This window comes from Bradyrhizobium manausense, from assembly GCF_018131105.1.
Taxonomy (GTDB): Bacteria; Pseudomonadota; Alphaproteobacteria; order Rhizobiales; family Xanthobacteraceae; genus Bradyrhizobium; species Bradyrhizobium manausense_B.
This window is the reverse complement of the sequence record NZ_JAFCJI010000005.1, coordinates 1-57,014: the sequence shown is the minus strand read 5'-3', so window position 1 is coordinate 57,014 and position 57,014 is coordinate 1. Positions and strand designations below refer to the sequence as shown.

Below are 57,014 nucleotides of genomic sequence, written 5' to 3'. Positions count from 1 at the left end.
CACAGCTCCCGGCGGAGCAGCGCACCCGCATCCGCGAGGAGGGATTTGTGGGCTTTCGCAAGAACAGCGCCGTCTACATCCTGACCACGGTCTGCGCAGCGATCCAGGGTGCCAGCAAGCCCGCCAACGCCCGCCTCGTGGCGGCTGCGCTCCGTGACACCCGCGACGTCTGGGCAGGCTTCCTGTTGCCGCAGGACAGGGCCCGTGTGATCGCAGAGCTCGCCGACCTCCCGAAATGGGCGCCCGACGAGATGGCCCGCGCTGACCTCGCCACCTTCACGGCTGCGCTTCAGGCGGTCAATTGATCTCGCGTCAGGCCTGCACTTCCGCCTTCACGTCCGGGCTGCTTTGACCGAGCCTCGGCTCGGTGCCCGCCAGCAGCCGCTGGATGTTGGCGCGATGGCGGACGATGACGTAGAGGCCGCCTGCGATCACCAGCAGCCGATAGGGCAGCGGGTGCTCGAGGCCGCCGACGAGAATGATCGCCGTCACCGCTGCGAGCATCGAACTGAGCGAAACGATCCTGGACATCGCCAGCACGGCGCCAAAGACGACTGCCGCGCCCAGTCCCACCGGCCACGACATCGCCAGCGCCACACCGAGCCCGGTCGCCGCTGATTTGCCGCCCGTGAAATTCAGCCAGATCGAGCGGCCATGGCCCAGCAGCGCGGCAATGCCGGCGAGGCACACCGCCCACGGCACCCAGGCTTGCAGTTGGGACGCTGTCGGCGGCACCGCGGACAATTTGGTGATGAGCCAGGGGCAGAACCAGCGCGCGACGAAGATGGCGGCGACGCCCTTCAGGACATCGATGACGAGCACCGCCAGGGCCGGCCATTTGCCGAGGGTTCGCAACACATTCGTTGCCCCGGTGGATATGGAGCCGTGCTCGCGAATGTCGATTCCCCTGAGCAGTTGTCCTGCCAGATAGCCCGTGGGTATCGAGCCGAGGAGATAGGCGATCACCAATCCGACTGCGCCTGCGATCCAGAATGCCATGTGTGTGCCCGGTGTCCCGCTGTCAGTACCTTATCGCCGACTTTACCCAACCGCCATGGGGCGGGGCCTTGGAGCCATCTTCGCGTTGTAGTAGAAAGCCCGCCGGCACGGGTTAATGATCATGCGTCGAGCGCTTAGGATTTTCGGTGTCGTCGTCGGCCTTTTCGCGCTGACGATCGTGGGGTTAGGCGCCTGGATCGTCATCGCCCGCCAAGACGTCTTGCAACTCGTTACTGCTGGTACGGCGAAGACCGTCTGCTCGAATGTCTTCATGGCCGGGCGCGAGGTGGACGCGATTGTAAGGGCCGACCTGCTGGCCCTCGGCTATCAGATCTTTCATCTGGTGAAGGTCGACGTCAGCCCCGCTGAACACCGCGTCGATGCCGCCCTTCTCGGGTTCATCGCCAGACGTCACGCCCAATATGTCGAGGGCCGGGGTTGCACCAACGTCATGGACGACCAGTCCTGGAAGCGCCCTGCGGCACAGCCGCTTCCGCCCAGGGCGAGCGCGGATGCGCTCTGGCCCGCCGGCGAGAAGGTGGAGGTGTCCGAGAACACACGCTTGCAAGCGGCGGTGAACAATCCGGCCCTGCAAGGCCCGGGCATGCGCGCCATCGTCGTCGTCCATGACGGGCGCATCATCGCCGAAACCTATGGCGAGGGATTTGGCGCGACAACCCCGCTGCACGGCTGGTCGATGACCAAGAGCGTCACCGCGGCTCTGGTCGGCATGGCCATCAAGGATGGAAAACTGTCGCTCGAGCAGAAGCATCTATTTCCGCAATGGGCCGGCGACGCCCGCGCGGAAATCTCGATCGCCGATCTGATGGCCATGACCGCCGGGCTGAAATGGAGCGAAGCCGGGGGCCGCATCACCGATCCCGGGCGCATGGAATTTCTGGTGCGGGATACCGCAGCTTTCGCGCGGGGCCTTCCGCTCGACACGCCACCGGGAACGCGATTCAACTATTCCGGCGCCCAGTCGGTCCTGCTGACGCGCCTCTGGCAGGACGCGGTCGGCGAGGGCGCTCCCTCCTATCCGCGCGAGCGGTTGTTCAATCCGTTGGGCATGACCAGCGCCGTGCTCGAGGCCGACGAGGTCGGCACGTTTCGCGGCGAAGGTTTTCTCTTTGCCACCGCGCGCGATTGGGCGCGGTTCGGCGAATTTTTGCGCTTGGGCGGGCAATGGAACGGCCAGCAGCTTCTTCCCGCGGGCTTCGTCGACTATATGCGGTCACCGTCTCCCGTGTCCGACGAGGGCCACGGCCCGGCCTACGGCCGCGGACAGATCTGGCTGGCCAAGGGCCTGGGCTATGATCTCCCCGCCGACACCTTCATGATGGAAGGGCATCTCCGCCAGGTGATCGCCATCATCCCCTCGCGCAAGCTGGTGATCCTGCGCATGGGGATGACGCGCGAGGATATCGGCTTCAGCAACGCGAAACTGCTGCGCGCGATCGTGGCGGCAACCCGTTAACGGGTGCCGCCGCCGCGCATTGAACCTGTCCGGCCTCCAGTCGCACCAAAACTGCGTAAGTCCCTTGGCAGCCGCGACGAAGGAACGCGCGATGAAGGCCCTGAAAGCATCGATCCGTATTGCGGTTGCCGCGCTCGCGCTGAGCCTGTCGATGGGCGCGCCGTCCCATGCGGAAGAGGATGAGGCGGGCACGCTCACCCGGCAGATGAAGGAGCTCTATCAGGCCGGCAAATACACCGAAGCGCTGCCGCTCGCCCAGAAGGCCCTGGCCCTTCGCGAGAAGGAGTTCGGCACCGATGACGCCATGGTCGCGATGCCGCTGAACGATCTCGGCACGATCCACTACAATCTGGGCCAATACCCGGTTGCCGAATTGCTCTACAAGCGCTCACTGGCGATCAGGGAGAAGACGCTCGGTTCGAATTCCACGGAAGTTGCAACCGTATTGAACAATCTTGGCGAACTCTATCGGGCGGAAGAGCATTACGCGCAAGCCGAGCCGCTGCTCAAACGGTCGATCGCGATTCGTCAGAAAGCACTCGGTCCCAACGATCCCTCCATCGTCATGGCGATGAGCAATCTTGCCGCCGTCTACAGTAGTCAAGGGCGCTACGACCAGTCCGAGCCGCTGTTCAAGCGCGGGCTCGCCATTCTCCAGAAGGCGAACGGCCCCGACGATCCCGAGGCCACGGTGTTGATGAGCAATCTCGCCGATGCCTACATCCACCGGCATCGCTATGCCGATGCCGAGCGGCTGCTCAAGCGCGCGATCGCGGTGACCGAGAAAGCCTATGGACCCGACCATCCCGACATCGCGCAGGCGCAGAACAATCTGGCGACGCTCTATGCGCGCCAGGGGCGTAACGCCGATGCAGAGCGGCTATACAAGCTGTCGGTGGCGACCTTCGAGAAGACGCTCGGTCCCGACCATCCGGATCTCGCCGATATCCTGAACAATCTAGCTGCGTTCTACAAGGATCAAGGCCGCACCGCCGATGCCCAGCAACTGTTCAAGCGGTCGGCGGCCATTCGCGGGAAAACCGGGGCGATCTGAAGAGGTGGGACCGTGCCTCCCTCAGGTCAAGTCCTGCATCGCCTTGACGATGCGCATGATGCCGGCGTCGATGCTGGCGACCTGCTGTTGCAGGCTCTCGATCGACGGTTGCGAATCCAGGATCCCAGCCACCGTTCCGCAGTCGGCGCATTGTAGAACGGATACGGCTTGCTGTTCGCCGAGCGGCAAGACGCGACCGCGTTCGAAAGCGTGCCCTTCGCATTTGAGGCATGTTGCAGCGGCCATCTGAAACTCCCGGAAAAGCGACCCTTGGTGCATATGCATACCGGGATGCGATTTCAAGGCGACGGCCGAGTGCATCCGCGAATCTTGAAATCATCTGGTCGGGTTCGCGCATGATGGCGGACCAACGTACTGACGATATTTTTCAGGTTTATCGGTTCAGGCCGTGTCGGCATGGACAGGGTTCGATCGTCCTTGGGCAGACACCTCGCGGATGTACTGGACACGGACCCCGCATACGTGAAGTGATCTCGTCACCTCGAACCGCCAAATCGAACCGGAGCAATACCCATGAGGATCACCGTCGAAACCAGCGTCGCAGCCCCCATCGACCAGGTCTGGCGTGCCTACACGACGCCTGCCGACATCGTGAAGTGGAACGCAGCGTCGGACGACTGGCACACGACCAGGGCGACGGTCGATCTGCGCGAGGGCGGCGTGTTCTCGTCGCGCATGGAGGCCAAGGACGGCAGCATGGGTTTCGACTTCGCCGGCACCTATACGAAAATCGTCGAGCGCAAGCGGATCGAATATGCGTTCGGTGATCGCAAGGCCGAAGTCGAGTTCGTGCCGGGAGCAAAGGGCGTCACCGTCCGCGTCGCCTTCGATGCCGAAGCGACCCATTCGGTCGAGCAGCAGCAAGGCGGCTGGCAGGCGATCCTCGACAGCTTTGCGCGATACGTCGAAGCGAAACAGAAGGCATCGTGAGAGGCGGCCGCTCGGGCGGACGCAATCACGTGCAGGCCGAGCGAGACGGATCGCTCGGCCAGATCCGGCGTCATCGCCCTTATGCGGCCTTCACCAGCACGTCGGTCAACCAATCCGGCTCGCTGATCATGACCGAGTGGCCGGACGTGGTGTTTTCGAGGACCGTCCAGGAATTGTCGGACTTGCACTCTGCTGCCGCCTTGTCCAGGGCGGTCAGCTGGAATTTGGGCAACCGGATGTAGGTCTTCTTCACGACCTTCTCGCGAGCGCCGGACAGTTTCACCGGCTGAAGCCATGTGCCGATCGGTTGTGGCGTGACTTTTGACAGAACCCAGGCAACGTCTTTGGGATCGCTGAAGGCCGTCGGCGGCAGCGCTTTGGGTGCCGGGCGGCTGATCGCGCCCTCCTCGATCGGGAAGGGGACCAGGTCCCGGAACGCCTGCCCGTCGGCTGGCTTGAGAGCATCTACCCAGACGATGGATGATACGCGGCTTCCGATGCGCTCGAGAGCACCGGACGCAGGGCATCCGGCATAGGAATGGGCGACGAGGCAAATGTTCGTCAGGTCTTCCCATTCGACGAGATTTGCGATGTCCGTGATGTGCGTATCGAGATTGACGTCCTTGCTGAGCAGATGCGAGCGCTCAGCCAACCCGGAGAGCGTGAACGCATAGACTTTATGGCCCTGCTTCTCGAGCCTTTCGGTGACGCGATGCCAGCACCACGCTCCGTAGAAAGCGCCACCCACAAGAACAAAAGTCTTTGGTGCGGTTTGGGCATGGACACTGCGGATGCCTGATGAAACCACCGAGGCCGCGCTTACTCCGGCCGCGAGACCGCCGATCAATCTGCGGCGAGTGACATTTGACGAAGTCATGAAATCCCTCCAGCGCAAAAAAATGGGTTCAATACGAGTGCGAAGATGTAATCGCCAAAACCGAACAGGCGAAAGAGGGAGCCGGCGGTCCTGGAAGGAATATTTAGGCCGGCCGATGGCATCGACAGGCGTTGTCGGCGAAGTCCCTTTGGGGGGCGGAAGCTGATCCGGTCGTTGCGGCTGAGGATCCCGCAAAGAAACGGCTAACCACGTTTCGACGGCTGCGCAGGCGTGGGCATGGGAAGCCGGATCAACCAGTGATAGCGTGTTTTTCCGAATATCAACCTAGGGGAACTGTCGTGCCTGGAATGACCAAGTCTCGCTCTTGGTTTCTACCCGTCGTCGTGTGGATCGCTCTCGTCGGAGTTCTCCTCGGCTGGTTTTCGCTCACGGCACGTGGCGGCGCGCCGTACTGGCTGGTGAGTCTGGTCGTGTCCTGGCTGCCGTTCGTGGCGCTGGTCGGTGCCTGGCTGTGGTTTTCGCGCAGGAATGGGCGCGCAGCATCCGGAGCCAGCTGGGTCGATCTGTTCGAGCAGCAGGTCGTGGAAGTCAGGCGCACCAATGCATTGTTGGAGCGGATCGCAGCGGCTCTTGAAAAGCCGTCTGCCGGTTAGCTCGGACATCGGTGTATCGCGGGGAGAAGAGGATGCGCTCCGGGATTTCCCTGCATGTCTGGCTGGTTGCCTTGGTGTTCGTCGTAGCCATCGCCGTCAGCCGGCCAGCGGCAGCCGATGATCGACAGGCGTGCTTGAAGGGGTCGAAGGAGACTGCCGACGCGACCATCGCCGCCTGCACCCGCGCGATCGACAGCGGAGACTACGATGGCGGCGAGCTGTCCAACCTGTATCACCACCGCGGCTACGCCTGGTCGTGGACCAACCTTGCCGATTGCGCCGATCGCGCCCTCAAGGACTATACCGACGCGATCCGGCTTGAACCGGAAGCTGTCAGCTCACTGCTCAACCGCTCGCATATCTACAATCAACGGCACGACTACGACCGGGCGATAGCGGACGTGGACCGGGCGTTCGAAGGCGGCCTGTCGGATTATGGAAAGCGGGTCGGGTATGGCGAGCGCGGCTACGCCTATCAGGCCAAGGGCGACAACGACCGTGCCATCGCCGACTATACCGACAGCCTCCAGCTCAATGCGGACAACTATGTCGCTCTCACCGGCCGAGGCAATGCCTACTTCGCCAGAGGCGATGTCGATCGCGTCATCGCCGACTGTGGTCAGGCGATAGCGCTCTATCCGCAATACAGGGACGCCTATTATTACCGCGGCCACGCATATCAAGCCAAAGGCGATCCTGACCGCGCCATCGCCGACTACGATCAGATGATCGCGCTCGATCCGAATGATAGCGACGCCCACGACGGTCGCGCCTTCGCATATCTGTCCAGCGGAGATCTCCGGAGCGCCATCTCGGACGTCGGCTTGCGGCGAGCGCTGTTATGGCTCGCCACCATTGTGTTGCTGGCGGTGATTGGCTGGCTTTGTAGCCGAACGGGCCTGCATGGACGCCGATGGTCCGGGCGAACAATGATCGAGATCTGCGAAGAGCAGACCGTCGACATGCAGCACAGGAACGCCGCCCTGGAGAGGATTGCGCTGGCGCTGGAAAAGCACTCGCCGGGTTAGCTGGAGGCTTGGCCGCGCGACGTCGCAGCATCCGCAGACGGCGTTGCCGACCGCCACCATTCGCTGTTCGAGGGACGCGACGCCACTCGGAACCCTGTCTCACTCAGACTAATTGGTGACATCGAACCGCTGGCTGGCGGTCGAATCACGATCTAGTTTCAACTTCGGCACGAACGCAGGGGCGGTGAGTGCCGCGAAATCGCGCTTACGGCCGTGGTCCAAGTGGAAAAGTTCTCCTCGCACGAACGGTTTGTTGCAGCCGTTGAAGCCATCTACGGTGCTGCTCCGGACCCGCGGAAGTGGCCAGCCGCATTAGGTGCGATAGCCGATTGTTTTGACGATGTTGGCAGCGTGCTGCTCTGGCAACGCGACGACGGCTCTTTCGGCTCGATTGTCTCCGAGAAACTCGTCGAGGCGCAACGCGATTACGAAAGCGGCTGGACCAATCGCGATATCCGGGCCATCCGGGCAACCGAGCGCGGCTATTTCTTCAGCGGCGCACCTTTCACGGATCGTCACTTATGCAGCGACGACGAAATCCGCAGCGACCCCTGCTATACCGACTTCCTCGCCAGCCACGGCCTCGGCTGGGTCGCCGCGATTGCCGTTTCGTCCAACCCGCATGTCGGCGTCATCCTGAGCATCCAGCGGGATTCGCGCCGCAAGCCACCCTTCTCGGACGATGAACTGGGCCTGCTCGGAAAACTCGGCCGGCACATCGAGAACGCGCTGCGGCTCTCGATCCGGCTGCTGGATACCGAGCTCGTCAACCTGGGGCTCGGCGATGCGCTTTCGCGGATCCGGATCGGCGTCTTCGCGCTGGATTCGCTCGGCCGCGTCGCATTTTCCAATCCGGCCGGCCAGCGGCTCCTCGGAGACGAACTGCACCTGATCGAGGACCGGCTTCGGATGGGGTTTGGACCCGCGCGCGAATCCATCGATGCAGCTATCGCAATCATGTTGAAGGGAAACCGGTCCGACCTGTCCAAGGACCCGCGGCCGTTCCTGGTGCATTCCATTCGATCGGACCGCCGTTTGGCGGTTTATCTCCTGCCGATCTCTGCGCGAAGCGATCTTTCCGAACAGTTCCTGACACGCGCGCGTGCCATCGTTCTCGTGATCGAGCAGGGGGTCGACGAGCCTCCGGATCCGGGCATGGTGCGCGACCTGCTTGGTGTTACGCTCGGAGAGGCTCGCATCGCGGCGCTTGTAGGCTCCGGCCTCGCACCGAAGGTAGCCGCCGAACGCCTGGGGATCTCTGGAGAAACCGTGCGCAACCACTTGAAAAGCGTGTTTGCGAAGGCGGGGATATCGCGGCAAAGCGAGCTGTCAGCACTCCTCGCGCGGCTGGTGTTACGTCCAGGGCATTGGACCTAAGTCGCACCGCTCGCCGCGACCGCTTCATCTCGATAGCCCATTTGGGCCATGCATCGTTGCAATCAGTCTCTTACAGAATGGCGGCCAGGTCATTCGGAGCCTCGGCGTAGGACTCGAGACGGAGGAAGATCGTGAAACGCTATTCGAGATGCGGGATGAAAGCTGTCATTTGTTCTCTAGCTTTATTGCTCGTTGGGGCCATGTCTGCGACGGCCTCTCACGCGCAAATCGTTGCGCTGGGCGCCAGCAACGTCGAAGGATATGGCGTTTCGGCCGGTGAAGCGTTCCCTGCCGTGCTGGAAGCGATGCTTCGTGCCAAGGGAAGGAATTATTCCGTCAACGCTCAAGGTGTCTTTGGAGACACGACATCGGGCGTCCTCGGCAGGCTCGACAGCGCGGTGCCTGAGGGTACCCGGACGGTCATCTTGCTGATCGGCGGCAACGATATCCGCAAGGGCGGAACGATGCAGCAGGCAAAGGCGGGTTACGGCGAGATTGCCTCCAGGTTGAAAGCGCGGCACATCCGCGTCATCAATGCCGGACCATATTATCAAGCAGCCAGAAAGCGCGGCCTGACGCAGGGTGACGGCATCCACCTCACCGCCGCCGGGCATCGCTATCTCGCCAGCGAATTGTTGCCGCTCGTGAACTGAGAGATTCCAGCTTTCGTGTGGAGGAGATAGTCCCTGCCCGATTCCGCGTTCGAGGAGTTACAACCGGAAGCCCGGTGGGCAGGGACCTTCCAATCGGCTTTAATCCACCGAGGCGAAGCCACGCGCTCCGTGTCGCGATGGCGCGCGTCGGCGCGTTCGTCTACGATCGGAGCGAGCCGGATTTCGAAAGGCACGGGAATGCGAACCATTGGCCTGATCGGGGGCATGAGCTGGGAGAGCACCGCGCTCTACTACAAGCTCATCAACGAGCGCGTCCGCGACCGCAAGGGCAAGCTGCACTCGGCGCCGCTGCTGATGTACTCCTATGACTTTCAGGACATCAAGGAGATGCAATATGCCGGTCGCTGGGCGGAGGCGGCGGCGAGCCTGGCGGACGTGGCGCAGCGGCTCGAACGCGCCGGCGCGGCTGCGATCGTGCTGTGCACGAACACGATGCACAAGCTGGCGCCCGAGATCACCGCGAAGCTGACGATTCCCTTCATCCACCTCGGCGACGCAACGGCGCAGCGCATCCGGGCCAGGGGGCATCGGCGGGTCGGGCTCCTGGGTACGAAGTTCACGATGGAGGAGGATTTCTACATCGACCGGCTGCGCGCGCACGATCTCGACGTCCTCATTCCCTCCGCCGACGAGCGGGCCGACTTGAACCGCATCATCTATGACGAGCTGTGCCTTGGCGTGGTCGCCGATGCTTCGCGCCGCCGCTACCGGGAGGTGATGGCCGCGCTGGTCGGGCGCGGCGCGGACTGCATCATTCTCGGCTGCACCGAGATCACGATGCTGGTCGGTGCTGCCGATACATCGGTCGAGACGTTCGACACGACGGCCATTCACGCGGAGGCGGCGGCGGATTTCGCGATAGGGTGATGCATCGTCCCGTGCGGCATTGAACCATGCTAACGTGGAAGGGCAGCTTGCAGGAGGGAGTCGTGCCTCGGTTTCTAACACGTCGCACCTTTGTGACGATGTCCTGTTCGGCAGCCATTGCCGCCGCGGCAAATGCCGGAACATCGAAGCCATGGCGCGTCGGACTGGTCACCTCCGGGAAAGGCGATCACGTTCTCGGATGGTTCAGGGACGCTTTCAAGGCCAGGGGATATCAGGAGGGAAAGGACCTGATCATAGAATTCCGCGAAGCGAATGGCCGCTATTCGCTGCTGCCGAATCTGGTGGCGGAACTCGTCGCCCTCAAACCTGATGTCATCATTGCTGAAGCGACGCCTGCAATCGCGGCGGCACAACGAGCGACCTCGACGATTCCGATCGTCATGGCGCCATCCACCGATCCGATCGGCTCCGGTTTCGTCAAAAGTTTCGCCAAGCCGGGTGGCAACATCACGGGCATCGCGAACATGTTCGGTGATCTCACGGCGAAGATGCTGGACGTCATTCGCCTTCTCTTTCCCAAGGTGCGGAAAATCGGCGTGCTTGCCTCGAACAATCCGACGCACATGGCGACCTTTGAGGCTGCGGCCAAGGCAGCGGGTTCTATCGGCGTTTCAGCCCAAAGATTTGTCGCGGCCAATCCGGAGGACCTCGACAAGACATTCGCCGCCATGCAAGCGGCGGATTGCGAAGTCGTCTACGTGCTTGCAGACCCGATCCGGCCGGCATTGCCGTCGATCGCGCTCAAATACATGATGCCCACGGTCTATCAGATCACCAGTTATCCGGACCGCGGGGGATTGATGGCTTACGGGCCGAAGATCGAGGCGTTGTTCGTACTCGCGGCTGACTACGTGGATCGCATCCTGAAAGGCGCAAATCCGGCGGACCTGCCGGTCGAGCAGCCGACGAAATTCGAGTTCGTGATCAATCTCCAGACGGCCAGAGCGCTGCATTTGGCTGTCCCGGAACGTGTGCTTTTGTTGGCGGACAGAGTGATCGAGTAGACACCGGTTCGGGGCCGGAGCGATTGCCTCCGCCAAATCCTTGCGAAGCAGACCTCAGGTCGGCTGGCCGCATCTTCGCCGACAGGCCGGTTGCTGACTCCGCCCACCCGTGATGATAACATGCGGGTCGTCACCGGTCTGCGAGACGGCTCTCATCAGCGTGCACACGAGAACGTGGAGGGAAGTCCAATGAATTGGGGTGCGCTCTGCAAGCCACGCGGCTGCCGCGGGATTTTCGGATCTGTCATTCTCGTCGTCGCGGTCTGGGCGCCGCTGGCATGCGCACAGGACGCCCGAAGCTCTTCCGGCAAGGCGGGGCCGGTCTTCTCGAACAGCGGCCCCGATGCCGATATCTACGGCGCGGCCGAGGGCTATCCCATCGGCACGCGGGGGACGACCACCCAGCTCGACAAGCTCGTCGGGGTCTACAGCCATTTCGGCGAGATCTACCCCTCGCGTCCGGTCGGTCGCGCGACTGCACCCTGGCAATTCAAGCGCGCGTCAGAGCCTCCCATCGCCTATAGCTTCGGCACGGAACGGCTGACGATCGCGGATTACCTCAAGCGCAACCCGGTGACAGGTCTCCTGATCGCCAGGGACGACACCATCCTGTACGAGCACTATCAATATGCGCGGACCGATCACGACCGCTTTCTGTCGCAGTCGATGGCCAAGACGCTGGTGTCCATGCTGGTCGGGATCGCGGTCTCGGAAGGACGGATCAAGTCGATCGACGATCCCGTCTCAACCTACGTTTCTGGTCTCGCGGGAACGGAATATGGCAGCACATCCATCCGGGCCTTGCTGAACATGTCTTCGGGCGTCGAATTCTCGGAAGTCTATGACGGGCATGACGACATCGCCCGGCTCGGGCGAGCCCTGTTTGTCGAAGACACCAGGGATCCCGCCGCTGTCGTCGCGCAATTCAACACCCGAACTGCACCGCCCGGTACCCGATGGCACTATGCAAGCGTGGAAACCGAGATCCTCGGCCTGGTCCTGCGCTCCGCCACGGGCACGCCGCTTGCCGACTATCTCCACGACCGGATCTGGGGTGCCATCGGCACCGAAGCGGATGCCTCGTGGGCGATAGACGGCAGCGGGCAGGAGATTGCGTTTTGCTGTTTCAACGCAACCCTGCGCGACTATGCGCGCCTCGGCCGGCTGCTCGCACACGACGGCGCCTGGGAAGGTCGTCAGTTGATCCCGCGGCAGTGGCTGTTGGATGCCACGACTGTCAGGCCGGTCGATGGTCATCTCGCTCCGAAGGTGGCCACGCCCTATTTCGGCTACGGCTATCAGGTGTGGCTCCTCCCTGGCGAGCACCGCAGGTTTGCTCTGCTCGGCATACGCGGTCAGGTCATCCTGGTCGATCCAGCCTCGAAGCTCGTCATGGTGCACACGGCCGTTCGCCAGAAGCCGTCCGAGCCGGGAGCCCTCAGAGAGCCGCTCGCGTTGTGGTCCGCCGTGCTTCAACAACTCGGGCAATGATCGACGCGCGTCGACGGCCGCTATCGGTCAGAATCTGGCTAATCAAGTGGTGCGCCAAGACCGCTCGGCAGGATGACCGCGAGAACGTTCTGCGCTTCCTCGGGGTGACGCACCGGGTGCTACCATTCGACTTGGCGCGTCAGCACTGCCGCTACATTCGCGGCGTCGGCTGCGGCGATGGCGTTGGGGCGGGCTGCGACGATGTTGCCGGAGGTTGCTGCTGCGGAACGGAAACCGGCTGCTGATCGCCGCCACCATGCGGAACGCACGTCCCCACATTGCCGAGCAGCCGCTTGGCCTCGAGATCGCGGGCTTTCTTGTAGTCCCTGCGCCGGTCGATCCTTGCCGCCGCCATGCGGTCCCACGCATCGAACGCATCAGCATAGTGCTGTCGCATCTGCTCCTCGGCGGCGAGACAGTCGCTGAACTTGTCGAACACCAGGTCGGTATTCACGGGCGAGACCCCGCCGACCAGGACCACCAACATCCACTTCATAGCTGCCGCCTACGCTGTGCCCGCTCACCGGGAACGGTAGTGCGCCGGGAAAGTTCCGAGCGGCGCGACGCGGTAGCGGCGTAGGCCAGTTCATCGCCGCCATGCGCGCAAAAGGACAGCCATTTTCAATTGCAGACTTCCACCGTGCCTCCCCGCCGCCACGGATCAGCATACTGATTAGTCTGTTGTAGGCGACAGCCCGGACCCACCGGCCTGCAACCACCCTGCCCACAGACCATCTGTCCAGTAGTGGCGTGCGGCTTCGCGGGCGCCCCTTCAACCTTCTTCCTCTCGTCGTCGCGCGGCTTGCTATTCTCGCGGGTCGCAACGGGCTTCTTGTCCTGAATTTTTTCGCACTCGTTGTCGTCGTTGACGCGATAGCCAGCGCGACACGCAATCTTCACGCAGGCATCTCCATCGGCCTTGAAACCATGATCGCAGACCAGCGGGCAGACACGGCCCGGCTTGGCTTTGATCGCGTCCAGCGCATCCGAGCTTGCAAGCGTCGTGTTGAGCTTGGTTCCGGCGTATTTGTTGAACAATGTCAGGGAACGCTGCGACTTGCCACTCCACTCGCCGCTCTCCGCATCGGCAAGACAGCCGACGCGGCGTAGTTCGGACTGCACCGACTTGGCGAGATCTTGCGGAGCCTGGGCCGGTTCAGGCGAAGGTGCAGGCGATGGCAGGGCCGCAACCTTCTGGTCGGGTTCGGAGCCGATTTTCCTCTCTGCTGCCTGCTTGTCGGCCAGTGCCTTGGCAACAGCGGCCTCAATCTCCTTGCGGCGTTGCTCGGCTGCGGCGGCTTTCGCCTCCTCGATCTGCTTGGCTTTCTCTGCCGCGATTCGTGCATCCTCCGCCGCCTTGGCGGTGGCCGCGGCCTTGTCCTGATCGGTTTTCTTCGCACGTTCAGCGACCAGCCGCGCCTTGTCCTCCTCTGCTGCCCGCGCCTTCTCGGCAGCCGCCGAGCGGGCTTCCTCCGCCGCGATCTTGTTGAGTTGGCCCTTGGCGAGATCGGCATAAAAGCCGTCAGCATATCGGTTCAGGAAAGCTGTCCAGCCGTCGCGGGTGCCGAGTTGTAGCGCAAGCTCATAGTTCCGGCGAATAGCGTCCTCGGGGCTTGCCTGAGGGCCGGTTGCTGCAGGTTTCGCTGCAACGAGCGCCACATCGTCACCGCCGAGCGAGCCGTACACATACGGCTCCTGCTGGTAGCCGGTGTTCTTCAGGACATCGTCTCGGACGAAGCCGAACGCCTTGCGCAGGTCGAGACCGGGTGTTGGCAGGCGCTCGACAAGCGCCGAGGCGAATGGGCTGTTCTTGGAATCACCATCCGATGCTGTGGAGCCAGCCTTCGCCGCGAACGCAATCATGGTGTTCGGGCTGGTCGGCTCGACCTTGGCGAGGCCGCGCCCGATGGCGCGGGCGGCAACGGTTCGCTTCATCGATTTGGCGAACGGGTTGTCGCGACAGGCGTCCAGAATGATCAGGCGAAGTTGCTTCGCCGGCTCGACGGCGAACAGCGCCCGGTCGAGCGCGACGGCCTCATCGAGAACGTCGCTGTCGGTTTCAAGAGCCGCGTCGGTCGGGATGAGATAGTTGGTGCCATCGAGCTCGATGCCATGACCGGCGTAGTAGATGACGGCGACTTCAGCATCCCGCGCTCGCCCGCCGAAGTCACGCAGGGCCTTGCGCATCTCGGTCGCATTGAGATTGGTTCTGATGTCGATCCAGTCGAACCCCGCGTTCTTGAACATGCTCCCGACCAGGGCGGCATCGTTCGCCGGGTTTGAGAGCTTCGGTACGCTCTTGTAAGCCGAGTTGCCCATCACCAGCGCAATACGGCGCTCGGCGTGGGCAGTGCCGCACGTCAGCCAGATGGAAACGAATAAAGAAAACCAGCGAAAAGCGCCCATTCCAGTCCCCGGCAATATGTGCGCAAGCGTACGCACAGACTGATGAAAGGCAAGTCGGGTGAATGTGACAATTGTCACATTCCTGATGCCTGGAGGCTTGGCGCGACGATGCGACGCGTAAGCGTCCGCTTCGGGGAGGCGATCAAGTGGGCTTGGGTTTCCGAGCGTTGTCATACAGCATAGCCAAGCCGAACACACATCCAGCCAGTGCCGCATACATTGAGCCGACCAGAAAGAGCCTGACCCAGCTCCAGACATCATGAGGGTTACTCAATGGCAACTGGATCGCCTCCGCGCATGAGTCCATCCGCACCGCGAATTGCGCGCTCGAAAGCCTTGACCCCTCAGTATTGACCGGGCCCAATTGATACGGGTCGACCTTGCAATGCACGACCCCTTGCGAGCCTGGCCGATCAAAGTCGAGCGTCGCAAGAACGTATCTGGAGCCTTTGGTTCCGGAAACGACGCGGTAGTTCGAGAAAGACCCGATTACGTGGGGGCGGCTTTCGATTTTGAGCATCCGGCTGCCCGCATACGGAAGCACCCCAACAAGGAATATTGCCAGCCACGCCGCCAGTGCAATCAGGGTAGAAAGGCGCACCGTTTTCATCGTGATGCTTTGGTAGTTGTGTCTCGTCAACTCTACCTGGGTTAGACGTCTTCAACCACCAGCAAAATGGTCCGCAATGTTCGCGATGGGTCATGCGGCAAAGCCGGCGCCGGGCTGCATACCGGTCTGATCCTGTGAGCCGACATGCATCGACGCCGCGTCAAACGTCGTGATGGGCCAAGAGGAGCTTTCCGGCTAACCTTCGAATGGGCCTGCTATGGGCGGACATCGTTCAAATAAGTCTGCTCAAAGTCCGACAGCAGCGACAAAGCTTCGAAGGAAATGATCCTGACGGAGCGCCCGTCAACCTCGATCAGGCCGTCGTCGCGCAATTTTCGAAAGGTTCGATTGACATGAACTGTTGTCAGTCCGAGTGCATCGGCGACCAGTTCCTGTGTCAGCGGCATCGAGAATGTCATCTTGGTCGTCGGGCGCGTTCTGTTCAGTCGCACGAGCAGTTCCAGCAACAGATGACTCACCCGCTCATAGGCCGAGCGACGGCCGGCATCGACAAGGTGCTCGCCAAGAATCGCCGCGTCATAGATCGTCGACCAGAACAACGCTTTGGCCAGCGCAGGCTCCTGATCGAACATTGTATCAACGAGCCCGAACGGCACCGCGGAGAGAGTCGCCCGCGTGACCGTGACAACCGAATATGGCGCGCATTGGAACACGCAGGCCGGCAATCCGAACACCTGCCCCGGCAGGATGAAGTCAAGTATTTGCCGTGTTCCCTTGTGCAGGGTCTTGTAGCGGGCGAGCCAGCCATCGTGATTGACGTAGACGCAATCGCCGCGGCTACCCCCGATAACGACGTCCTTTCCCTTGGGAATGCTTGAACGTCTGAGGCTGCGCGCGAAGGCCGCATCGGCCTGGCCCAGAAGCGCGCCGACGCGTGGATTGCCGTCAATTGGACACGGCGCGGAACGATCCGGCGCGGGGGGAGCAATGGCGTGGCGCACGCCAGCGGAACTCCCCACCCGGCGGCGTTTTACCTGATCCATGTCAATGATCTCGCTAACCCGCTTTCAAACGGATACGTCGTGGACAAGTTCCATTTGCGGACCTCGCCTAGACGAACTGCTAACGCCACGCGTCAAACGCCCCCCTTAACCTGGATCAATGCCCGCGGATAAAGCGCGACGCGTCCAAACGACCCATTCTCCTCTCCAGGTAGCCGGCCTGTTCCACACGACGAGTCCGGCTTTCGATCCTGGAGATCGCGCCGATGTCTGCTACGTCCACTACAACGTCCGCCCCCATTCACAACTCGACCCGCTGGGTACAGCTCGGCCTTGGCATCATCTGCATGGCAAGCGTTGCCAACCTGCAATATGGCTGGACGCTCTTCGTGCTGCCGATCCAGCATCAATGGGGATGGAGCAAGGCCGAGATCCAGATTGCATTCTCGATCTTCATCCTGCTTGAGACCTGGCTTGTGCCGTTCGAGGGTCTCATAGTCGACCGCATCGGCCCCCGCTGGATGGTGCTGGCCGGGGGCGTCGCGACCTTTCTTGCATGGTTCGTAGACTCGCGCGCGACCACGCTCGGTATGCTCTATCTCGGCGGCGCGATTGCAGGCTTCGCCGGCGGCGCGGTGTACGGCACCTGCGTCGGCAACGCGCTGAAATGGTTCCCCGACAAGCGCGGCCTGTGCGGCGGACTGACCGCTGCCGGCTTTGGAGCTGGAGCCGCGATTACGATCGCGCCGATCCGCTCCATGATCGAGACCAGCGGATACCAGCACACCTTCCTCGTGTTCGCGATCATCTATGGAGTGATCATCGTCGTTGTCGCCAACTTCCTCCGGGCACCGGCAGCCGAGGACCTTCCCGCGGTCTCCACGATCAAGGTGGCGCAGGGCACGCGTGATGTGCCGCCGCAGGAGGCGGTGCGCTCGCCGATCTTCTGGATCATGTACCTGATGTTCTTTCTGGTCGCGGCCGGAGGTCTGATGTCGGCCGCGCAGCTCGCGCCGATTGCCAAGGAGCGTGGAATTGCCGATGCCACCGTCATCATCTTCGGCTTCAGCATGCCGGCGATCGTTGCTGCATTGACCGCGCACAACGTCACCAATGGCGTTGGCCGGCCGCTCAATGGCTGGATTTCCGATCATATCGGGCGCGCCAACATGATGGGGATCGCGTTCGCCATCGAAGCGGTCTGCCTGGCAGCCTTCGGCTTCTTCGGCACGACCCCAATGTCATTCATCGTCACCGACGCGCTCGTATTCCTCTTCTGGGGCGACATTTTCAGCCTGTTCGCCGCCACTGTCGGCGACGCGTTCGGCCGCCAATACGTCACCGTCAATTACGGCATCATGTATACGGCCAAGGGCGTCGCCTCGCTGCTGGTGCCGCTCGGCAATGTGCTGACACAGTGGACCGGTAGTTGGCATGCGGTCTACGCCGTTGGCTGCGGCATGAACGTGGCAGCGGCGCTGCTCGGCTTCTTTGTGCTAAAGCCGGTGATCGCGGCCAGGCTCACGCTGCCGGGACAATCCACATCTGCGGAGAACGCCTATCCCGATGAGGCGGTGCCGCGGCGGCGTGCCGTCGGATCATAGCGCCGGCCGCGCACGCCAGCTCTTCCGTTTGATGGAGATGCCAGTGCCCACCGATCTGCCGGCGCGGCGACAACCTGCCCAGATCTCTCGCCTCGGACCGATCGTGGTGTTTTCGATTGTGCCCTCGTTAATCAGCCTGTTGCTGATACACTATCCGGCCTTTGCCAATGCGTTCGTCCTGCTGGGTCAGATGAGTTGACGCCAACACCTTGCAAGACGAACCTGCCGGTCTGCCGCCGATAGCCGACATGGCAACGAGCCTCAACTTTGTTCGGCAAGGGGCCAGAAGCGGTCCTGGCGTTAGTCTCCTGGAGCGGCTGAATCCTTGCGCCTGTCCAGCCGCTCGCTTGGCATCGCCTCAGTTTCTCGTAATCACAGCTTCGAGATAGGTCCCAGGGATCACGAGGCTATTGCTGCCGCCCCAATTCGATCTCTCAAGCAGATCGAGAATGTCAGCTTCCAGCGCAACGGCCCTCTCGCCCTCCAGCGCCGCAAACGCGCGGTTGGTCGGACCATAGCTCGTGCGAAAGACGTTGAGCCAATGCTCTGGAGAGGCGTAACGGAAGGTGAACGTCTGTTCCGTTGCGTTGATCTCATGTCCTGGAAACAGCTCCGCAAGGCGCGCCGACGTGCCCCAGAGAACGCTTGGCCTGAGGCCGGCCGGCGCAGGCATGTACTTGCCCACGATTTTCAGCAGCCGGCCGACGAATCCATCCGGTGTCCAGTTCGCGAACCCGATCTTTCCGCCTCGGCATACCACTCGAATGAGCTCGGCGGCCGCCTTCTCTTGGTTCGGCGTAAACATGACCCCGAAGGTAGATAACGCCATGTCAAAGCTGCCGTCAGGAAACGGCAGCGCTTCGGCGTCAGCCTGCCGAAAATCGACGCTGAAGCGTTCGGCGGCGGCCCGCTCCCTGCCTTGCTCGAGATGGGCTTCGACATAGTCTGTTGAGGTCACATGTGCGAAGCGGCGCGCCGCGGCAAGCGTCGCATTCCCGTTTCCAGCAGCGACATCGAGGACCCTGCCTCCGGCGCGCATGTCGATTGCCTCGCACAATCGCTCGCCGACGATCTGAAGGGTCATCCCGATTGTCGCATAATCGCCGGACGACCAGACGGCGTGCTGACGTTTCTTGATGGCAGCATAGTCGAGGGGCATCGTTGCAACTGACATGGTCGTCTCCTTCTTTCAGGGACTCTCTTTGTTTGGGAACTCGGCCCGCAGGCACCGGCCTCGCATTGCGGAGCCGAGGGGAGATGTCTCACGGCAGCCTTCAAAACCGCCAGTTCTGGATCTGAATCTGGCCGGTACAGAATCTGAACTGGCCAACGTGCTGCGCCGGTCGTACTCCTGTTTGTCACAACACTCTTGGTCGGAGGACGCTGGAATGTCGGACAGCGGCTACAATCAGTTCTGCCCCGTTTCGATGGCAGCAGAAATAGTCTGCTCGCGCTGGACGCTCCTCGTACTCCGCGAACTTGTGCTTGGATCGACCCGCTTCAACGAGTTGCGGCGCGGCGTCCCGAGCATGTCGCCGGCGCTGCTATCCAAGCGTTTGAAGGAGCTCGAGGCTGCCGGCATTGTCGCGCGCGTCGCCGTGGAGCGTGAGCAGGGTGCGTATGAATATCGGCTGACCGAAGCGGGACGGGAGCTGCGTCCCATCATCGAGGCGATCGGCGTCTGGGGACATCGATGGGTTACGGCCGAGGCTACGCTAAAGCAGCTCGATGCCAATCTGCTGATGTGGGACATCAGACGCAACATAAACACCGATCCAATGCCGCCTCGCCGCTCCACGATCCAGTTCATGTTCAACGACCGGCCGGCGTTAGAGCGCAACTACTGGCTTGTGGTGGAACCGGGCAAGGAGGTCGACCTATGTCTCCTGGATCCTGGCTTCGAGGTCGACCTGTATGTAGCGACGGATCTGCGGACGATGACCGAGATTTGGCTCGGATACATTGATATCGGCGCGGCGTGTGAAAACGGTCGAATCCTCTTGACGGGAAGCACCGGCCTTTGCGCCGGCCTGCGGGCCTGGCTGAAGCTAAGCGCCTTCGCGAAGGTCGAGAAGAAGATTGCCTAGAGAGCGCCCTCGCTTGCGTTCGTGCTGGCTCCATGCGCCGCAGGCGCCCGGCGCTCACGCGGCTCGGTCGTGCTGCCGATGTCCCTTTCGGGTCAAAGGCTGCCCTCGGCAGCCAGCATGCCCATGGTCTGGTCATCTCTCGGAAGCGGACATCGCCGCGCTCCGGGCCTAGGTCAGCCACGCCCATAAGGGAAATTCCTCAGCGTCCCTCGGGACACTGCCAACAAGGTCAGCCCGGCTGTCGTTTTGTTAGACCGCGGGTGAATGCTTCCTGGGCGGGGAGCAGTTGCGCGTTGGTACGGCCGAAGACCGAGCGTACAAATGTGCCGGACAGGAGTTGTCGATCATGGCGCCACAGCTGCCAGCTCGGATCAAGCGCAGGTTGTCGGCAATACTGGCGGCCGACGCGTCCGGCTATTCGCGCCTAATGCACAAGGACGAAGAGGCTACACACGCCAAGCTGATGACCATTCTCGCCGAAAGCGTCGAGCCCGCTATCGCAGAATACGGTGGTCGCATCGTGAAGAACACCGGCGACGGGCTCCTGGCAGAGTTTCCGAGCGCGGTCGAAGCGGTCCGAGCCGCTTTGCGATTCCAGGCCCGAGTCAAAGAGTTTACAGCCGCCGATGCCGAAGACAGGCGTATTGCTTTCCGCGTCGGCATTAATGTCGGCGACGTGATTGTCGAACCGCACGATGTTTTCGGGGACGACGTAAATATCGCTGCGCGGCTTGAAGGCATCGCAGAGCCCGGTGGCATTTGCATCTCGTCCGCTGCCTACGATTACGTCCGCGGGAAGGTCGGCGTTGAGTTCGCCGATCTGGGAGAGCAGAACCTCAAGAACATTGCCCGCCCGGTCCGAACCTATGCCGCGCTCACGGATGGACGCCACGCGGCGATACCGGCTTACGGCCTCGCACAGACGTTTTCGCCACCTCGGCTTTCTATCGTTGTGCTGCCATTCACCAATCTCGGTGGAGATGCGGAGCAAGAGTATTTCGTTGACGGCCTGACCGAGAGCCTGACCACGGACTTGTCACGGATCAGCGGCTCGTTCGTCATCGGCAGACACACTGCATTCACCTACAAGGGCAAGGCAGTCGATCTCAAGCAGATCGGCCGAGAGCTAAACGTTCGATATGTGCTCGAGGGATCGGTCCAGCGAAGCGGGAAGCGGCTTCGAGTGAACGTGCAGCTTGTTGATGCCGAAACTTCCAGCCACCTTTGGGCCGAGCGTTTCGACAAACCTATAGCCGATCTCTTCGATATGCAGGACGAGATCGTGTCCCATCTCGCCAATGCACTAAATGCTCAACTGACGGAATTCGAGGCACAGCGGTCAGAACGATCTTTGCATCGCGGTTCAATGGATCTGTATTTCCAAGGTAAAGCTTCGTGGAACAAGGGGTGGACGCCTGAACATATGCAACAAGCACGGTCTTTCTTTGAACGGGCGTTATTCCTCGATCCTGGAAATATCGAAGCGATGGTCGGCATTGCTTTTGTCGATCTTGTGGTTGGAAGTAGCTTCTTCACCGACCAACGAACCGCGCATCTTGTGGCAGCCGAGGCCGCGCTGGGACGCGTGCTGTCTCTCGCGCCCAATCACGCGTTTGCCCACTTAGCGTTGGGCGGCGTACTCATGTGTAATTGCCGAGCCGCTCAGGGTCTTGCTGAATGCGAACGAGCATTGGCGCTGGATCGAAACATTGCTGAGGCGCATGCGTTGATCGGATGGGCCAAGTATTTTATGGGGCGCGGAGCAGAGACTGAGACTCATGTCAGTGAAGCTTTTCGTCTCTCTCCTCGCGATATTCTCAGCTTCCAGTGGTCGATGATGGTCGGCTTCGCCAAGTTGCAGGTTAGCGCGGACGAGGAAGCACTCGGCTGGTTCCGCCGCAGCATCGAGGCCAACCGTAATCATCCCACGTCGCATTTTGGGCTGGCTGCCGTGCTCGCGCTTCTCGGCAAGCAGGAAGAGGCGCGGGCTGCCGTGCAAGTGGGGCTTGCGCTGAATCCGACGTTTACTATCAAACGCTTCAAGAGCTTTTCAGTAAGCAACAATCCGGCGTTTCTCGAAGGTGCCAAGCGCGCTGTAAAGGGGTTTCACTTGGCCGGAGTGCCGAACGAGTGATGTCGGCTCTGGGTCAAAAGCGTCGGTCTAGCGCTCGGCAGCAAACTTCCGGTCTACCCCTGTAAACCGACATATAGCGGCACCACGTCAACGGAAGCGATGGGCCAGAAGGCGACATGGTCGTTTCTTCGTGGCTCCCCGTAAGGAGTCAAAGAAGTCCCGGCATATCCGATTGTCGCCTCATTCCTCGCGAACGCCAGCCCTTGTGAGCCCATTGAGGATGCCGTCTAACTCGCGACGATACTGCGGATTGTTCGAACGTGCGTAGCCCGCTTGCCGGTACCACTGGACCGAGAAGTCCGGTCGGATTTCATTCAATTCGGCCAACTTTTGCTGGGCCATGTCCAGTTGGCCTTTGGTTGCATAAACTGAAACCAGATCCACATACGGAAACCAGTTTAGCTTGTTCAGGTTGATCGAGCGCCTGCATTCCTCAATAGCTTCGTCATATTGGCGCACATGCATCTGAGCATGACAGAGGAAGAAGTGCCAATTGCTAGCGGTCGGATCTTTGGGGCTTAAGCGCAAAGCGATCTGGAGTGGCGCGAACGCTTCGCGCGCGCGTCCCGCAGTGACAAGTGCGATTCCTTTGTATGCGTAAGCGACCGGTGAATTGGGGTCGATTTCCAAAGCTGCGTTGAATTCAGACAGCGCTTCCTCGGGACTTCCGTTTAGAAGAATGTTTCCCATGGCTATGCGCGCGTTTGCGGTCGCCGGTCGTTTTGCAAGAACTTGATCAAGTAGCTTGGTTGCGACCGCTTTGTCCTCGACCACGGACGTAGACCATCCGTTGGCCAAGTCACGGGTTATGCACCACGCTTTTCCAAGCATCGCGTCTAGGTTGTCCGGATCGAGACGCAGCGCGCTGACGAACAACTCTTTTGCCTGAGCGTTCGTTGCGTTGGCCAGCGGCTCATAAGTTTTTGCCCAGCCACGCATGGCGAAATCCACGGCGTCTGGATTCACCGACTTGTCCGTTTGGCTGCGCCGGCTTTCGGCTTCGACGAGTTGAATGTTGAGAGAGCGGGAGAGCCGCGCCGTAACCTCCTCCTGCAAGGCCGCAAGGTTCGTCCGATCGCCGCCCAAACGGTCCGACCAGATGTCGCGGCCGGTCGCCAGGTCGACCAGTGACACATTCATACGGACTTGATCTCCGGCTCTCTGCACCGTGCCCTGTACGGCCCAGCGAATGCCAAGGTCCCTGCCGAGCGACTTAGGATCGACCTGTTTGTTCTTATAGGTAAACGCCGTCCCGCGCCCGATCACAAACGCGCCGGGCATTTGCGCAATATCGGTCGTCAGGTCAGTCGCGATACCGTCGGCAAAATAGTCCTGCTCCGGATCATTGTTGAGGTTCGCAAATGGGAGCACGACAAGCGAAAGGCGAGGAACAATGGCGGGCCGAGCCGCAGCCTCTGCCTGTATCTTTTGTTTTTCCGGAAGAACGTCAGTGCGGACCGTCTTCCATACATTCCAATAGCCCACGAGGCCGCCTGCCACCGCACCCGCGGCAGCAATCGAGGCAAGCGCGCCGCCGACGGACTGCAAGCGTGCCCAAAGCCGGCGTTTGAAATTGCGGTCTGGCAGCACCTTTTCGGGCGGATCACTTTCAGGTGCCGGTTTATCTGATGGCTCGTTCAGATCGGAGTTCGTCACCTCCGCCTCCTACCCCGGGTTGAAGCCGCGTCCAGGAAAGTAGCAGAGTTTCGAAGCTTAAGTTCAGTCAAGAATGCTGACTAAAGCTCGCCTAGTTTTCGCTCCGCCAATCATTGGTTGTCGGACGTCCGTTGCGGGTCAATCGCGACGCTTGGTTCGGTTTAAGTTACGCCCGGCCTACCTCTGACAGCCGACATATCTTCGGCGGTGGGATGCGGCAGCGATGGGCCAGAAGCGGACCTCGTCTACTGAACGCGCTTCACTGCGGGCAGCCGGTAGGAGCCGTTCAGGATGGGCGTCTGGGCACCATAGAGCCGCATTGTCAGATTGAACGCATCCTTTGGAGCGGGAAGCCAATTCGACGTATCCGGTGGGCGTTCGTTCTGAATGAGTATGGTGATCGAGCCATCAGGGTTGGTCTTGAGTCCATCCGTCGTGCTGCCGATGCTGTATCGCTTGAAATCGTTCTCAATGAAGAACTGAGCATCATCGAACAAGTTGAGGTTCCAGAATACGGAAACGGGTGGGATTTGATCCTTGTCGAAGTGCAGGATGTACTTGTTCGCCCCGGAGAACGGCGCGCCCTTGTCATCAACGCGCGTGTTCGGATACAGCACCTCCTCGGCAACATTTGCTCCCGTGGACTTTGCGGCGAACGCGGCTCGCATAGCGTAGTTGAAGCCTGCTCGGCCCCCATTCATTTGATATCGCCAGCCGTTGACGACTTCCGCGCTGTTGGCAAACGTATCTTCAATGATTGCTTGTGCTGTGACAGCCGCGCGAGCAAGACCGCGCTTCGTCGGTTCATCGAGGCTCTGCCAATCAAAACCCTTTGCAACGCTCAGACCAATCTGCTGGGCCGCCCCGACGTCGGGCTCGGTGAAGTCGGCGTATGGCGAGAGATAGCCCTTCATGCCAAACCCGATCAGGTCGAAGACGCGGAGCGGCTCTGGCGCAGTGGGTGAATAGACGAAACGCGCATAGTCGTACTGCTTGGGCACCTCGAACTTCAGCCCATGCTCTTGAAAGACAGAGAGCGGTAGAAGCTCGATGCCTTGCTGGACCGCCCGCGCGCCGGGCAGATCGGCTTCACCTTTCACAAAGACACGACTTGCCACAACCGCCAAGCGAGTGGACGATTTGATCTGCTTCATGCCGGACGGGACGGGACCGGAATAGTCGGGACCGGTAATGACAAACAAGCCGGGCTCGGGGCCCTTCGAGCCTCCGATGTTGTAGATCACCTGATCGTAGTAATTTCCGACCTGAACGATGTACCACCGCTTCTCGTTGATCGCCGGAATGCTGACGACTACCGGCTCGTTCGTTAGGTCGGCCGCTCCGTAGCCATCCAACGAGACATTGTTGGGAGTGTTCACAAATCGGTCGGCCGCGGTTTTCACGTTGGGGAACTTGCGGAAGTAATTGAGGCCAACCGCACCGGCTTTGAGACCTGCGCCAAGGGTATTCGCACTGTCGACAAACGGACGCCCCCATAGCGCGACCTGAACTCCCGCCGCGTAAGCCTTTTCTTCTCGCGCCTGTTCCGCCGACAACTGGCTCGGTCCAGTCTGTGCCAGAGCGCCAGGAACAAGAAACGAGGTTGCGAGGACTATAGCAATTATAGTCTTTTTCATTGGCGCCACTCCAGATTGCGGACGAAGCGTAACTTGGTTTGGTGGCGCGTCAATGACCGCTTTGGGTCACAAGCAGACTAGGGCGGATTGTCGTCAGGCGTCCGCTAGGGGGCCATGAGCAGACATGTCCTGCAGAGTGGTTGAGTGAGTATCAGCGAAGGCTAGGCGGAAGACTGGATTGTGCTCAGCGAAACCCGAAACTCGTATGTAAGCCCTTCCGAGCGATAGACTGTCTCTGCGGCTTGGCCAAAATGTTTTGCCGTTTCAAGCAAAACCGTACTTCCAAATCCTTTGCGCGTGGGTTCGATGACCGGAGGACCTCCCGCTTCGTCCCACCTGAATTGAAACTGGCCCGTTCCGTTTGCATGATTGACATGACCGTCAATCGAAACCTGTCCCAGGGGCGCCGATAGTGCGCCGTACTTCACCGCATTGGTCCGAAGCTCGTGCACTATCAGTGCGAAGTTTTGCGCGGCAGGCGTATTGATGACAATGTCGCACCCCGCGACGCTGACCTGCCCCTCGAAGCCACTCAATTCCCGCAGAATGATTTCCTTGAGCGGCGCTCCTGCCCAAGCGTTGTTTGCCAACATGGCGTGAGTGTCTGCCAGCGCTCTTATGCGGCCGTTGAGAATCTCCTTGATTTCGGAGATTGGCTGCCCCTCCACCAAGCTGCGCGATGCAATCGCCTGAATAACAGCGAAGAGATTTTGCGAGCGGTGATGCAACTCTCGATTCAGGAATTGCTGACGCTGCTGATGGATCAGGATACTTCCCACAAGCCCTGACACAACGGCAACGATTACGGTTGCGATGCAGACGAATAGGAGGAGAGCAAATGCTTCCGGCTGCTTAAGCGCAAAACTGAAAGCAGGTGGCAGAAATAGATACCAGTTAGACACCGAAGAAAGAGCTACCGCGAACATTCCCGGCCAGAATCCACCGACAAACGTCGCGATGATGATGGCAAGGAAAGAGGTTGTGAAGGTAACATCCCCCGAGACGAGCGAACTAACTGCAAGACGTAGTAGAATCGCTAACGCGACTGCGAGGACTGCCAGTCCGTATGTCCGAACTGGCTTTTTTCGCAAACCCGCGATGCGTCCAATGACGCTCTGATCACCAAGCGCGCGTGCGAAAAGCATGCGGACGTCCCCGAAGCCCAATCGGGAAATTCAAGCGTAATTCGGCGCAAGGCACAATGCCATATCGTTGCGCAGACTGGCTTTGCAACTCCGTGCCGACCAAGCCGCGCAAGCGGTTCGATATCCGCTTCGGGTCAAAAGCCGATCTCGCGTGTAGACGCGTCGATGCCTCCTATCGGTCAGGAACCGGCGTGGAGTGTGCTCCGCGCTCAGGGAGTTCGCCCTGCGGGCCGCTCATGCCTCGCGTGTCAGGCCGCGGCGCGGCCAAGGTCGAGCGGTTGCCTGCGCTTGGTCGGAAAGCTCAGCGCCACCGCGACCGCGGCGAGACCGATCGCGAAGGAGCCGATGTGCAGCCAGGTGTATTGCTGGAAATTGTCGTACACGAGTCCGCCGGCCCATGGACCGAGCGCCATGCCGAGGCTGGCAAACGCCGAGACCGCGCCGAACACGGTGCCCATGATGCGCGCGCCGAAATATTCGCGGACCAGCACGGCATAGAGCGGCATCACGCCGCCATAGGCGAGGCCGAACACGACCGAGAGTGCGTAGAACTCGCCGAGTTGCCCCACCGCGAGATAGGTCGCGATGCACATCGCCTGCACGAACAGGCCGCCGACCAGCACCGGCTTGGCGCCGACGCGATCGGCCAACGTGCCGAGCAGCAGGCGTCCGCCGAGGCCCGAGACGCCTGCGACGCTATAGACGGTCACCGCCGTGAGCGGGGCGATGCCGCAGACCATCGCGTAGGACACCATGTGGAAGATCGGGCCGGAATGCGCGGCGCAACAGGCGAAATGCGCCGCCGCGAGCGCGATGAATTGCGGCGTGCGCAGCGCCTGCGCCGCGGTCAGCTCGGCCTCGGGCGTCGTGTCCGCGCTTGCGGGGCCGGAAGCGACCGGCGCAGGGCGCACCAGGAAGCAGGCGGGGATCAGCAGCGCCCAGGCAGCGCAGCCGATCACCAGCATCGCGGTGCGCCAGTCATAGGCCGTGATCAGCCAGCTTGCGGTCGGCGCGATCGTCACCGGCGCCACGCCCATGCCGGCGGAGACCAGCGCCACCGCGAGGCTGCGGTTCTTCTCGATCCATGCGCTCGCGAGCGCCATCATCGGTGCGTAAAAGCTGCCGGCGGCAATGCCGATCAGCACGCCGAAGCAGAGTTGAAACTGCCACAGGCTGGCCGCCTGGCTCGCCGTGACGAGGCCGAGCCCCAGCAGCAGGCTGCCCGAGAGCACCACGATGCGCGTGCCGAACCGATCCGACAGCGTGCCCCACAGGAACGCGGCAAATCCCATGCAGAGGAAATCCAGCGTCGCTGCCGCCGACACGCCGGCACGCGACCAGCCCATCGCTTCGGAGATCGGCTGCAGGAACACCGCCAGCGACAGCATCGTGCCGAACCCGACGCAGGTCATCAGCGCACCCGCGGCGACGACGACCCAGCCATAGTCGAAGCTTGACGGCTTGCTCATGCGTTTCCTCGGCGCTCTTGGTCTTGTTGGTGCTGCGCTGGCCGCGATGGTGGCTCATCTGCCGGTGGAGGGCAAGGTGGTGGCCATGCGCGATTTGCTACCCTGTTCGCCGCATCGGCAGGCAACGCGGCGAAATGGATTCCGGGCTCGTGCCAAGTGGCGCGCCCCGGAATGACGATGGGCTACTCAACACGATGATGACATCATGCGCCTGTTTTGCCCGACGGAGCAAGCAGAATTCCGAAAATCGGAAAACGCTAGCCCGTTCTACGGTGCATGGGGTTGTTTTCGACATTCCGGCTGTGCGGTCCCTGAAAGCCGGAACGCAAATGCCCGGGGTGAGCCCCGGGCATGATGGCGATTGATGATCAGCGGGCCTTGAGCGTTCGCTCAGCTATCGACCTTCAGTGCGGCAATGAAAGCTTCCTGCGGGATGTCGACCTTGCCGAACTGCCGCATCTTCTTCTTGCCTTCCTTCTGCTTCTCCAGAAGCTTGCGCTTGCGCGTGATGTCGCCGCCGTAGCACTTTGCGGTGACGTCCTTGCGCAGCGCGCGCACGGTCTCGCGTGCGATCACCTTGCCGCCGATCGCGGCCTGGATCGGGATCTGGAACATGTGCGGCGGGATCAGGTCCTTCATCTTCTCGACCATGGCACGGCCGCGGCCTTCGGCGCGGGTGCGGTGGACCAGCATCGAGAGCGCATCGACCGGCTCGTTATTGACGAGGATCTGCATCTTGACGAGATCGGCCGGCTTGTAGTCGGTGAGATGATAGTCGAACGAGGCGTAGCCCTTGGAGACCGACTTCAGGCGGTCGTAGAAATCGAACACGACCTCGTTGAGCGGTAAATCGTATTTCACCATCGCGCGGGAGCCGACATAGGTCAGCTCCTTCTGCGAGCCGCGGCGGTCCTGGCACAGCTTCAGCACGCTGCCGAGATATTCGTCGGGGGTGAGGATCGTGGCTTCGATCCAGGGCTCCTGGATCTCCGCGATCTTGACCACGTCGGGCATGTCGATCGGGTTGTGGATCTCGATCTCGGTGCCGTCGTTGAGCTTCATCTTGTAGATGACGCTCGGCGCGGTCGCGATCAGGTTGAGATCGAATTCGCGCGACAGCCGCTCCTGGATGATCTCCAGATGCAGCAGCCCGAGGAAGCCGCAGCGGAAGCCGAAGCCGAGCGCGGCGGAGGTTTCCATCTCGAAGGAGAAGCTGGCGTCGTTGAGACGCAGCTTGCCCATCGCGGCGCGCAGCGTTTCGAAGTCGTCGGCGTCGACGGGGAACAGGCCGCAGAACACCACGGGGATCGCCGGCTTGAAGCCCGGCAGCATCTCCGTGACAGGCTTCCTGTCGTCGGTGATGGTGTCGCCGACGCGGGTGTCTGCGACTTCCTTGATCGCGGCGGTGATGAAGCCGATCTCGCCGGGGCCGAGCTCGTCGACCTGCTGCATCTTCGGCGTGAAGAAGCCGACGCGCTCGATGTCATAGGCCGCACCCGTGCCCATCATGCGGACGCGGCTGCCCTTCTTCATGACGCCGTCGACGACGCGGATCAGAACGACGACGCCGAGATAGACGTCGTACCAGCTGTCGACCAGCAGCGCCTTCAGCGTCGCGTCGCGATCGCCCTTCGGCGGCGGCAGGCGGGTGACGATGGCTTCCAGCACGTCGGGAATGCCGATGCCGGTCTTGGCCGAGATCATCACGGCGTCGGAGGCGTCGATGCCGATGACGTCCTCGATCTGCTGCTTGACTTTCTCGGGCTCCGCGGCCGGCAGGTCGACCTTGTTCAGGACCGGAACGATCTCGTGATCGTTGTCGAGCGCCTGGTAGACGTTGGCGAGCGTCTGCGCTTCGACGCCCTGGCTGGCATCGACCACGAGCAGGGAACCTTCGCACGCCGCCAGCGACCGCGAGACCTCGTAGGCGAAGTCGACATGGCCGGGTGTGTCCATCAGGTTGAACACGTAATCCTTGCCGTCCTTGGCGTGGTAGGCGAGCCGCACCGTCTGCGCCTTGATGGTGATGCCGCGCTCGCGCTCGATGTCCATGGAATCGAGCACCTGCTCCTTGCCCGCCATTTCGCGGTCGGAGAGGCCGCCGGTCATCTGGATCAGGCGGTCGGCCAGCGTCGATTTGCCATGGTCGATATGGGCGACGATGGAGAAATTGCGGATGTTGGAAATGGGGACGGTCGTCATGGGCGCGGGATACCACTCACATCCCCGTGCGGCAACCATATTGCTGTATTTTCAGGGCGTTTCTTCACGCCAAGCTGATTCCACGGCGGCCTAAAACGCGCTACGCAAGCGCCCATGTCCAGGCCCATGTCAACGACCTCGATCCCCTCCGCCCGTGCGCGCGTAAAATCCCGGATTAGCTTCGACCGTTTCCGGGCCTGGCTGGTTGCCTACGCGACAGACCCCGCGGCCCGGCTCTGGCTGGTGATCCAGTTCGCCATCCTGCATGCGGTGATCTGGACCTTCATCCTGATCAATCTCAAGGCGGCGCAGGACGTTCACATGGACGTCGCAGAAGCCTGGGGCTGGGGCCAGAAATTCCTGTGGGGCTACGGCAAGCATCCGCCGCTGTCGGGCTGGGTCGCAGGGCTCTGGTTCAGTGTTTTCCCGGCGGCGGACTGGGCGACCTATGCGCTCGCGATGGCAACGGTGAGTGTCGGCATGGTGATCTGCTGGCTGGTGGCGATGCGCGTGGTCGATCCGCGCCGCGCGTTCCTGGTCGTGGTGATGGTCGCACTCTATCCGATCTTCAATTTCAAGGGGTTCAAGTACAACCCCGATCTGCTTCAACTCGTCACCCTGCCGCTCGTCGTGCTCGCGTATCTCAACGCGTTCGAGAAGCGGAGCTGGCAGTCCGGCATCTGGCTCGGGCTTGCCGGTGCGCTGGCGCTGATGACCAAATACTGGGTGCTGACCATGATCGGCGCCATCGGCCTTGCCGCATTGATCCATCCGGAACGGCTCAAATTCCTGCTGTCGCCGGCGCCCTGGGTCGCGATCGCGACCATGGCCGTGGCGATGATCCCGCACATCATCTGGCTGGCGGACGCGCATTTCGTGCCGCTGACCTATGCCGGCGACACTTACAGCCTCGAGGATGCCGGCCAGGTGAGGCAGCTCGTGTTCGGCTACGTCCTGCACAACGCCGCGCTGCTGGCGTTGCCGGTGGCGCTCGCGGCGCTCGCGATGGCGCTGGTGCCGTCATGGCTGACGCTGCTCGTGCGTGCTCCCTCGCAGATCGTCACGCGGGCCTGGGCGCGCGGCGCCAATCCGGGCGTCAATGGTTCGCAGGCGCTGAACATCTGGATCATCCAGATCATCGTCGCGGTTGGGCCGGCGCTTGGTGCGCTCGCCTTCAGCATCTACATGAAGACCGATTGGGGCATCTCGCTGTTCTTCCTGGTGCCGCTCGCACTGGTCGCGATCCCCGCGTTGCGGGTGCAGAGCGCGGCGTTGTTCAACATCACCGCGATCTGGCTCGTGCTCAGCGTCGCGACGCTTGTCGCTTCGCCCTGGATCGCCGCGCGCGAGATGGCGGCGAACAGGGACAACACGGCGACCTATGGCGCGCGCTCGGAACTCGCGCACGAGCTGACCCAGGCCTGGCATTCGCGCTTCGCCTCGCGCTGGGCGATCGTTGCCGGCACCATGGAATCGATCCAGCCGATGGTGTTCTACAGCCCCGACCATCCGGTTGCGTTCATCCCGCACGAGGCCTGGAGTTCCGGGCTGGCGACACTCGACGACGTCAAGAAGGACGGCTTCATCGGTGTGTTCGATCCGACCGACGGCCGCTTGCCGGCATTCGAGAAATGGGTGTCGGAGATTGCGCCGAACGCAGAGCGCATGGTGATGACGACGCGCCGCTTCACCCACGGCAAGGCCGGCCCGTCGATGACGTGGAACGTCTACATCGCCCCGCCAGCCAAGTGATCGCGGGGCCTAAACCCCTTCCTCGTTGAACTTGCTTTCAACGAGCTCGGTGATCGCCGCAAGCGCAGCCTCCGCATCCGCGCCGGCGGCCGCGACCGTGATGGTCGTGCCCGGTCCTGCCGCGAGCATCATCAGGCCCATGATCGAGGTGCCGCCGACGGTCTCGCCGCCGCGCGTCACCCACACCTGCGCGTCAAAGCGCTCGACGGCCTGGACGAACTTCGCCGAGGCGCGCGCATGCAGGCCGCGCTTGTTGATGATCAGGAGCTCTTTGGAAACCGCGCCCGCGGGCACGCCTGTCCCCGCTTGTGGCGCGTCGTCGCTCATTTGCCGGCGAGCACGCGGCTGGCGATGGTGACGTATTTGCGCCCGGCCTCCTGCGCCATTGCGATCGCGTCGGGGAGCGGACGCTCCTCGCGCACCTTGGCGAGCTTGACCAGCATGGGCAGGTTGATGCCCGCGAGCACTTCGACCTTGGGCCGGCTCATGCATGAGATCGCGAGGTTCGACGGTGTGCCGCCGAACATGTCGGTGAGAATCGCAACGCCGTCGCCCGAATCGACGCGGTTAACCGCTTCGATGATGTCGCTTCGGCAGAGATCGGAATCATCTTCAGCGCCGATCGTAATCGCTTCGATTTGCTTTTGTGGGCCCATGACATGTTCAAGCGCTGCCTTGAATTCGTCGGCAAGGCGCCCGTGGGTCACAAGTACTAGACCAATCATCGGAAAACTCCCGCGGGCGCTTTTGGTGCACCGCACGAACGCGCCACTTTGACCATCCAGAGCCCCCGCGCAAGGGGGGATGTTGCGCATCTCCCTGAATCTAGACGGATGGATAAGGGGAGCTGCGCCGGTCTACTCGGTCGCGAGTGTGGGGTTCATATGGTTACCAATTCCCTTCAAACAATCGCCTCACGGGTTAGCCGAAGGTTAACTCTTGGTAGTGGTCAAGGCCGCGACAACCAATGGGAGCGGCGAATAGTCACGGCTCACAGGGAAACGCGGTATTTCGACACCCAAAATGGTGGTTTTCAGGGCTTCCGGCGGCGGCAGGCGGTCGCCGTCGTCGGCGGCCAGGTCGACCACGAGACCGACCGTCGCATGCTCCACGAAGTCGCAGCGGCGAATTCCGAGCCCACGGATCTCGATCAACCCGGCCAGGAGCGGAGCGGGCCGGACTACAATTTCATCGCCGACTGTCGCCAGATGGACACGGTCGTCGCCGACCAGGACGGCGCTTTCGATCACGCCCGAGCGCCCCGCCATGATCAAATCGAACGCAAGGCGCGACTTGCCGGCGCCCGAAGGCCCGCGGATCAGCACCGCCCGGGATCCGACCTTGACCGCGGAGGCGTGAACGCTCGGCCCGCCTTCGTTCAAGCTGCCTTGGCTCATAGCGCCGGCAATCTCACCACGAAGCGCGCGCCGGCGACCGTCGGCGCCCCGTCCTCGTCGGCCGGACCGGCGCGATTCTCGGCCCAGATGCGCCCGCCATGGGCGTCGACGATCTGCTTGGAGATCGACAGGCCAAGGCCGGAATTCTGGCCAAAGCCCTGATGCGGCCGGTCGGTGTAGAAGCGCTCGAAAATCCGCTCCAGTGCATCGTCGCGGATGCCGGGGCCGTCGTCATCGACCACGATCTCGATCTCGCCGCGGACACGACGGCAGACCAGGCGCACCTTGCTGCCGGCTTCCGAGAAGGATTGCGCGTTGGAGAGCAGGTTGGAGACCACCTGCCCGAGCCGTGAATCATGGCCGGTGACAGCGAAGGTATCGCTCGCGTTGCGGCCCTCGAAGCGCGCCTCGACGGCGACGTCGTGGCCGAGCTTGGTTTCATTGGCGACCGAAACCAGCGTGCCGAGGAGTCGCCTGAGATCGACCGGCGTCGCATCCTGCCGTTGCAACTCGGCGTCGAGCCGGCTGGCGTCCGAGATGTCCGAAATCAACCGGTCGAGCCGCTTGACGTCGTGCTCGATCACCTCGAGCAGGCGGGCGCGGCTGTTCTCGTTGCGCGCCAGCGGCATCGTCTCGACCGCGGAGCGCAGCGAGGTCAACGGGTTCTTCAATTCGTGGGCGACGTCAGCGGCGAACATTTCGATCGCCTCGATCCGCTTGTAGAGCGCGCTGGTCATGTCGCGCAGCGCGCCGGAGAGATGACCGATCTCGTCTCGCCGGCGGGTGAAATCAGGAATCTCGACGCGGGTCTTGATGCGGCGGCGGACCCGCTCGGCGCTGTCGGCGAGCCGGCGCACCGGGCCCGCGATGGTGCTCGCAAGCAGCAGAGACAGCATGATCATGACCGCCGCGGCGACGCCGCCGACCCTCAGGATCGCGAGGCGCTCGGCCGTGACCATCTGATCGATTTCGTCGCCCTGGGTCGACAGCATCAGCGCGCCGTGGATGGCGCGGGCGCGCTGTACGGGGACTGCGACCGAGACGATTACCTCGCCGCGGGCATCAACCCGCACCATCGAGCGCTTCTGGCCTTGCAGCGCATCGGCCACCTCCGCATAGCCCTTGCCGTTCTCGCGTCCGAGTTCGCGATAGAGCGGCAGATCGCCGCGGTTCAGATAGGTCCGCACCGGGACCATGATGCGTTCGAAGAGGCCTGGCTTTTCCGACAGCGGCGGCAGTGGAAAGCCGCGCACGCTGTCGAGATCACGGCTGTCGAGCAGCACGCTCCCGTTGGGATCGAAAATCCGCGCACGGGTCTTGGTCGGCGAGATCAGGGTGCTCAACACCGGCGCCACGCGCTCGGGATTGATCGGAAAATCCAGCGAATCGTCCATTCCGCCGTAGCTCTCGCCCAGCTTCAGGTCGAGCAGCCGATCGGGGTCGACGGTGATCGCGTTGGTCTGCACCGTCGCCGACGCGCCGATGGCGCCGGCGATGATCTCGGCCTGCACCAGGAGGCTCTGCGCGCGGGCGTCGATCAGGCCGGCGCGGAATTGCGACAGATACAGGATGCTCGCGACCAGCGCGACGAGGCCGGCGAGATTGAGCGAGACGATGCGACGGGTCAGGCTGGAGAAGGACAGCGCAAAGAAGAATTGCCCGGCGCGCTTGAGCCAGTTCAGCGGCCCCCAGCCTTTCGCAACAGGCTTGTCCTCATGATCCGAGGCGCCGTGGGATGCAATGTCCTCGGCGTTCGAACTCGGATCAGGCTGCGTTCGGTCAAGCAATGCTTACGCCCGCGTTAGGACAGCTCGTGCGACGGTCCCCGCATCCTAGAGCATGCCCGGTTCTGATGGAATCAGAACCGGCGCAGCCCTCGTCTGTCGTGAAGGCGCGAGCGCCTCAGGCTTCCTTGAAGCGGTAGCCGACGCCGTAGAGCGTCTCGATCATCTCGAAATCGTTGTCGACCACCTTGAACTTCTTGCGCAGCCGCTTGATGTGGCTGTCGATGGTGCGGTCGTCGACATAGACCTGGTCGTCATAGGCGGCGTCCATCAGCGCGTTCCGGCTCTTGACCACGCCGGGCCGGGTCGCCAGCGCCTGGAGGATCAGGAATTCGGTGACCGTCAGCGTCACCGGCTCGTTCTTCCAGGTGCAGGTATGCCGTTCCGGATCCATGCGCAGCAGGCCGCGGTCGAGCGCCTTGGCGTCGTTCTCCTTCGGCGCCACGGTCGGATCCTTCGGCGCCGAGCGGCGTAGCACCGCCTTGACGCGTTCGACCAGAAGGCGTTGCGAGAACGGTTTGCGGATGAAATCGTCCGCGCCCATCTTGAGGCCGAACAGCTCGTCGATCTCTTCGTCCTTGGAGGTCAGGAAGATCACCGGCAGGTCGGACTTCTGCCTGAGGCGGCGCAGCGTCTCCATGCCGTCCATGCGCGGCATCTTGATGTCGAGGATGGCAAGATCGGGCTGGGTGGTGCGGAAGCCGTCAAGTGCGGAGGCGCCGTCGGTATAAGTCATGATGCGGTAGCCTTCGGCTTCCAGCGCGATCGAGACGGATGTGAGAATGTTGCGGTCGTCGTCGACCAAAGCGATTGTGGGCATGAGCCTCTGCTTTCTGCTTTCCGTTTGGGTCGTGGCTTAAACGGCGAGCAATCCACTGATGCGCCGCATACATGGGTGCCGAATTTGGCGTTCGAACCGTGTCACCGAGCAATGCAAGCTGGGCTGAAGTGTGACCAAGTTCCACGAAACGCGGCGGATTCGCCGCATATCGACCCATAACCGGGCTCGGGTTTACCCGAAAAAAGGCTCGCCTTGCAACCACCTGGACCGAGAAAGCCGATGCAACCGACCCCCGATTTCGCTCCCGAAAAGCTCGCCAAATCGCTGCTCAGGCGCTCGCGGCAGGGCGCGCTCGCAACCCTCATGCCTGATAGCGGCGATCCCTATTGTTCCCTGGTCAATTTGGCCAGCCACCCCGATGGTTCGCCGATCCTGCTGATCTCCCGATTGGCCGTCCACACCAGGAATATCCTTGGCGACGTCAGGGTCTCCCTGATGCTGGACGAGCGCGCCGCCGGCGATCCGCTCGAAGGCGCCCGGATCATGCTGTCCGGCCGGGCCGAGCAGGCCGGAAGTGAGAAAGATCTGCTTCAGCGGCGGTATCTCAATGCTCATCCGTCGGCGGAAGCCTTTGTCTCATTTAAGGATTTTTCCTTCTTCCGGATTCGCCCCACTGGAACCCATCTGGTGGCCGGCTTCGGCCGAATCGTCGATCTCAAGCCGGAGCAGTTCCTCACGGATCTCGGCGGAACAGAGGACCTGCTGGCTGCGGAGGAGGGCGCTGTCGAGCATATGAATGCCGACCACCGCGACGCCATGGGCCTTTATGCAACGAAGCTTCTGGGCGCTGCTGCAGGCGACTGGCGCTGCACCGGCTGCGACCCCGAGGGCCTCGACATGCAGGACGGCCAGACCGCGCTGCGGCTGGACTTTCCAGAGCGGGTCACGGATGGCACGGCGCTGCGCAAGATGCTGGTCCGCCTGGCAGGCGAGGCGCGGGCCAAGTCCGGCTAGAAGTCCGCGCGGACCAACTGCGGCCCATTGAACGTCGCCTCCCATCGCCGCGACCCAAGATCGTGATCGGTCCGAGGTCGGCAGCGAGGATTCATGGCACGTCGTCGTTTGGCATGGGTCGCAGGCCTGGCGCTCGCGATCACGGCATCGCTGGCCACGCCGGGCCTTGCCCAGAAAGGCGATCTCTCCGGTCAAAGCACGCGGATCAATGCGCTCAGAACCGCCGGGAAATATGCCGAAGCGTTGCCTTTGGCGCAGGCCATGGTGGCCTCGCTCGAGAAGTCCAATAACAACCGCGATCTCGCTGCGGCGCTCAACAACCTCGCGCAGATCTATGCCGACCAGGGGCACGACGATCAGGCCGAGCCGATCTACAAGCGCGCCATCGCGTTGATGGAGAAGGGGACCGGCCTCGACAGCGTCGAGATCGCACCGGTGCTGAACAATCTCGCCGCGCTCGATCAGCGGCAGGGCCGCTTCACGGATGCCGAGCCGCTGTTCAGGCGAGCGCTGGCCATTCGCGAAAGGACGCTGTCGCGCGAGCATCCCGATGTCGGCCAGTCTCTCAACAATCTCGCCACGCTCTATGTGAAGCAGGAACGTCTCGCAGAGGCCGAGCCGTTGTTCCAGCGCGCGCTCGCGATCTTTCAAAAAGTTGGCGGTCCCGAGCATCCGGCGGTCGCGACGCTGCTGAACAATCTTGGCCAGCTCTATCGCGATCTCGGCCGTGATGCCGATGCCGAAGCGCCGATCAAGCGTTCGCTCGCCATCCGTGAGAAGGCGCTGGGAGCGGATCATCCCGACGTCGCGCGCTCGCTCAACAATCTCGCCGGCCTCTACGAGCATCAGCAGCGTTATGCCGATGCCGAGCCGCTCTATCGCCGCGCGCTCGCCATCCGCGAGCGTGCGCTTGGGCCCGATCATCCCGATGTCGCGACATCGACCGGCAATCTCGCCTATTTTCTCCATGTGGCCGGGCGAACTGCGGACGCGCTGCCGCTCGCGGAAAAGACACTCGCGGGCGGTCGCGCGCAGCTGCGTATCGTGCTTCCAATCCTGTTTGCGGCGCGCCAGCAATCGCTGCTGCCGCAAGACAAGGCGCTGGACGAGGCGCTCGCTGCAATCCAGCGCGGCACGCAATCCTCCGCGGCATCGGCGGTGAACAAGCTCGCCGTGCGGCTTGCCGCCGGCAGCGACCGGCTCGCCGAGCTGGTGCGCAAGGACCAGGATCTGGCAGCTGAGTCTGAGGCTCTCGACAAGGCGATTATCACGGCTGTGTCGAAGCCGTCGGCGCAACGCGATCTCGGCTCCGAGCAGCGCAGCCGCGCGCGGATCGCGGTTATCGCAAGCGAGCGCACCGGATTGCAGAAGACGCTCGCCGTCGAGTTTCCCGACTACGCCTCGCTCTCCAATCCGCTGCCTCTGACGGTCAGGGACGTTCAGCCCCTGCTGTCGGCCGACGAAGCCATGGTGCTCTACGCGGTCGTCGACAAGCGCAGCTATGTCATCGCGATCACGCGGGAGGGAGCCGACTGGAAGGAGATTCCGCTTGGCGCCGATGCACTGGCGCAGAAGGTCACATCTTTCCGCAGAGGTCTCGATGTCGGCAAGGCGCGCGATGGCTCGGGCAAATCGGGCTTGTTTGACCTCGCGCTCGCCAACGAGCTCTATGTGACGCTGCTCGGCCCGGTCGAGGCGCTGACCAGGGACAAGCGCAGCCTGCTCACGGTGCCGTCGGGCGCGCTGACCGCGCTGCCGTTTCATCTGCTCGTCACGGAGCGCCCGCAGGCTGCGATCCCTGATACACTCGAAGGCTACCGCAGCGCCGCCTGGCTGCTGCGGCGTCAGGCTGTCTCGGTGCTGCCGTCGGTGGTCAGCCTGAAATCCTTGCGCGCTTTTGCGCGCAAGGACGAGGGCGTCAAGCCGATGACCGGCTTTGGCGATCCCGTGTTCAATCCCGCTGAGGGCGGTGCGCCCGACCGTCGCGCAGCGCGCGGCAAGATTGCCGCACGCAGCATCGTGACATCAGCGTATACCGATTTCTGGCGCGGCGCGGGCGTCGACCGCGCACGGCTTGCGCAGGCGCTGCCGCAGCTTCCGGATACTGCGGATGAGCTGAGCGCCGTGGCGAAAGATGTCGGTGCGGCGGAGGGCGACATCCATCTCGGCCGCGATGCCAGCGAAGCGACGCTCAAGCGCGCACCGCTTGCTCAATACAGCATCATCTACTTTGCGACACACGGTCTCGTCGCCGGCGATATCAAGGGTGTGGGCGAGCCGTCGCTCGCGCTGTCGATTCCCGATCAGCCGTCAGAGCTCGACGACGGTTTGCTCACGGCGAGCGAGGTTGCGCAGCTCAAGCTCAATGCGGATTGGGTCGTATTGTCGGCCTGCAACACGATCGCCGGCGACAAGCCCGGCGCCGAGGCCTTGTCGGGACTGGCGCGCGCCTTCTTCTATGCCGGCGCACGCGCGTTGCTGGTTTCGCATTGGGCCGTGGATTCGGAAGCTGCCACCCGCTTGACCACTTCGACTTTCGACCTGCTCAAAAACGAACCGGGAATCGGCAGAGCCGAAGCTTTACGGCGCGCGATGTTAACATACGTTGATGACACATCGTCGCCCCGCAATGCCTACCCTGCGATGTGGGGCCCGTTCGCGCTCATCGGCGAGGGTGCGGTACGATAGACGGTGTCGCATTTGTGCGACGCAAAACACCCGATAACGCTGAAAAACGCATTTGGTTGCGCGATCATTCACGATTTTCAATGCGCGTGTTCAAAGCCGACATGCGTGACGTTTGGCGCGGTCCTTGAATAAACCAATTCCTGCGGGATCAGCTTGGCAACGCCAGCGTTCACCATTATTAGGTCGTCCAGCCGAGGCCGGACGGCCTGCAATTCACGGTGACTGCGATGGCGACAGAGCTTAGTCGCGCCATGTGTCGCGGGTTCTAGGAGGATTTTTCGTGCAAGAGACGGGCGTGCGCAACGGTGCCTTCGGCGCCGACAAATTCGGCTTAAGGAATCTCAAACAGGTTCACTGGAACCTCGGCGCGCCGCAACTCTATCAATACTCGCTCTCCGCGGGTGAAGCGGTGCTGTCGGCTGACGGCTCGCTCTGCGCTGATACCGGCGAGTTCACCGGCCGCAGCCCGAAGGACAAGTTCACGGTGCGCGACGCGACCACCGACAAGAAGATGTGGTGGGCCGGCAACCAGTCGATCACCGCAGAACAGTTCGAGACGCTCTATCAGGATTTCCTCAAGCACGCTGAAGGCAAGAGCCTGTTTGCACAGGACCTCTACGGTGGTGCCGATCCGGCTTACCGGATCAAGACCCGGGTCTTCACCGAGCTTGCCTGGCACTCGCTGTTCATCCGCACGCTGCTGATCCGCCCAGAGGCCGTCGAACTGTCGAGCTTCACGCCCGAGCTCACCATCATCGACATGCCGAGCTTCCGCGCCGATCCGAAGCGTCATGGCTGCAGGTCGGAGAACGTCGTCGCGATCGACTTCGCCCGCAAGATCGTGCTGATCGGCGGCTCCTATTATGCCGGCGAGATGAAGAAGTCGGTCTTCACCACGCTGAACTATTATCTGCCCGAGCGCGGCGTGATGCCGATGCACTGCTCGGCCAATGTCGGCGCCAACGGCGATACCGCGATCTTCTTTGGCTTGTCCGGCACCGGCAAGACCACGCTGTCGGCCGATCCCAATCGCACACTGATCGGTGACGACGAGCACGGCTGGGGTCCGAACGGCGTGTTCAACTTTGAAGGCGGCTGCTACGCCAAGTGCATCAAGCTCTCGCAGGAAGCCGAGCCCGAGATCTATGCGGCCTCGACCCGCTTCGGCGCGGTGCTCGAGAACTGCGTGCTCGACGAAGACACCCGAATCGTCGATTTCGACAACGGCTCCAAGACCGAGAACACGCGTTCGGCCTATCCGCTCGATTTCATCCCGAACGCTTCGCGTACCGGCCGCGCGCCGCAGCCGAAGAACGTGGTCATGCTCGCCGCCGATGCCTTCGGCGTGCTGCCGCCGATCGCGAAGCTGTCGCCGGCACAGGCGATGTACCACTTCCTCTCCGGCTACACCGCCAAGGTGGCCGGCACCGAACGCGGTCTCGGCAACGAGCCGCAGCCGGAATTCTCGACCTGCTTCGGCTCGCCCTTCCTGCCGCTTGACCCCAGCGTCTACGGCAACATGCTGCGCGACCTGATCGCCCAGCACAATGTCGACTGCTGGCTGGTCAACACCGGCTGGACCGGCGGCAAGTTCGGCACCGGCTCGCGCATGCCGATCAAGGTCACGCGCGCGCTGCTCACCGCCGCGCTCGACGGCTCGCTTCGCAACGTCGAATTCCGCACCGACAAGTATTTCGGCTTCGCCGTCCCGACCGCGCTGCCGGGCGTGCCGAGCGAGATCCTCAACCCTGTCAACACCTGGAAGGACAAGGACGAGTTCGACAAGACCGCACGTCGTCTGGTCGGCATGTTCCAGAAGAACTTTGCCAAGTTCGAAGCCCAGGTCGACGCAGAAGTGCGCGCCGCTGCGCCGGACGTGAAGCTCGCGGCGGAGTAGCCTTCGCCTCGTTCGAATGCAAAGGGCGGCCGTGAGGCCGCCCTTTTTGTTTGTGCGTCGCTCTGACTGAGCACTCAGCGTCGTCCCGGCGCAGGCCGGGACCCATACCGCGTGATCTATCGAGGGAGCGCGGTGCGAGTGCCGAGGAAGAAGATCACTGCCAATCTTCGCCAAACCGCTCCCTGTGGTTATGGGTCCCGGCCTTCGCCGGGACGACGTTGGGGAGAGACCTACGCCTTGAAATAAGCGATCTGCGTCGTCGTCGCGAGCAGTCGTCCGTTCGGCGACCACAGCTCGGCGTTCTGGTCGGCGTAGCTCTTGTGCATGATCTTCGAATCGGCCGTCGCGAGCACGCGCGTGACGTCCTCGGCCGCGAGCTCGTCGCTGTCGGTATGGAAATACGTCGTCAGCGACACCGTGCCGAACGGCACCAGTTCGCGCCTGGCATGGAAGATGCGGCCGAAGAAGGCATCCGACATCGACATCAGCGACGGCATGTCGATCCTGCGTGGCTCGCGATCGCTGATCCAGAGTTTTGAATAGGTGCTCGCGAGCTCCGCCTGCGGCGGACCGAGCCGCATCTCACCCTCGACGAAGCGGAATTCATACTGGTTGGCCCAGGACGCCTGGATCTTCGGAAACGGCAGCGTTTGTTCGAACGGCTTTGCATCGGGATATTGCGCTACCCTGTGCTCCCAGGACGGCCGGCGCTCGGCGAATACGGCGGTGGCGAGCGTCGCGACCTCGCCGCCGCCCTGCGACAGTTCGACGCTCCAGTGCTGGCTGGAGCGGTTGGCCTTCACCAGGCGGATATCGAGATCGAACGGACCCTTGGCGATCGGTGCGCAATAATTGACGGTGAGCGCCAGCGGATCGCCGGCGCGTTGCGGATGCTCGATCAGCGCGCGCAAAATGGTTGCGGCGGTCGCGCCCCCGAACGGGCCGACGAAGGCCCAGTAATCGTCGCTGGTGTGCCCCTGCCAACTGGAGTCGCCGGCGGTGATGCGGGTGGCGTCGTCGAAGGGGTGCGGGAGCTTGGCGTGCATTTTCGTCCTCGGTGTCTTCCCAACCGTCATTGCGAGCGCAGCGAAGCAATCCAGACTGCCGCCGCGGAAAAGAACCTGGATTGCTTCGCTGCGCTCGCAATGACGGCGTTTGAGGTCGCGGCGCGCCCGTCTAGCTGACGCGCTTTGGGGATGACGACAGTCATATCATCATCCGCCATGCGAGACGCAATGACCTCGCAGGTAAGTCGATTTCACGCCGCGGAAAATCAGATCGCGGCGTCGCGCAGGTCTTCAGCCTGTTGGAACGGTGGTGTGATCGGATTCACCGGCACGTTCCAGATCTCCTCGGCATATTCGCGGATGGTGCGGTCGGATGAAAACCACGCCATGCGCGCGACATTGAGGATGGAGGCACGGGTCCAGGCCGGTATCACCTGCCAGCGTGCGTCGACCGCGCGCTGGGCCTCGTAGTAGGAATCGAAATCGGCGCTGACCATGTAATGATCGAGATGACGCAGCGCGTGCGCGATGGATTCGAAGCGGCCGGGATCGCCGGGCGAGAACTCGCCGGTGCTGATCGCGTTGATGGCGCGCTGGAGCTTTGGCGAGTTGCGGATCACGTCGGAAGCATCCAGTCCCTGCTTGCGGCGGATCATCACGTCGCCGGCCTCCATGCCGAAGATCGCGATGTTCTCCGCGCCGACCTGGTCGCGGATCTCGATATTGGCGCCGTCGAGCGTGCCGATCGTGATCGCACCGTTGAGCGCCAGCTTCATGTTGCCGGTGCCGGACGCTTCCATGCCGGCGGTCGAGATCTGCTCGGACAAATCCGCCGCGGGAATGATCACTTCGGCAAGACTGACATTGTAGTCGGGCAGGAAGACGACCTTGAGCTTGCCGTCGATCGCAGGATCGTTGTTGACGACCTCGGCGACGTCGTTGATCAGCTTGATGATCAATTTGGCGTAGCGATAGCTCGCCGCAGCCTTGCCGGCAAAAATCTTGACCCGCGGCACCCAATTGCCGTTGGGGTCGTCCTTGATCGACTGGTACAGCGCGACTGTCTCGATGATGTTGAGCAGCTGGCGCTTGTATTCGTGGATGCGCTTGATCTGCACGTCGAACAGGGCGGTGGGGTCGACCTTGATGCCGAGCCGTTCGCCGATCAGGCGTGCCAGTGCTGTCTTGTTGTGAAGCTTGACGCTGCGGAATTTCTTCTGGAATTCGACGTCGCTGGCGCGCGCCTCGATCAACGAGAGCTGAGTCGGATCGTCGAGCACGGCCTCGCCGCAGGTCTCGCGCAGCAGATCGGTCAGCTTCGGGTTCGCCAGCATCAACCAGCGGCGGAAGGTGATGCCGTTGGTCTTGTTGGTGATGCGGCCGGGATAGAGATGATTGAGATCGTGGAATACGGTCTCGCGCATCAGATCCGAATGCATCGCCGAGACGCCGTTGATGCGGTGCGAGCCGACGAAGGCGAGCTGGCCCATGCGGACGCGGCGGCCGCTCTTCTCGTCGATCAGCGAGACCGAGGCACGGAAATCGATGTCGCCGGGGGCGCGCGCTTCGGCGAGCGCGAGGTGCTGGACATTGATGCGGTAGATGATTTCGAGATGGCGCGGCAGCAGCTTCTCGAACAGTTCGACCGGCCAGGTCTCGAGGGCCTCCGGCAGCAGCGTGTGGTTGGTGTAGGAAAGGGTGGCGACCGTGATCTTCCACGCCTCGTCCCAGCGGAAATTGTGAAGGTCGACGAGAATGCGCATCAGTTCGGTGACGGCGAGGCTCGGATGGGTATCGTTGAGCTGCACCGCGACCTTGGACGACAGGCTGCGCAGCTGGCCGTCGGAGGCGAGATGCCGCTTGATCAGATCCTGGAGCGAGGCCGAGACGAAGAAATATTCCTGGCGCAGGCGCAGTTCGCGGCCCGCCGGGCTCTCGTCGTTCGGGTAGAGGAATTTGCAGATCGCCTCCGCGCGCGACTGCTCGGCGCTGGCGCTGACATAGTCGCCCATGTTGAAGGCGTCGAGCTTGAGCGGATCGGGCGAGCGCGCCGACCATAGCCGCAGCGCATTGACGTGCTGGCCGCGCCAGCCGACGATCGGCGTGTCATAGGCGATCGCCTGCACGGTCTCGCTCGCGTGCCAGATCGCGCGGTCGCGGCCCTTGTCGTCGACATGCTCGACCCCGCCGCCGAAATTGACGTCGTAGATCACCTCGGGGCGCTGCAGTTCCCAGGGATTGCCGAAGCCGAGCCATTCGTCCGGATATTCCTGCTGCCAGCCCTGATTGATGATCTGTCGGAACAGGCCGTAATCATAGCGGATGCCATAGCCGATCGCGGGGATCTGCAGCGTCGCCATGCTTTCCATGAAGCAGGCGGCGAGACGGCCGAGACCGCCGTTGCCGAGCGCCGCGTCCGGCTCGCACTTGCGCAGCTCAGGCAGCGACACGCCGAGATCGCCGAGCGCGACCTCGAAGATCTTCAAGAGCCCCATGTTGTTGAGCGCGTCGGTGAAGAGGCGGCCGATCAGGAATTCGAGCGAGAGATAATAGACGCGCTTGCGGCCTGCGTCGTAGCTGCGCTTCTCGGCCGACAGCCAGCGATGCACGATGCGGTCGCGCAGCGCCAGCGCTGCGGCCTGGTACCAGTCGTGTTTGGTCGCCATGCCCGCGTCCTTGCCGATGGCAAGGCGCAGCTTCGCCAGGATCGCGCCCTTGATCTCCGACAGCGCAAGTTCGTCGATCGGCTGACCGGGGGCGGGAGAATTTGGCTGGAACGATTGATCTTGCAAGGCCGTCACTTCCTGGTCGACAGAAACACCACTAAACCCTACGCGTCTTGCCTCTGCACCGGAACCATTGCTGGCGCGGCCGTGCACTGCGCTGGCGCAAAATTATGCAAGGAACGGGCCGGTTTGGGAACCCGGAGCAGCACGGAGGAACGCCGATTTGGTGCTACATTGAGCACAAATTCGGCCATCACTGTGGAGGAGACGGCTCATGAAATCGCTGATGCGAGTGCTGATCGAAATCGCCACCGCCGCCCTGCTCGTCGTCTGCATCACCGCCCCCAGCGCCGCCTTTGCCGCCGGCAAGCGCAGCGCCGATGGGCTCAGCTGCGCCGTCTCGCTCCCGCAAAGCGCAACACCGGCACAGCGCTGCGCCGCCATCAAGCGCCAATGCGGCGGCAAGTTTTACGCGAGCGCGTGCGGGGATAAGCTGATGTCGGCGGTGAATTGAGGCCGTTGGAGCGAAGCAAACTTTCGCCGTATCGTCGTCCTGGCGAAAGCCAGGACCCATTACCCCGACTGTCAAATCAGGCCCGACCGATCATTCCAATCAGGATTTTCCTGCTCGATCAGCTTGATCTTCCAGTCGCGCTTCCAGAACTTTAATTGCTTCTCGCGCGCGATCGCCTCTTGCGGCGTCGTAAACGCTTCGATGTGAACGAGGCGGAAGATTTTGTACTTCTGCACGAACTTGGAGCCGCGACCCGAACGGTGCAACTCGAGTCGTGCTCGGATGTCGTTGGTGACGCCAATGTACAGCGTGCCGTGATGACGGCTCGCCAGGATGTAAACGAAGTAGCTGCTCGCGCTCATGCTCAAGGTCGCAAAGCCAACGCTGACCGGGGTAATGGGTCCTGGCTTTCGCCGGGACGACGATCTCAAAATCGGTTGCTTATCACTGGAACAAATTAAGAACACTTTAGCAAGTCTTTGATATATCATTGTGATTCGGCATGTTGCCGACACAATATCTAGCGTCTGTCAGACTTTGCGAGGACTACATGTCCACCATTGCCTTCGATCAATTTGCCCTCACGCGGATCGCCGATTTCGCGCGATCGCTGTCGCGGCTGCATCAGGCGGCGCGGCGCTACGCCGTTGACGACGACCAGTTCGACCGCGAGTTCAACGCGGTGTGCCAGTCAATCTGGGGCTACACCATCGACGATATCAGCGATGATCTGTTCGCTGCCGAAGATCACCATTTCCTCGACACGCTGGACGAAGCGCATGCGCGCATCTTCGCAGCCGAGCAGGGCTATGACCTGGTCAGCGAGACCGGCATGCTGACCGACTGGTGGGGCTTTTGCTGGATGATCCTGGCCGAGAAGCGCGGCCTGCTCACGCCGGACAACCGCGCCGCTGCGCGCGCGGCGATCGAGGAGAAATATCTGGCGGCGCCGAACGTGATCGGGGTGATCATCGGGCGGTGACGCAACATCCTCGCGGTGGCGGCGTGGTTAGAGTTGCGCCTTAATCCAATCCCGCCCGCTTCGCCGATTTCGCCGACGTATTCGGCAAGGTCGTCACGTCAGGCAACGTCTCGCGCACGATCTCGGCTGAGGGCGCATCGGCCGCCACCGTCTCTGCGCGCACCGGGGCCACCTTCATTTCACCGAGCCGCGCGCGGACCTGCGCGGTGAGGCCGGGATAGGAGGCGACGGGCGTGAACTCTGCGGTCTGCTCCTGGCCAAGTCGGACGCCGGTATAGGCAACCAAGCCGTCGGTGGTGGCGATGACGTCACCGGCCTTCAGCGAACCGTCGAGCGTCAAATCGACCGGCGCGAGGCCGGCCGGCTCGCGGCCGTTGCAGGTGCAGTCCGCGCGCAGCGCCTTGCGGTAGGCGAACGCGTTCTCGCTGTCGGCGTAGCGCTCGCCGGACTGGCTATAGGCGCCGTCGATCGAGGAGCCGAAATACACCTTCGTCGTGCTGGCAGGGCAGAAAGACTGACACATCTGCGCCGGCGAGGCGAGGCCGCGCATCAGCGGAAAATATTTGCCGTCACAGCTGCGCACGCAGAAGGCCGGGCCGGAGCCGCCAGCCGCAGCCGAGCGCGTCGGCGGCACGTATTGCGGCTGGCCGCTCTGACTGGCGAAGGGATCGACGAAGGGGCTCGCCTGCTGCGGCACGTCGCGCTGAGGGCGTTGCTGCTGCAGCCCGCCGAAGAAGAAGTCGAACAGGCCTTCGGCTGAAACCGGGGCAGGAGCCGCAAGCAGCGAGCTTGCGAGAGTGGCGGCCACAAGCATCGCGCGACGCCGCCGGCGCGCATGGGACACAATCGTACGCAACGCTTACTCCACCCGACGCTACTGATCCGGCCGGGACCATCAGGTCTCAGCACATGATTCACCATAAAGCCGGATGGTAAATGAGGGGTTGAGGGCAGGCGGATGCTGCGCGGGCCCCCCGCAGCGAAAGCCGTTACGCCTTCAGGAATTCCGACGCCTTGTACAGCGAGCGGAACGGCAGCCCGGCGGCGCCGAACGTGTCGGTGGCGCCTTCCTCGCGGTCGACCATGGTCAGCACCAGCACGACCTCGGCGCCCATCTCGCGCACGGATTCCACGGCCTTCATCGCCGAACCGCCTGTCGTGGTGACGTCCTCGACGATCACGACGCGCTTGCCGTCCAGCGTCTCGCCCCTTGGCAAACCTTCGATCGCGAGCTTGGCGCCATGTTCCTTCGGCTTCTTGCGCACGAAGAACGCTGCGATCGGATGGCCCTTGATCCAGGAGATCTGCGCCAGCGCACCCGCCAGCGGCACCGCGCCCATCTCGAGCCCGCCGATGAAATCGAGATTGTCGTCCTTCAGCGTCTCGTAAGTGAGCTCGGCGAGCAGCGTCGCGCCCTCGGGGTCCAGCATGGTCGGCTTCAGGTTGAAATAGAAATCGCTCTTGCGGCCCGAGGCGAGCGTCACCTCACCCCGGCCGAAGGAGCGGCGGCGGATGATTTCGAACAGGCGGGCGCGGGAGGCAGATTTCGACACGGTGGTCCCTCGGGAGCGTTTTTGAGAGGTGGCGGAATTTATCCGCGACCGCCGCGACATTCCAGAGGGGGCGACCCCCGTCAACAGGGATCGGCCATCCCGCTCCGCCGGTTGTGGGGGTGCAACTTTCTGAGGTAGGTGGATGCCGGAGATTTCGGGGAAGGAAACCGGTCAATGACCATCGAGCTGCACACTTGGAACACACCAAACGGCCGCAAAATCTCGGTCGCGCTGGAGGAAATGGGCCTGCCCTACAAGGTGGTCCCGGTGAACATCACCAAGGGCGAGCAGATGGCGCCGGGGTTCCTCAAGCTCTCTCCGAACAACAAGATCCCTGCGATCCTCGACCCCGAGGGCCCCGACGGCAAGCCGGTCAGCATCTTTGAATCAGGCGCGATCCTGCTCTATCTCGGCGAGAAGACCGGAAAATTCCTGCCGAAATCGCTTGCAGGCCGCATCCCCGTCTACGAGTGGCTGATGTGGCAGATGGGCGGCTTCGGGCCGATGCCGGGCCAGGTCCACCATTTCATCGCGCTCGAGAACGAGCAGGACCGCGCCTACGGCCTGAAGCGGTACATGGCGGAGACGCGCCGGCTCTACGGCGTGCTGGACCGTCGCCTCGCCGACCACGACTTCGTCGCCGGCGATCTCTCGGTCGCCGATTTCGCGATTCTCGGCTGGGCCTGGCGCCATCCTCGCCACAAGGTCGATCTCGCCGACTTCCCCAACGTCAAGCGCTGGTACGACGCGCTGATGGCCCGCCCGGCGGTGAAGCGCGGCATGGACGCGAAGCTGGATTGAGGGGGGACGCGCCACCTTCTCCCGCAAGGGGAGAAGGAAAAAGGACGATCACACCTTCCGCGCTTCGACCGCCATCCGCACTGCAAGCCCGGCCAGAACGGTGCCCATCAGCCAGCGCTGCACCAGCATCCAGCTTGGCCGGCTCGCCAGAAACAGCGCGATCGATCCGGCCCCAAGTGCGATGATCGCGTTGACGCTGACGCTGAGCGCGATCTGGATCGCGCCGAGCGCCACCGACTGCGTCAGCACGCTGCCGGCGGCCGGATCAATGAATTGCGGCAGCAGCGCCAGATACAGCATCGCGATCTTCGGATTGAGCAGATTGGTCACGAGCCCCATCGCGAACAATTTGCGCGGGCTGTCGACCGCGAGCTTTTTCACCTGGAACGGCGAGCGCCCGCCGGGCTTCACTGCCTGCCAGGCGAGCCAGAGCATGTAGCCGGCACCGGCAAAGCGCAGTGCGTCATAGGCAAAGGGAATCGCGAGCAGCAGTGCCGTAATGCCGAAGGCCGCGCACAGCATGTAGAACACGAACCCGAGCGCGACGCCGCCGAGCGAGACGATGCCCGCCGCCGGCCCCTGCGTGATCGAGCGCGAGATCAGATAGATCATGTTCGGCCCGGGCGTGAGCACGAGACCGAGGCAGACGAGGGCGAAGGCGAGCAAGGCGGAGGTGTGGGGCATGATCGAACCGGTGCGGGAGATGCGCCGGTTCTAATATGCGCGGCGCCGTGGGGCCATCGCGCAATTGCACGGAGGACAATTCAATCTGGTCCTAGACGTCAGCCTGCACGGTGCGGATAAACGCAGCGAAACGCTCCATCGCCAGCCGTAACGAATCCGCGAGAGCAGGATCGGCGGCGATGCTGTGTTCGTCCCAGGCGCCGCCGAGCAGCGGCAGCGTCACGCAGGCCTCCGTGGCGAGCCGTGCCGACATCGTCTCCAGCGTCAGCGTCAGGGCGGCCAGCGCGTGCGTGGCGCGCGGCGACGTGTTGATCAGCGCGACGGGCTTGTCGGGGAATTCCTGGCTGCCCACCAGCCAGTCGAGCGCGTTCTTCAATACGCCCGCGACGCCGCGGGCATATTCGGGGCTCGAGATCAGAAGGCCATCGACGCTTCCGATGAGTTCGCGCATCGCGCCAACCGACGCAGGCACGTCATCGCCATCAAGATCCGGATTGAAGAAAGGCAGATTCCCAATCCCTCCGAACAGGATCACCTCGACACCATTTGGCGCGAGCCGTGCGGCTGCGCGCAGGACCGCGGTGTTGCTCGAACCCGCGCGCAGGCTGCCGGAGATGGCGACGATCTTCACCAGGATAGCCGTCAGTGCGCCTCGTCCCAGTTCGTCGCGGCACGTGCGTCGACGTGCAGCGGCACCGACAGCAGCACGGCCGGGAACGGCGCGTCCTGCATGACGTGCTGAACGACGGGAAGGGTCTTCTCGACCTCCGCGTCGGGCACCTCGAAGATCAATTCGTCATGCACCTGGAGCAGCATCTGCGCCGAGAGCTTCTTGGCGGCGAGCGCATCCTCGACGCGCGTCATGGCGCGGCGGATGATATCGGCGGCGGTACCTTGCAGGCGCGCATTGATCGAGGCGCGTTCGTTGAAGGCGCGCACCGAGGCGTTGGAAGCCTTGATGTCAGGATAGTACATCTTGCGGCCGAACAGCGTCGTCACATAGCCGTTCTTGCGGCAGAATTCCTTCGTCTCGTCCATGTAGGCACGGATGCCGGGGAAGCGCTCAAAATACTTCTTAATGTAGGCCGAGGCCTCCTCGCGCGCGATGCCGAGCTGGTTGGCGAGGCCGAACGCCGAGATGCCGTAGATGATGCCGAAATTGATCGCCTTGGCGCGGCGGCGGATTTCGCTCGGCATGCCCTTGATCGGCACGCCGAACATTTCCGAAGCGGTCATCGCGTGAATGTCGAGGCCGTCCTTGAATGCCTGCTTCAGCACGGGAATGTCGGCGATTTCGGCCAGCAACCGCAGCTCGATCTGCGAATAGTCGGCAGAGACCAGCTTGTGCCCCGGCGTCGCGATGAAGGCGCGGCGGATCTTTCTGCCGTCTTCGGTGCGAACAGGGATGTTCTGCAAATTGGGCTCGTTCGACGACAGCCGACCCGTCGTGGTCGCGGCCAGCGCGTAGGTCGTGTGCACGCGATGGGTCTGTGGATTGACGTAGGTCGGCAGTGCATCGGTGTAGGTGGATTTCAGCTTCGAGACCTGGCGCCATTCCAGAATCTTGCGCGGAAAATCGTGGCCCTGCTCGGCGAGCTCGTCGAGCACCTGCGCGGTGGTCGACCACGCGCCGGTCTTGGTCTTGGTGCCGCCCGATAGTCCCATCTTGCCGAACAGGATGTCGCCGATCTGCTTCGGGCTACCGACATTGACGGGCTCGCCCGCGATCTCCTGGATCTCGGCCTCGACGCGCGCCGCGGTCTGGGCGAAGTCGCCGGAGAGACGCGACAGCACCTGGCGGTCGATCGAGATGCCGCGCCGCTCCATGCGCGCGAGCACGGAGACCAGCGGCCGCTCCAGCGTCTCGTAGACGGCGGTCATGTGCTCGGCGACGAGGCGCGGCTTCAGCACGCGCCAGACGCGCAAGGCCATGTCGGCGCTTTCCGCCGACAGCGGGACGGACTTGTCGATGGGCACCTGGTCGAAGGTGATCTTGCCCTTGCCGCTGCCGAGCAGCTCGTTCTCCTTCAGCATGGCGTGGCCGAACCAGCGCTCGGACAGCGAGTCCAGCTCATGCGAGCCACGGCCGGCGTCGAGCACGTAGGAGATCAGCTTTGCATCGTCGGCGTTGCGCAAGGTGATGCCGTGCTGCGCCAGCATCACGGCGGCGAATTTGACGTCGAAGCCGATCTTGAGAATGCCTGCCGATTCCAGCACCGGCCGCAGCGCGTCGATGGCGTCGGAGTGCTTGACCTGATCCGGCGCGAGGCCGGCGTCGAACAGGCCGGCACCGCCGCCGGACTGCTTGTGCGCCAGCGGCATGTAGCAGGCCTCGTTCGGCGCCAGCGCCAGCGAGACACCGCAGAGATCGGCCTGCATGGGGTCGATGGAGTTGGCCTTGATCTCGATCGCGACATGGCCGGCATCGTGGATGCGCGCGATGAAGGCGTTGAGCTCTTTCAGCGACTTGATCGCCTGGTACTTGCTGCGATCGACCGGAAGCTTGCGCAGCGCCTCCTCGCGCGTTGCCGCGAGCGAGGTCGGCGCGCCCTTGGGGCTTGCCGATTTGTCGCCCTTGTCGCCGCCGGTGGCGGTAGCAGGGCGCGCAGCGAACAGGTCGCCGGACGCCTCGGACGATGTCGCCTTCGCGGCAGCGCCGCCGCCTCTGGCCCCGCTGCTGTTGCTCGCATCGGCATCGACATTGGAGGGATCGATCTGCGAATAATCGGCGACCCGGCGCGTCAGCGTGGTGAATTCCATCGCCTTCAGGAAGGCGATCAGCTTGCGCGCGTCGGGCTCGTGGACGGCGAGGTCGTCGAGCGGCACCTCGAGGTCGACCTTGTCGTCGAGCAGCACGAGCTGGCGAGAGATCCGCGCCTTCTCGGCATTCTCGATCAGCGCCTCGCGGCGCTTCGGCTGCTTGATCTCGGTGGCGCGGAACAGGAGTTGCTCGAGGTCGCCATATTCGACGATCAACTGCGCGGCGGTCTTGATGCCGATGCCGGGCACGCCGGGCACGTTGTCGGTGGAATCGCCGGCTAAGGCCTGCACCTCGACCACCTTCTCCGGCGGCACGCCGAACTTTTCGATCACCTCGGGGATGCCGATGCGGCGATCCTTCATGGTGTCGTACATCACGATCTTGTCGTTCACGAGCTGCATCAGGTCCTTGTCCGAGGACACGATGGTCGTGGTGGCGCCGCGCTCGCAGGCCTGCCGCGCATAGGTCGCGATGAGGTCGTCGGCCTCGAAGCCGCCTTGCTCGAGGCAGGGCAGGTCGAAGGCGCGCACCGCCTCACGGATCAGCGCGAATTGTGGAATGAGATCGTCTGGCGCCGGCGGCCGGTGGGCCTTGTACTCGGAATAGATCTTGTTGCGGAACGTCACTTCCGACTTGTCGAACACGATCGCCAGATGGGTCGGCCGGTTGTCGGCGGGCATGTCGCGCAACAGCTTCCACAGCATGTTGCAGAAGCCGAGCACCGCGTTGACCTGCAGGCCGTCGGACTTGCGGTTCAGCGGCGGCAGGGCGTGATAGGCGCGGAAGATGTAGCCGGAACCGTCGACCAGGAAAATGTGGTCGCCCTTGCCGGCCGTCTTTGCCGCAACCGGTTTGGCAGCAGCTGTCGCAGCGGGCTTGGTGTCAGCTTTGGCGGAGGTCTTCGGGGATGTGCTTTGGGAGCTTTTGGGCATGGCCGCAATGTATGAATTTTTGCGGCAAAAGACAGCCTCGGCAGGCTGCAATTTTGCGACTCGCACAGGCAAATCACGGCGCCGGCGAGGATCCTGAGTTCAGGACAGGCAGCCTTCGATGAAGCTTGCCACCGCGCGCACGGCGGGCGTGCGGCGCAGGTCGCGATGGAGAACCAGCCAGACTTCGCGTCCGACAGGCCGTCCGCCGACATCATGGCGCTCCAGCCGCGGATCGGTCTCGCCAAGGAATTTTGGCAAGGCTGCCAGCCCAATTCCGGTCCTGGCCGCTGCGGCCTGGTTCTCCAGATCATTGGTGCGAAGCACGATCTCGCGCGGGCCGGCGAAGCGCATCAGCCATCGCTGCTGGGGAGCCTCATCCATGCTGGAATCGTAGGCGACGAACGTAAAGGCATGCGGGGCTGTCGCCTTAAGATAGTCGGGCGAAGCATAGAGAGCGAACTCGAAATAGCCGATCTTGCGCGCGATCAGCCCCGGCTCCGTCGGACGAGACAAGCGAAGCGCCAGATCGGCCTCGCGGCGATTGAGCGAGGCGGTGCGCTTTTCGCCGATCAGCTTGATCGTGATGCCGGGATGCTGTCGTCGCAACCGGATCAGGTTCGGCGCAATCAGGAGGTTGGCGAGTGAAGGTGGGGCGCTGATCGTGATCTCGCCGCCGAATTCGGACTTTGAGGCCTGTGCGGCGCGCTCCACCGCAAACGCCGTCTCTGCCATTGGCGCTCCGATCTTGGCGATGCGCTTGCCGTCCTCGGTGAGTTCGTAGCTGCGCGGCCTGCGGTCCACGAGCTTGAGCGACATGGATTCTTCCAGCGCGGCGACGCGGCGGGCCACCGTCACATGATCGACGTTGAGACTCCTTGCCGCGGCGGACAGGGTGCCCTCGCGTGCGAGCGCCAGGAAATGCTGCAGATCGGTCCAGTCCATCTGTGCGAATTCTCACAACAAGATCTCGATTATGAGCAGTTTCGCAGATTTTCGGACCAATCCATAGTTTCTTCCGTCATCAACTGGAGAATTCGACATGACCGTGATCGTGAGACTGAAGGCGCCCGGTGGTGCAGACCAGCTCGAACTGGCGAGCGTCGATCTGCAGCCGCCGGGCCGGGGCGAAATCCGGCTGCGGCAGACCGCGATCGGCGTCAATTCCATCGACATCTATCACCGCATGGGTCTCTACCCGCTTCCGCCGGAGCGAATTCCCGGCGTCGAGGCGGTGGGCATCGTGACGGCGCTGGGTGCGGAGGTGACCGGCCTCGCGGTCGGGGACCGCATCGCCTATGCGGGCGCGCCGGTTGGCGCCTATGCTTCCGAACGCAACCTGCCGGCCTGGCGGGCCGTCAAACTTCCGTCCAGCCTGCCGGATGAGGCGGTCGCCGCAGCCTTCGTCAAGGGCATCACAGCCGACATGCTGCTCAATCGCGTTTTCCCGGTTGTCCCTGGCACGGCGGTTCTCGTCCATAGCGCCGCAGGAGGGCTCGGACAGCTTCTCACACGCTGGGCCAGCGCTGTCGGTGCGGTCGTGATCGGGACGGTCGGTTCGCCGGCGAAAGCCGAAATCGCCCGTGCCGCGGGCGCGTCTCACGTGATCGTCGGGCGGGACGCCGATTTCGGCGCAACCGTCGCCGATCTCACTGCGGGACGCGGCGTCGATGTCGCGTATGACGGCGTCGGCGGGACGACGTTGCAGAAGACGCTTGGCTGCGTGCGGCCATTCGGCGTCGTGGCGAGCATCGGTCAATCGGCCGGGCCGATCCCTTCAGTCGATGTCAACGATCTCGGGCCGCGACGCAGCCTGATGTTGGCGCGGCCGAGCGTCATGGCCCATATGAACGATGCCGATGCGTATCGCCGTTCTGCCGAGCGCGTGCTTGCCGCGATGGCCGATGGCGTGCTGCAGGTCAGCGGGAAAGCCTACTATCTGCGGGAGGCTGCGCTGGCGCAGGCCGATCTCGAAGCGGGGCGCACGACGGGAGCCTTGTATTTGCGACCCTGAGCGGTCTATTCCGCCGCCTGCAAGACCGGCCCCGCCTTATTCGGCGCGATCCAGAACGTCTTCGGCCGCTCGAACAGGAAGTCGGCGCGCAGTCGCAGCGCAGCCTGCCAGATCGCGAGCGATCCGAGCACGCCGACGATGGTGACGATCAACGACACCGTGCCGATGTCAGGAATGATGCCGGTGCGCAGCAACAGCGTCCGCGTCGTCGCCATCGGCAGGAAGAAGGCGAGATAGATCACGATCGAATGCTCGCCGCAGAAGCGGAAGAAATTCAGCCAATGCGTCCGCGCAAGCAGCGTGCCGATCGTGATGATCGCGCATGCGCCTGCAAAGCCGAGCATGAGTGAGACGAATTTCCATTCGCTGACGCCAAGCCAGACGAGACCGGCATCGACCAGCGCCCATGCCGCGAGCGCCACAAGCGCCAGCGCGGGATGGCTGCGCGCGCGATCCGACAGGGCGAACACGTAAGGCGCAAACAGATAGCCCGAATAGAAATAGACGAAGCGCGCGCAGAACTCGTCGATCGCGGTCCAGCCGGTCGAGATACGCGCGGTCTCCAGCGCGGCCGCGACGAGCCAGATCGCCGGCGCGGGGATTCGTCGTGTCAGTTTTGTGACGACGAAGAAGATCGGCAACAGATAGATGAACCAGAGCGTACCGAACGGCTCGATGAAGGATTCGAGATACAAGAGGCCGACCTCGCGCCAGCCGGATTCGGCCGCGAAAGCAGGCGCCTTGAAGCCGAACTGGATTGTCACCCAGACGACATAAAAATAGGCGAAATGCACCACCTTGCGGTCGAGATAGGTTCGCCAGTCCCGATCGATCACCAGTGGCAGGAACAAGCCCGAAATCAGAAAGAAATCCGGCATCCGGAACGGCTTCGCAAAGGCCACCACGACATGCATGAAACCGGTCTCGCCGGCGGCGAGCTCGACCCCCAGCACCGAATGCATCATCACCACCATGACGATGCAGATGCCCTTGGCGTAATCGACCCAATCGACGCGCGCGGCAGCGGAGGCTTTGGGAAGCCCTCCACTCGCAGCCGATGTGCCTGATGGTGTCATGTGTCTCTTTTCGAGGCGTGTTCCGCCCGCTCCTGTGCGGGCGTGGGGCAGTGTGGCCCTCAGTGGTTTCCGACTTCTTTACCGGTACAAATCGCGTGCCGGTTTCCGACCTCGGGCCCTTCCTTCCCGACGGGAAAATGCTAAACCGCCCCGGATTGGGGTTTCGTTAACCAAGCTAGAACAGGGATTTTCATGCGAATCGCGATGATCGGCACGGGCTACGTCGGACTGGTGTCCGGAGCCTGCTTTGCGGATTTCGGTCACGACGTCACCTGCGTCGACAAGGACGACAAGAAGATTGCAGCGCT

51 protein-coding genes and 1 pseudogene (1 of these 52 running past the window's edge) are annotated in these 57,014 nt (G+C 62.7%); 24 read left to right on the top strand and 28 right to left on the bottom strand.

The annotated features are described in order from the left end of the window. Positions 1-305, top strand: the 3' end of a protein-coding gene (locus JQ631_RS29360) for a hypothetical protein (protein WP_212332876.1). It extends 442 nt beyond the left edge of the window; the window shows 305 of its 747 coding nt (coding positions 443-747); the start codon falls outside the window, past its left edge; its stop codon occupies positions 303-305. Positions 306-312: 7 nt separating this feature from the next. Here JQ631_RS29360 and plsY read toward each other — a convergent pair whose 3' ends face one another. Then, positions 313-999: a glycerol-3-phosphate 1-O-acyltransferase PlsY gene (gene plsY, locus JQ631_RS29355; RefSeq protein ID WP_212332874.1), complete on the bottom strand. Its 687-nt coding sequence runs from the start codon at positions 997-999 to the stop codon at positions 313-315. A 121-nt stretch (positions 1,000-1,120) separates the two neighbouring features. Between plsY and JQ631_RS29350 the strand changes: the two genes are divergently transcribed. After that, entirely contained in the window at positions 1,121-2,476 is a 1,356-nt protein-coding gene (locus JQ631_RS29350) for a serine hydrolase domain-containing protein (protein ID WP_212332873.1), read from the top strand. 91 nt (positions 2,477-2,567) lie between these two features. Then, a complete protein-coding gene (locus JQ631_RS29345) occupies positions 2,568-3,530 on the top strand; it encodes a tetratricopeptide repeat-containing protein (protein ID WP_212332872.1) in 963 nt (320 codons plus the stop codon). A 21-nt stretch (positions 3,531-3,551) separates the two neighbouring features. Here JQ631_RS29345 and JQ631_RS29340 read toward each other — a convergent pair whose 3' ends face one another. Further along, positions 3,552-3,851, bottom strand: a complete 300-nt coding sequence (locus JQ631_RS29340; RefSeq protein WP_212332871.1) for a hypothetical protein — start codon at positions 3,849-3,851, stop codon at positions 3,552-3,554. 213 nt (positions 3,852-4,064) lie between these two features. Here JQ631_RS29340 and JQ631_RS29335 point away from each other — a divergent pair, with 213 nt between their 5' ends. Further along, positions 4,065-4,481: an SRPBCC family protein gene (locus JQ631_RS29335; protein WP_212332870.1), complete on the top strand. Its 417-nt coding sequence runs from the start codon at positions 4,065-4,067 to the stop codon at positions 4,479-4,481. 79 nt (positions 4,482-4,560) lie between these two features. On the opposite strand, the gene JQ631_RS29330 is transcribed toward JQ631_RS29335, so the two are convergent. Continuing rightward, entirely contained in the window at positions 4,561-5,328 is a 768-nt protein-coding gene (locus JQ631_RS29330) for an alpha/beta fold hydrolase (RefSeq protein ID WP_249161234.1), read from the bottom strand. A 338-nt stretch (positions 5,329-5,666) separates the two neighbouring features. On the opposite strand from JQ631_RS29330, the gene JQ631_RS32415 reads away from it, so the two are divergent. From JQ631_RS32415 to JQ631_RS29295, 7 genes are all read left to right on the top strand, one after another. After that, positions 5,667-5,972 carry a hypothetical protein gene (locus JQ631_RS32415; RefSeq protein WP_249161232.1) on the top strand — a complete coding sequence of 102 codons (306 nt, stop codon included), beginning with the start codon at positions 5,667-5,669 and terminating at the stop codon, positions 5,970-5,972. Positions 5,973-6,004: 32 nt separating this feature from the next. Further along, the gene (locus tag JQ631_RS29320) at positions 6,005-7,000 is read left to right on the top strand and encodes a tetratricopeptide repeat protein (protein ID WP_212332869.1); all 996 of its coding nucleotides are present in this window, start codon (positions 6,005-6,007) and stop codon (positions 6,998-7,000) included. A 222-nt stretch (positions 7,001-7,222) separates the two neighbouring features. Further along, the gene (locus JQ631_RS29315) at positions 7,223-8,377 is read left to right on the top strand and encodes a helix-turn-helix transcriptional regulator (RefSeq protein WP_212332868.1); all 1,155 of its coding nucleotides are present in this window, start codon (positions 7,223-7,225) and stop codon (positions 8,375-8,377) included. Positions 8,378-8,532: 155 nt separating this feature from the next. Next, entirely contained in the window at positions 8,533-9,030 is a 498-nt protein-coding gene (locus tag JQ631_RS29310; protein ID WP_212332863.1) for a GDSL-type esterase/lipase family protein, read from the top strand. Positions 9,031-9,228: 198 nt separating this feature from the next. After that, entirely contained in the window at positions 9,229-9,918 is a 690-nt protein-coding gene (locus JQ631_RS29305; RefSeq protein ID WP_212332862.1) for an aspartate/glutamate racemase family protein, read from the top strand. A 47-nt stretch (positions 9,919-9,965) separates the two neighbouring features. After that, the gene (locus JQ631_RS29300) at positions 9,966-10,943 is read left to right on the top strand and encodes an ABC transporter substrate-binding protein (RefSeq protein ID WP_212332861.1); all 978 of its coding nucleotides are present in this window, start codon (positions 9,966-9,968) and stop codon (positions 10,941-10,943) included. 189 nt (positions 10,944-11,132) lie between these two features. Further along, entirely contained in the window at positions 11,133-12,434 is a 1,302-nt protein-coding gene (locus tag JQ631_RS29295; protein WP_249161230.1) for a serine hydrolase domain-containing protein, read from the top strand. A 151-nt stretch (positions 12,435-12,585) separates the two neighbouring features. On the opposite strand, the gene JQ631_RS29290 is transcribed toward JQ631_RS29295, so the two are convergent. The 4 genes from JQ631_RS29290 to JQ631_RS29275 all read right to left on the bottom strand — a co-directional run bounded on the left by JQ631_RS29290 (position 12,586) and on the right by JQ631_RS29275 (position 16,454). Then, complete coding sequence (locus JQ631_RS29290; protein ID WP_212332858.1) at positions 12,586-12,930, bottom strand: hypothetical protein; 345 nt, start codon at positions 12,928-12,930, stop codon at positions 12,586-12,588. A 125-nt stretch (positions 12,931-13,055) separates the two neighbouring features. Continuing rightward, positions 13,056-14,840: a caspase family protein gene (locus JQ631_RS29285; protein WP_212332856.1), complete on the bottom strand. Its 1,785-nt coding sequence runs from the start codon at positions 14,838-14,840 to the stop codon at positions 13,056-13,058. 142 nt (positions 14,841-14,982) lie between these two features. Further along, entirely contained in the window at positions 14,983-15,450 is a 468-nt protein-coding gene (locus JQ631_RS29280; RefSeq protein ID WP_212332854.1) for a hypothetical protein, read from the bottom strand. Between the two features lie 215 nt (positions 15,451-15,665). After that, positions 15,666-16,454, bottom strand: coding sequence for a Crp/Fnr family transcriptional regulator (locus JQ631_RS29275; protein ID WP_212332845.1), 789 nt, complete (start codon positions 16,452-16,454; stop codon positions 15,666-15,668). A gap of 224 nt (positions 16,455-16,678) precedes the next feature. On the opposite strand from JQ631_RS29275, the gene oxlT reads away from it, so the two are divergent. Together oxlT and JQ631_RS29265 are read left to right on the top strand one after the other, a co-directional pair. Further along, positions 16,679-18,016, top strand: coding sequence for an oxalate/formate MFS antiporter (gene oxlT / locus JQ631_RS29270; protein ID WP_212332844.1), 1,338 nt, complete (start codon positions 16,679-16,681; stop codon positions 18,014-18,016). Between the two features lie 43 nt (positions 18,017-18,059). Next, the gene (locus JQ631_RS29265; RefSeq protein ID WP_212332843.1) at positions 18,060-18,215 is read left to right on the top strand and encodes a hypothetical protein; all 156 of its coding nucleotides are present in this window, start codon (positions 18,060-18,062) and stop codon (positions 18,213-18,215) included. 159 nt (positions 18,216-18,374) lie between these two features. Here JQ631_RS29265 and JQ631_RS29260 read toward each other — a convergent pair whose 3' ends face one another. Next, on the bottom strand, positions 18,375-19,190 hold the full coding sequence (locus JQ631_RS29260; protein ID WP_212332842.1) for a class I SAM-dependent methyltransferase: 816 nt from the start codon (positions 19,188-19,190) through the stop codon (positions 18,375-18,377). A 214-nt stretch (positions 19,191-19,404) separates the two neighbouring features. Here JQ631_RS29260 and JQ631_RS29255 point away from each other — a divergent pair, with 214 nt between their 5' ends. Both JQ631_RS29255 and JQ631_RS29250 read left to right on the top strand, forming a co-directional pair. Further along, the gene (locus tag JQ631_RS29255; RefSeq protein WP_212332841.1) at positions 19,405-20,103 is read left to right on the top strand and encodes a winged helix-turn-helix transcriptional regulator; all 699 of its coding nucleotides are present in this window, start codon (positions 19,405-19,407) and stop codon (positions 20,101-20,103) included. A gap of 346 nt (positions 20,104-20,449) precedes the next feature. Then, positions 20,450-22,237 carry an adenylate/guanylate cyclase domain-containing protein gene (locus tag JQ631_RS29250; protein WP_212332840.1) on the top strand — a complete coding sequence of 596 codons (1,788 nt, stop codon included), beginning with the start codon at positions 20,450-20,452 and terminating at the stop codon, positions 22,235-22,237. A 180-nt stretch (positions 22,238-22,417) separates the two neighbouring features. Here the strand turns inward: JQ631_RS29250 and JQ631_RS29245 are convergent, their stop codons facing one another. The 5 genes from JQ631_RS29245 to lepA all read right to left on the bottom strand — a co-directional run bounded on the left by JQ631_RS29245 (position 22,418) and on the right by lepA (position 30,346). Then, positions 22,418-23,893 (bottom strand): tetratricopeptide repeat protein, encoded by a 1,476-nt coding sequence (locus tag JQ631_RS29245; protein ID WP_212332839.1) that lies wholly within the window; start codon positions 23,891-23,893, stop codon positions 22,418-22,420. Between the two features lie 245 nt (positions 23,894-24,138). Next, positions 24,139-25,530 carry a DUF1254 domain-containing protein gene (locus JQ631_RS29240; RefSeq protein WP_212332838.1) on the bottom strand — a complete coding sequence of 464 codons (1,392 nt, stop codon included), beginning with the start codon at positions 25,528-25,530 and terminating at the stop codon, positions 24,139-24,141. Between the two features lie 161 nt (positions 25,531-25,691). Further along, the gene (locus JQ631_RS29235) at positions 25,692-26,675 is read right to left on the bottom strand and encodes an HWE histidine kinase domain-containing protein (protein WP_212332836.1); all 984 of its coding nucleotides are present in this window, start codon (positions 26,673-26,675) and stop codon (positions 25,692-25,694) included. A 248-nt stretch (positions 26,676-26,923) separates the two neighbouring features. Next, complete coding sequence (locus JQ631_RS29230; RefSeq protein ID WP_212332834.1) at positions 26,924-28,144, bottom strand: MFS transporter; 1,221 nt, start codon at positions 28,142-28,144, stop codon at positions 26,924-26,926. A 390-nt stretch (positions 28,145-28,534) separates the two neighbouring features. After that, positions 28,535-30,346 carry a translation elongation factor 4 gene (gene lepA, locus JQ631_RS29225; RefSeq protein WP_212332832.1) on the bottom strand — a complete coding sequence of 604 codons (1,812 nt, stop codon included), beginning with the start codon at positions 30,344-30,346 and terminating at the stop codon, positions 28,535-28,537. A 126-nt stretch (positions 30,347-30,472) separates the two neighbouring features. Here lepA and JQ631_RS29220 point away from each other — a divergent pair, with 126 nt between their 5' ends. Further along, entirely contained in the window at positions 30,473-32,098 is a 1,626-nt protein-coding gene (locus JQ631_RS29220; RefSeq protein WP_212333135.1) for a glycosyltransferase family 39 protein, read from the top strand. Between the two features lie 9 nt (positions 32,099-32,107). On the opposite strand, the gene JQ631_RS29215 is transcribed toward JQ631_RS29220, so the two are convergent. The 5 genes and pseudogenes from JQ631_RS29215 to JQ631_RS29195 all read right to left on the bottom strand — a co-directional run bounded on the left by JQ631_RS29215 (position 32,108) and on the right by JQ631_RS29195 (position 36,099). After that, on the bottom strand, positions 32,108-32,425 hold the full coding sequence (locus JQ631_RS29215; protein WP_212332830.1) for an HPr family phosphocarrier protein: 318 nt from the start codon (positions 32,423-32,425) through the stop codon (positions 32,108-32,110). Then, entirely contained in the window at positions 32,422-32,823 is a 402-nt protein-coding gene (locus JQ631_RS29210) for a PTS sugar transporter subunit IIA (protein ID WP_007597752.1), read from the bottom strand. The genes JQ631_RS29215 and JQ631_RS29210 overlap by 4 nt, the downstream gene beginning before the upstream one ends. 189 nt (positions 32,824-33,012) lie before the next feature. Next, positions 33,013-33,480 (bottom strand): annotated as a pseudogene (locus JQ631_RS29205) (HPr kinase/phosphorylase). Positions 33,481-33,491: 11 nt separating this feature from the next. Beyond that, positions 33,492-35,282, bottom strand: a complete 1,791-nt coding sequence (locus tag JQ631_RS29200) for a sensor histidine kinase (RefSeq protein WP_212332828.1) — start codon at positions 35,280-35,282, stop codon at positions 33,492-33,494. A gap of 115 nt (positions 35,283-35,397) precedes the next feature. Beyond that, a complete protein-coding gene (locus JQ631_RS29195) occupies positions 35,398-36,099 on the bottom strand; it encodes a response regulator transcription factor (RefSeq protein ID WP_027535781.1) in 702 nt (233 codons plus the stop codon). 240 nt (positions 36,100-36,339) lie between these two features. Between JQ631_RS29195 and JQ631_RS29190 the strand changes: the two genes are divergently transcribed. The 3 genes from JQ631_RS29190 to JQ631_RS29180 all read left to right on the top strand — a co-directional run bounded on the left by JQ631_RS29190 (position 36,340) and on the right by JQ631_RS29180 (position 41,659). Then, the gene (locus tag JQ631_RS29190) at positions 36,340-37,074 is read left to right on the top strand and encodes a HugZ family pyridoxamine 5'-phosphate oxidase (RefSeq protein WP_212332827.1); all 735 of its coding nucleotides are present in this window, start codon (positions 36,340-36,342) and stop codon (positions 37,072-37,074) included. A 93-nt stretch (positions 37,075-37,167) separates the two neighbouring features. Then, entirely contained in the window at positions 37,168-39,762 is a 2,595-nt protein-coding gene (locus JQ631_RS29185; RefSeq protein ID WP_212332825.1) for a CHAT domain-containing tetratricopeptide repeat protein, read from the top strand. A 280-nt stretch (positions 39,763-40,042) separates the two neighbouring features. Next, entirely contained in the window at positions 40,043-41,659 is a 1,617-nt protein-coding gene (locus JQ631_RS29180; protein WP_212332824.1) for a phosphoenolpyruvate carboxykinase, read from the top strand. Positions 41,660-41,889: 230 nt separating this feature from the next. On the opposite strand, the gene JQ631_RS29175 is transcribed toward JQ631_RS29180, so the two are convergent. Then, entirely contained in the window at positions 41,890-42,705 is an 816-nt protein-coding gene (locus JQ631_RS29175; RefSeq protein WP_212332823.1) for an acyl-CoA thioesterase, read from the bottom strand. Between the two features lie 227 nt (positions 42,706-42,932). After that, on the bottom strand, positions 42,933-45,458 hold the full coding sequence (locus tag JQ631_RS29170) for a glycogen/starch/alpha-glucan phosphorylase (protein WP_212332822.1): 2,526 nt from the start codon (positions 45,456-45,458) through the stop codon (positions 42,933-42,935). Positions 45,459-45,666: 208 nt separating this feature from the next. Between JQ631_RS29170 and JQ631_RS29165 the strand changes: the two genes are divergently transcribed. After that, positions 45,667-45,906 (top strand): hypothetical protein, encoded by a 240-nt coding sequence (locus tag JQ631_RS29165; protein ID WP_212332821.1) that lies wholly within the window; start codon positions 45,667-45,669, stop codon positions 45,904-45,906. Positions 45,907-45,977: 71 nt separating this feature from the next. Here the strand turns inward: JQ631_RS29165 and JQ631_RS29160 are convergent, their stop codons facing one another. After that, complete coding sequence (locus JQ631_RS29160) at positions 45,978-46,268, bottom strand: GIY-YIG nuclease family protein (RefSeq protein WP_212332820.1); 291 nt, start codon at positions 46,266-46,268, stop codon at positions 45,978-45,980. Positions 46,269-46,456: 188 nt separating this feature from the next. Here JQ631_RS29160 and JQ631_RS29155 point away from each other — a divergent pair, with 188 nt between their 5' ends. After that, entirely contained in the window at positions 46,457-46,888 is a 432-nt protein-coding gene (locus JQ631_RS29155) for a hypothetical protein (RefSeq protein WP_212332819.1), read from the top strand. 40 nt (positions 46,889-46,928) lie between these two features. Here the strand turns inward: JQ631_RS29155 and JQ631_RS29150 are convergent, their stop codons facing one another. Further along, positions 46,929-47,702: a DUF2865 domain-containing protein gene (locus tag JQ631_RS29150; protein ID WP_212333131.1), complete on the bottom strand. Its 774-nt coding sequence runs from the start codon at positions 47,700-47,702 to the stop codon at positions 46,929-46,931. Between the two features lie 175 nt (positions 47,703-47,877). Then, on the bottom strand, positions 47,878-48,441 hold the full coding sequence (gene pyrE / locus JQ631_RS29145) for an orotate phosphoribosyltransferase (protein WP_212332817.1): 564 nt from the start codon (positions 48,439-48,441) through the stop codon (positions 47,878-47,880). 174 nt (positions 48,442-48,615) lie between these two features. Here pyrE and JQ631_RS29140 point away from each other — a divergent pair, with 174 nt between their 5' ends. Continuing rightward, a complete protein-coding gene (locus JQ631_RS29140; protein WP_212332815.1) occupies positions 48,616-49,242 on the top strand; it encodes a glutathione S-transferase family protein in 627 nt (208 codons plus the stop codon). A 48-nt stretch (positions 49,243-49,290) separates the two neighbouring features. Here the strand turns inward: JQ631_RS29140 and JQ631_RS29135 are convergent, their stop codons facing one another. From JQ631_RS29135 to JQ631_RS29120, 4 genes are all read right to left on the bottom strand, one after another. Further along, positions 49,291-49,926: a LysE family translocator gene (locus JQ631_RS29135; RefSeq protein ID WP_212332813.1), complete on the bottom strand. Its 636-nt coding sequence runs from the start codon at positions 49,924-49,926 to the stop codon at positions 49,291-49,293. A 91-nt stretch (positions 49,927-50,017) separates the two neighbouring features. Further along, positions 50,018-50,557, bottom strand: a complete 540-nt coding sequence (locus tag JQ631_RS29130; protein ID WP_212332812.1) for an NADPH-dependent FMN reductase — start codon at positions 50,555-50,557, stop codon at positions 50,018-50,020. An 11-nt stretch (positions 50,558-50,568) separates the two neighbouring features. After that, positions 50,569-53,619, bottom strand: a complete 3,051-nt coding sequence (gene polA / locus JQ631_RS29125; RefSeq protein ID WP_212332810.1) for a DNA polymerase I — start codon at positions 53,617-53,619, stop codon at positions 50,569-50,571. A 99-nt stretch (positions 53,620-53,718) separates the two neighbouring features. Further along, positions 53,719-54,561, bottom strand: a complete 843-nt coding sequence (locus JQ631_RS29120; RefSeq protein ID WP_212332809.1) for a LysR family transcriptional regulator — start codon at positions 54,559-54,561, stop codon at positions 53,719-53,721. A 97-nt stretch (positions 54,562-54,658) separates the two neighbouring features. Here JQ631_RS29120 and JQ631_RS29115 point away from each other — a divergent pair, with 97 nt between their 5' ends. Then, positions 54,659-55,630, top strand: coding sequence for a quinone oxidoreductase family protein (locus tag JQ631_RS29115; protein ID WP_212332807.1), 972 nt, complete (start codon positions 54,659-54,661; stop codon positions 55,628-55,630). A 5-nt stretch (positions 55,631-55,635) separates the two neighbouring features. Here the strand turns inward: JQ631_RS29115 and JQ631_RS29110 are convergent, their stop codons facing one another. Further along, positions 55,636-56,706, bottom strand: a complete 1,071-nt coding sequence (locus JQ631_RS29110; RefSeq protein WP_212332805.1) for an acyltransferase family protein — start codon at positions 56,704-56,706, stop codon at positions 55,636-55,638. Between the two features lie 192 nt (positions 56,707-56,898). Here JQ631_RS29110 and JQ631_RS29105 point away from each other — a divergent pair. After that, positions 56,899-57,014: NAD-binding protein (locus JQ631_RS29105; RefSeq protein ID WP_212332785.1), on the top strand; the 116-nt coding region annotated here is incomplete at its 3' end.

What these genes read in the sequence shown, in the direction of transcription:
- JQ631_RS29160 (WP_212332820.1), bottom strand. Translation starts at nt 46,268, where the DNA reads ATGAGCGCGAGCAGCTACTTCGTTTACATCCTGGCGAGCCGTCATCAC.
- JQ631_RS29350 (WP_212332873.1), top strand. Translation starts at nt 1,121, where the DNA reads ATGCGTCGAGCGCTTAGGATTTTCGGTGTCGTCGTCGGCCTTTTCGCG.
- JQ631_RS29255 (WP_212332841.1), top strand. Translation starts at nt 19,405, where the DNA reads ATGTCGGACAGCGGCTACAATCAGTTCTGCCCCGTTTCGATGGCAGCA.
- JQ631_RS29155 (WP_212332819.1), top strand. Translation starts at nt 46,457, where the DNA reads ATGTCCACCATTGCCTTCGATCAATTTGCCCTCACGCGGATCGCCGAT.
- JQ631_RS29310 (WP_212332863.1), top strand. Translation starts at nt 8,533, where the DNA reads ATGAAAGCTGTCATTTGTTCTCTAGCTTTATTGCTCGTTGGGGCCATG.
- JQ631_RS29250 (WP_212332840.1), top strand. Translation starts at nt 20,450, where the DNA reads ATGGCGCCACAGCTGCCAGCTCGGATCAAGCGCAGGTTGTCGGCAATA.
- JQ631_RS29120 (WP_212332809.1), bottom strand. Translation starts at nt 54,561, where the DNA reads ATGGACTGGACCGATCTGCAGCATTTCCTGGCGCTCGCACGCGAGGGC.
- JQ631_RS29165 (WP_212332821.1), top strand. Translation starts at nt 45,667, where the DNA reads ATGAAATCGCTGATGCGAGTGCTGATCGAAATCGCCACCGCCGCCCTG.
- JQ631_RS29215 (WP_212332830.1), bottom strand. Translation starts at nt 32,425, where the DNA reads ATGAGCGACGACGCGCCACAAGCGGGGACAGGCGTGCCCGCGGGCGCG.
- JQ631_RS29285 (WP_212332856.1), bottom strand. Translation starts at nt 14,840, where the DNA reads ATGGGCGCTTTTCGCTGGTTTTCTTTATTCGTTTCCATCTGGCTGACG.
- JQ631_RS29295 (WP_249161230.1), top strand. Translation starts at nt 11,133, where the DNA reads ATGAATTGGGGTGCGCTCTGCAAGCCACGCGGCTGCCGCGGGATTTTC.
- JQ631_RS29335 (WP_212332870.1), top strand. Translation starts at nt 4,065, where the DNA reads ATGAGGATCACCGTCGAAACCAGCGTCGCAGCCCCCATCGACCAGGTC.
- JQ631_RS29290 (WP_212332858.1), bottom strand. Translation starts at nt 12,930, where the DNA reads ATGAAGTGGATGTTGGTGGTCCTGGTCGGCGGGGTCTCGCCCGTGAAT.
- polA (WP_212332810.1), bottom strand. Translation starts at nt 53,619, where the DNA reads ATGCCCAAAAGCTCCCAAAGCACATCCCCGAAGACCTCCGCCAAAGCT.
- JQ631_RS29135 (WP_212332813.1), bottom strand. Translation starts at nt 49,926, where the DNA reads ATGCCCCACACCTCCGCCTTGCTCGCCTTCGCCCTCGTCTGCCTCGGT.
- JQ631_RS29190 (WP_212332827.1), top strand. Translation starts at nt 36,340, where the DNA reads ATGCAACCGACCCCCGATTTCGCTCCCGAAAAGCTCGCCAAATCGCTG.
- oxlT (WP_212332844.1), top strand. Translation starts at nt 16,679, where the DNA reads ATGTCTGCTACGTCCACTACAACGTCCGCCCCCATTCACAACTCGACC.
- JQ631_RS29175 (WP_212332823.1), bottom strand. Translation starts at nt 42,705, where the DNA reads ATGCACGCCAAGCTCCCGCACCCCTTCGACGACGCCACCCGCATCACC.
- JQ631_RS29115 (WP_212332807.1), top strand. Translation starts at nt 54,659, where the DNA reads ATGACCGTGATCGTGAGACTGAAGGCGCCCGGTGGTGCAGACCAGCTC.
- JQ631_RS29195 (WP_027535781.1), bottom strand. Translation starts at nt 36,099, where the DNA reads ATGCCCACAATCGCTTTGGTCGACGACGACCGCAACATTCTCACATCC.
- JQ631_RS29275 (WP_212332845.1), bottom strand. Translation starts at nt 16,454, where the DNA reads ATGGATCAGGTAAAACGCCGCCGGGTGGGGAGTTCCGCTGGCGTGCGC.
- JQ631_RS29345 (WP_212332872.1), top strand. Translation starts at nt 2,568, where the DNA reads ATGAAGGCCCTGAAAGCATCGATCCGTATTGCGGTTGCCGCGCTCGCG.
- JQ631_RS29280 (WP_212332854.1), bottom strand. Translation starts at nt 15,450, where the DNA reads ATGAAAACGGTGCGCCTTTCTACCCTGATTGCACTGGCGGCGTGGCTG.
- lepA (WP_212332832.1), bottom strand. Translation starts at nt 30,346, where the DNA reads ATGACGACCGTCCCCATTTCCAACATCCGCAATTTCTCCATCGTCGCC.
- JQ631_RS29150 (WP_212333131.1), bottom strand. Translation starts at nt 47,702, where the DNA reads ATGCTTGTGGCCGCCACTCTCGCAAGCTCGCTGCTTGCGGCTCCTGCC.
- JQ631_RS29185 (WP_212332825.1), top strand. Translation starts at nt 37,168, where the DNA reads ATGGCACGTCGTCGTTTGGCATGGGTCGCAGGCCTGGCGCTCGCGATC.
- JQ631_RS29235 (WP_212332836.1), bottom strand. Translation starts at nt 26,675, where the DNA reads ATGCTTTTCGCACGCGCGCTTGGTGATCAGAGCGTCATTGGACGCATC.
- JQ631_RS29220 (WP_212333135.1), top strand. Translation starts at nt 30,473, where the DNA reads ATGTCAACGACCTCGATCCCCTCCGCCCGTGCGCGCGTAAAATCCCGG.
- JQ631_RS29110 (WP_212332805.1), bottom strand. Translation starts at nt 56,706, where the DNA reads ATGACACCATCAGGCACATCGGCTGCGAGTGGAGGGCTTCCCAAAGCC.
- JQ631_RS29320 (WP_212332869.1), top strand. Translation starts at nt 6,005, where the DNA reads ATGCGCTCCGGGATTTCCCTGCATGTCTGGCTGGTTGCCTTGGTGTTC.
- plsY (WP_212332874.1), bottom strand. Translation starts at nt 999, where the DNA reads ATGGCATTCTGGATCGCAGGCGCAGTCGGATTGGTGATCGCCTATCTC.
- JQ631_RS29230 (WP_212332834.1), bottom strand. Translation starts at nt 28,144, where the DNA reads ATGAGCAAGCCGTCAAGCTTCGACTATGGCTGGGTCGTCGTCGCCGCG.
- JQ631_RS32415 (WP_249161232.1), top strand. Translation starts at nt 5,667, where the DNA reads ATGACCAAGTCTCGCTCTTGGTTTCTACCCGTCGTCGTGTGGATCGCT.
- JQ631_RS29260 (WP_212332842.1), bottom strand. Translation starts at nt 19,190, where the DNA reads ATGTCAGTTGCAACGATGCCCCTCGACTATGCTGCCATCAAGAAACGT.
- JQ631_RS29140 (WP_212332815.1), top strand. Translation starts at nt 48,616, where the DNA reads ATGACCATCGAGCTGCACACTTGGAACACACCAAACGGCCGCAAAATC.
- JQ631_RS29240 (WP_212332838.1), bottom strand. Translation starts at nt 25,530, where the DNA reads ATGAAAAAGACTATAATTGCTATAGTCCTCGCAACCTCGTTTCTTGTT.
- JQ631_RS29210 (WP_007597752.1), bottom strand. Translation starts at nt 32,823, where the DNA reads ATGATTGGTCTAGTACTTGTGACCCACGGGCGCCTTGCCGACGAATTC.
- JQ631_RS29340 (WP_212332871.1), bottom strand. Translation starts at nt 3,851, where the DNA reads ATGCACTCGGCCGTCGCCTTGAAATCGCATCCCGGTATGCATATGCAC.
- JQ631_RS29305 (WP_212332862.1), top strand. Translation starts at nt 9,229, where the DNA reads ATGCGAACCATTGGCCTGATCGGGGGCATGAGCTGGGAGAGCACCGCG.